This is a genomic window from Streptomyces sp. SudanB25_2051 (assembly GCF_964272635.1).
Lineage (GTDB): Bacteria > Actinomycetota > Actinomycetes > Streptomycetales > Streptomycetaceae > Streptomyces.
The window spans coordinates 971,750-1,029,066 of the sequence record NZ_OZ186787.1 but is presented as its reverse complement, the minus strand read 5'-3'; the positions used below and the strand labels follow the sequence as shown (position 1 = coordinate 1,029,066).

Here is a 57,317-nt window from a genome sequence, read left to right as displayed (position 1 = left end):
GCTATGCCGAAGAACAAGACGCACAGCGGTGCCAAGAAGCGCTTCAAGATCACCGGCTCGGGCAAGGTGCTCCGCGAGCGCGCCGGCAAGCGCCACCTGCTCGAGCACAAGTCGTCCAAGCTGACGCGCCGCCTCACTGGCAACGCCGAGATGGCCCCGGGTGACAGCGCCAAGATCAAGAAGATGCTGGGCATCTGATCCTGACCGCCTGATCCGAAGCCCCGGATTCCGGGACCCATTCGTTTCCGGGCCGTGTGAACACCCCCGCGGCCCCGCTACAAGGAGTTAACAAGTGGCACGCGTCAAGCGCGCAGTCAACGCTCACAAGAAGCGCCGTGCGATCCTCGAGCAGGCCAGCGGTTACCGCGGCCAGCGCTCGCGCCTGTACCGCAAGGCCAAGGAGCAGGTCACCCACTCGCTGGTCTACAACTACAACGACCGCAAGAAGCGCAAGGGCGACTTCCGTCAGCTGTGGATCCAGCGCATCAACGCCGCTGCCCGCGCCAACGGCATCACGTACAACCGCTTCATCCAGGGTCTGAAGGCCGCCAACGTCGAGGTGGACCGCAAGATCCTGGCCGAGCTCGCGGTCAACGACGCGAACGCGTTCGCCGCCCTCGTCGAGGTCGCCCAGAAGGCCCTCCCGAGCGACGTCAACGCCCCGAAGGCCGCCGCCTGATCCCCCAGGCCGCCGATCTTCCGACCGGACCCGCAGGCCCCGCGCCTGCGGGTCCGGCGCGTTCGCCGTCCCGCCACGCAGCCCCCGACCCCGCAGCCAGAAAGAGTCGCCGAGCACCATGGGCACCCCCGAGCTGATCTCCCCGCGTTCCCCGCGCGTCGCCGCGGCGCGGCGCCTCGCCAAGCGGAACTTCCGGAGCAAGGAGCGCCGGTTCATCGCCGAGGGTCCGCAGGCCGTCCGCGAGGCCGCCGAACACCGAGGGCCCGGCGGCGAGCCGACCCTGCTCGAACTCTTCACCACCACCGAGGCCGCCACCCGGTACGCCGACATCGTCGACGCCGCCCGCGCCGCCGGGGCCCGCGTCCACCACGCCTCCGACGCCGTCCTCGCCGAGGTCTCCCAGACCGTCACCCCGCAGGGCATCGTCGGCGTGTGCGGCTTCCTCGACTCGCCGTTCGAGGACATCCTCGCCGCCCGCCCCAGGCTGGTCGCCGTCCTCGCCCACGTACGCGACCCCGGAAACGCCGGCACCGTGCTGCGCTGCGCCGACGCGGCGGGCGCCGACGCCGTCGTCCTCACCGACGCCTCCGTCGACCTGTACAACCCCAAGTCCGTCCGCGCCTCCGTCGGCTCCCTCTTCCACCTGCCCGTCGCCGTGGGCGTCCCCGTCGAACGGGCCGTCGCCGGGCTCCAGGCCGCCGGTGTGCGCATCCTCGCGGCCGACGGCGCCGGCGACGACGACCTCGACGCCGAACTCGACGCGGGCACCATGGGCGGCCCCACCGCCTGGATCTTCGGCAACGAGGCGTGGGGCCTGCCCGAGGAGACCCGCGCCCTCGCCGACGCCGTCGTCCGCGTCCCCATCCACGGCAAGGCCGAGAGCCTGAACCTCGCGACCGCCGCGGCCGTATGCCTCTACGCGTCCGCGCGGGCCCAGCGCGCCACCGGAGGGTGCCGCTCCGTCACCCAGAGCTAGTAAGGTGACGGGCTCGGGGCCCGTCGCGCAGCACTGAGGGGTGGGGGTACGGGGATGACGCTCGGCACGAGCGGCCACACGGAGGGCCGCGCCGCCTTAACGCGCGCGCCGGCGCCCCGGCACACCCCCGCCGGCCCGACCCCGCCCGGGTACGACCCCGACGACCTGCCCGACGGGCTCGTCGTCGCCGACGCCGACGGGCGGATCGTCTGCTTCAACGCCAAGGCCGCCCGCCTCACCGCCGTACCCCGCGAGCGGGCCATCGGCAGCCGCCTCGACGACGCCCTCCCGCTGGAGGACATCAAGGGCAACCGCTGGTGGCCGCTGACCGACCCGTACGGCGGCCTCGCCACCCGCACCGGCCAGCCCGAGCGGAACCTGCTGCTGCCCGGCGGCCGCGAGCTCCTCGTCGCCGCCCGGTACGTGCGCGACCAGCCGCTCGGGCCGGTCCGCCGCGTCGTCGTCACCCTCCGCGGCACCGAGGCGCGCCGCCGCAACGAACGCAGCGACGCCGAGCTGATCGCCACCGTCGCCCACGAGCTGCGCTCCCCGCTCACCTCGGTCCGCGGCTTCACCCACACCCTCCTCACCAAGTGGGAGCGGTTCACCGACGAGCAGAAGCGGCTCATCCTGGAGACCGTCCACAACGACGCCCACCGCGTCACCCGGCTCATCTCCGAACTGCTCGACATCTCCCGCATCGACGCCGGCCGCCTGGAGGTGCGCCGCCAGCCCGTCGACATCGCCGCCGCCGTCGGCCGCCACGTCCAGGGCCTCACCGCCCGAGGCCTGGCTCCCGACCGCTTCTTCGTCCGCGTCCGCCGCCCCCTGCCCGATCTGTGGGCCGACCCCGACAAGATCGACCAGATCCTCGGGAACCTCCTGGAAAACGCGGTGCGCCACGGCGCCGGAACCGTCACCATCGAAGTGGCACCCACCGGCGCACAGGACGGCGAGAAAGGAACGGCGGTCACCGTGAGCGACGAAGGCCCCGGCATCCCCGAGGAGTCGATGGGCCGTGTCTTCACCCGCTTCTGGCGGGGCAGCACCCGCGGCGGCACCGGTCTCGGCCTCTACATCGTCAAGGGCCTCGTGGAGGCCCACGGCGGCGCCATCACCGTCGGACGCGCCCCCTCGGGCGGCGCCAGGTTCCGATTCGTCCTGCCCGTGGGCGCCCCGGCGTACCTCACCCAGGGGATCTGACCCCGCCGGCGAGGACCCGGCCCGGCCCCACGGGCTCATCCGCGACAGCCATACCCCGTTAGACTCAAGCTTTGGCACCTTTGCGTCCTCGGTCGTCGAGCGGGGGCCCCAGCCAGCCCATTCGGAAGTACGGGAAGAGATGTCGGCACCCAACAAGTCGTACGACCCAGTCGAGGTCGAGGCACTGAAACCGGAAGAGATCGAGCGCATGCGGGACGAGGCGCTCGCCGCCTTCGCCGCCGCCGGCGACCTCGACGAGCTCGCCCACGCGAAGGTCGCCCACACGGGCGGCACCTCGCCCCTCGCCCTCGCCAACCGGGAGATCGGCGCCCTGCCCCCGCAGGCCAAGGCCGAGGCGGGCAAGCGCGTCGGGCAGGCGCGCGGCGCGGTGGCCAAGGCCCTGGCCGCCCGCCAGGCCGAGCTGGAGGCCGAGCGCGACGCCCGGGTGCTGGTCGAGGAGGCGGTGGACGTCACACTGCCCTACGACCGCACCCCGGCCGGCGCCCGCCACCCGCTGACCACCCTCATGGAGCGCGTCGCGGACGTCTTCGTCTCCATGGGCTACGAGGTCGCCGAGGGCCCCGAGGCCGAGGCGGAGTGGTTCAACTTCGACGCCCTCAACTTCGTGCCCGACCACCCGGCCCGCCAGATGCAGGACACCTTCTTCGTCGAGGGCCCCGAAGGGACCCGCGGCGACGAGTCCGGCATCGTGCTGCGCACCCACACCTCCCCGGTGCAGGCGCGCACGCTCGTGGACCGCGAGCCGCCCGTGTACGTCGTCTGCCCCGGCCGCGTCTACCGCACCGACGAGCTCGACGCCACGCACACCCCGGTCTTCCACCAGATCGAGCTGCTCGCCGTCGACGAGGGCCTCACCATGGCCGACCTCAAGGGCACGCTCGACCACATGGTCCAGGCCCTGTTCGGCCCGGACATGAAGACCCGGCTCCGCCCGAACTTCTTCCCGTTCACCGAGCCGTCCGCCGAGATGGACATGCTCTGCTACGTCTGCCGCGGCGAGTCCGTCGGCAACGCGGACCGGCCCTGCCGCACCTGCGGCAGCGAGGGCTGGATCGAGCTCGGCGGCTGCGGCATGGTCAACCCGAAGGTGCTCATCGCCTGCGGCGTCGACCCGGAGAAGTACAGCGGCTTCGCCTTCGGGTTCGGCATCGAGCGGATGCTGATGTTCCGCCACAACGTCGAAGACATGCGAGACATGGTCGAGGGTGACGTCCGGTTCACCCGGCCGTTCGGGATGGAGATCTGATGCGGGTCCCGCTTTCGTGGCTGCGGGAGTACGTCGACCTGCCGGCGACGGAGACCGGCCGAGACGTACAGGCCAAGCTGGTTTCGGCCGGTCTGGAGGTCGAGACCGTCGAGCAGCTCGGCGCCGGCCTCACCGGCCCGCTCGTGGTGGGCAAGGTCCTCACCATCGAGGAGCTGACCGAGTTCAAGAAGCCGATCCGCTACTGCACCGTCGACGTCGGCCAGGCCAACGGCACCGGCGAGCCCCAGGAGATCATCTGCGGCGCCCGGAACTTCGCCGAGGGCGACAAGGTCGTCGTGGCCCTCCCCGGCGCCGTGCTGCCCGGCGACTTCCGCATCGCCGAGCGCAAGACGTACGGCCGGATGTCCCGCGGCATGATCTGCTCCTCCGACGAGCTCGGCATGGGCGACGACGGCACCAAGGGCATCATCGTCCTGCCGCCCGAGCACGAGGTCGGCACCGACGCCACCGCCCTGCTGGAGCTGTACGACGAGGTCCTCGACATCGCCGTCACCCCCGACCGGGGCTACTGCCTGTCGATGCGCGGTGTCGCCCGCGAGGCGGCCATCGCGTACGGGCTGCCGCTGCGCGACCCGGCCCTCCTCGACGTGCCCGCGCCGAACTCGTACGGCTACCCGGTCCAGGTCACCGACCCCGTCGGCTGCTCCCGCTTCACCGCGCGCACCGTCGTCGGCCTCGACCCCGAGGCCCGGTCCCCGATCTGGCTCCAGCGCCGCCTGCAGAAGGCCGGCATGCGCCCGGTCTCCCTCGCCGTCGACGTCACCAACTACGTGATGCTCGAACTGGGCCAGCCGCTCCACGCCTACGACCGCAGCCGCCTCGACGGCCCGATCGGCGTGCGCCGCGCCGAGCCCGGCGAGAAGATCACCACCCTCGACGGCACCGTCCGCGTCCTCGACCCGGCCGACCTCGTCATCACCGACAGCCGCGGCCCCATCGGCATCGCGGGTGTCATGGGCGGCGCCAACACCGAGATCGCCGACGCCGGGACCGACCCGGAGACCGGGCAGGTCCGCGGCACCACCGAGGTCGTCATCGAGGCCGCGCACTTCGACGCGATCTCCATCGCCCGCACCGCCCGCCGCCACAAGCTGTCCTCCGAGGCGTCCCGGCGGTTCGAGCGGGGCGTCGACCCGCAGGCCGCGGCCGCCGCGGCGCAGCGCACGGTCGACCTGCTGGTCCTCCTCGCGGGCGGCACCGCCGAGGCCGGCGTCACCGAGATCGTCGCCCCGAGCGCGCCCCGCACCATCGCCATGCGCGCCGACCACCCGGACCGCGTCGCCGGCGTCTCCTACGGCCGCGAGACCGTCGTCCGCCGCCTCCAGGAGGTCGGCTGCGACGTGTACGGGCAGGACGAGCTGGTCGTCACCGTCCCGTCCTGGCGCCCCGACCTCAACGAGCCCAACGACCTCGCCGAAGAGGTCATCCGCCTGGAGGGCTACGAGAACCTCCCCTCGACCCTGCCCAAGCCGCCCGCCGGCCGCGGGCTCACCGAGCGCCAGCGCACCCACCGCCGCGTGGGCCGCGCCCTGGCCGGCGCCGGCTACGTCGAGGCGCTGAACTACCCGTTCATCAGCGAGCAGGTCCTCGACCAGCTCGACATCCCGGCGGACGACCGCGCCCGGAGCGTCGTCAAGCTCGTCAACCCGCTCTCCGACGAGGAGCCCGCGCTGCGCACCACGCTGCTGCCGGGCCTCCTCGCCGCCCTGCGCCGCAACGACGGCCGCGGCAGCCACGACCTGGCCCTCTTCGAGACCGGCCTCGTCTTCCACGCCCCGGCCGAGCCGGGTGTCGCGGTCCGGCTGCCCGTCGACCGCCGCCCGACCGACGCGGAGCTCGCCGGAGTCGACGCCGTCCTGCCCGAGCAGCCCCGGCACGCCGCCGTGGTCCTCGCCGGGGCGCGCGAGCAGGCCGGCTGGTGGGGCAAGGGCCGCCCGTCCGACTGGGCCGACGCGGTCGAGGCCGCCCGGACCGTCGCCCGCGAGGCCGGCGCCGAGCTGATCGTCCGGCAGGGCCAGTACGGCCCCTGGCACCCCGGCCGCTGCGCCGAGCTGGTCGTCGTCGTGGACGGCGCCGAGCGGACCGCCGGCCACGCCGGCGAGCTGCACCCGCGCGTCGTCAAGGCGCTCGGCCTGCCCGCCCGCACCTGCGCCATGGAGCTCGACCTCGACCTGGTCGAGCGCGCCTCCACCGGCCCGGTGCGCGCCCCGCGCATCTCCACCTTCCCGGTGGCCACGCAGGACGTCGCGCTGGTCGTGGACCAGGCCGTGCCGGCCGCCGAGGTGGAGCGCCACCTCACCGAGGGCGCGGGCGAACTGCTGGAGTCGATCCGGCTGTTCGACACGTTCACCGGCGAGCAGATCGGCGAGGGCAAGAAGTCCCTGGCGTACGCGCTGCGGTTCCGCGCCGCGGACCGCACGCTGACCGTCGAGGAGGCCACCGCCGCCCGCGACGCCGCCGTGGCGCTCGCCGCCGAGCGCACCGGGGCGGTCCTGCGCGGCGCCTGACGCCCCGCACACCACCCCCGCCCACGGAAGAAGGGGCGCGTCCGGACCACCGGACGCGCCCCTTCCCCTTTCCTGGTGGCGGAAAGCCCCGGGCGCGCTGGGGGCGTGCGCGCGGTTGCTCACTCATTCGAGTGAGAAGCCTGGTGGACGTTCCCCGCGAGAAGGGACGATCGACAGAATCGTCCCGACCGCGACAAGGGGCCTGAAGAAGGGCGGTCCGCATGATCCGTTGCTGGTCCCGGAGGCCCCGCGCGCGGAGAGCCGGCCCGCTCGCCCCGCTGGCCCTGCCGACACTGTGGGGTGCCGTCGCCGTGACGTGGAAGATGACGTGCCCGCTGGCCCGCCAGGACGACCTGGCCGCGCGGATGGCCGGCAGCGCCGTCTTCCTCGCCGTCGGGACCGGCCTCGCCATGGGCGTCTGCCGGAGCCTGCGCCGCCGGCTGCGGCAGATCGAGGCGATCGCCCACGCCGCCCAGCGGGTCCTCCTGCGCCCCCTGCCGCCCCGCCTCGACGGGCTCGCCCTCGCCGGCAGGCAACTGCCCGCCGTGCCCGGCGCGGTCGTCGGCGGGGACCTGTACGAGGCGCTCGCCACCCCGTACGGCGTCCGCGTGATCATCGGCGATGTGCGGGGCCACGGGCTGACCGGCCTCGGCGCGGTCGCCGCCGTCCTCGGCAGCTTCCGGGAGGCGGCGTACGAGGAGCCGGGGCTCGGCGGACTGCTGCGCCGGCTCGACCGGGCCCTCCAGCGGTACGCGGGGGAGCGGACCCGCGACGAGGACCCCGCGCACCCCGTGGCGGGCGGCCCCGCCGAGGAGTTCGTCACCGTCCTGCTGCTCGACATCCGCCACAACGGCGACGTGCTGGTCCTCAACTGCGGCCACCCCTGGCCGTACCGGCTCGGGCACGACGACGCGGAGCCGCTCGCCACCGGCGTGCCGCTGCCGCCGCTCGGCGCGTTCCCGCTGCCCGACACCCTGCCCGTACGGCGCTGCGACCGGCTGCTGCCCGGCGAGGCGCTGTTCCTCCACACGGACGGCGCGGCGGAGGCACGGGACGCGGGCGGGCGCTTCTTCCCGCTGGAGACCGTGCTCGGCACGATCGCGCGGCGTACGGCCCTCGCCCCGGACGCCGTCATCGACGACGTGCGCGCCGCGCTGCTCGCCCACACCGACGGCCGCCTCGGCGACGACGTGTCGTTCGTCGTCGTGCGCAACGACCGCGTGCCCGCCGACCGCGTCCTCGTCCCCGTGCAGCCCGGCGATCCGGGCCCGCGCCCGACCCGGCCCGCACCGTCCTCCCGATAGCGGCTGGACCGGACGGTGCGGACCGGCACCACCCGCCCCCGCCGAAATGTGTCGGGCGGACCGGCGGGGCGGGCGGTGCGCGGCCGGGCCGCCGCCTGTACGAGGGGGGAGCCGGCGGCCCGGCCGCCTCCTGAGAGGCATCAAGTCAACCGGGCCCCGCCGCATGCCGGAAGCGCGCACGGGGCACGGATACCGGCACTTCGTTCACACCCCGTGCGAATCGGGCACCCGTGCGGGCCGCCCGGTGGCACACACGGCAGACGGCACACCGCACGGCACGCTGAGGGACCCCATGCAGCCCAACACCCTGCTCGACGCCCTGCTCGACGAGGCGGGGATGTCCCACGCGGGCCTCGCCGCCCACGTCAACCGGGCGGGCCGCGCACACGGCCTGACGCTGCGGTACGAGCACACGGCCGTCGCCCGCTGGCTGAAGGGGCAGCGCCCGCGCGGCCGGGTCCCGGACCTGATCTGCGAGGTGCTGGCCGCCCGGCTGCGCCGCCCGGTCACCCTGGACGACGTCGGGCTCGGCGTACCGGACGGCGGCGCCGCGCCCGGCCAGGGGACGCCGCTGGCCGGGTTCGTCGAGCGGGCCACGGCCCTGTGGCGGTCCGACGAGCAGCGCCGCCCGCACCTCCTGGGCGTCGCGGCGGTCACCGGCACCCCCGCCGTGATGCCGGTCTGGGAGTGGGAGAACCCGCCCGAGGACGCCGACGTGTCCCGCCGCGGCACCACCGACGTCAGCGCCGTGGACATCGAGACGCTCCGCGCGGCCCGCGCCCACTACGAGCTGATGTACCGCAGGGCCGGCGGCATCGCCACCCGCGCCCGGATCGTCGGCTTCCTCAACGCCCGTACCGCCCCGCTGCTGCGCGGCTCCTACGGCGACGCCCTGGGGCGGCGGCTGCACCGCGCGGCGGGCGGCCTGGTCGCGGTGGCGGGCATCTGCGCGTACGACTCCGACGAACTGGGCCTCGCCCAGCGCTACTTCCACCAGGCCCTGCGCCTGGCGAAGGCCAGCGGCGACCGGGGCCTGGGCGCCTATGTGATCGCGCTGCTCGTCAACCAGGCGCTGTTCACAGGGGAGTACCGCGAGGCCGTGGCGTTCGCGGAGGCGGCGCTGAGGTCGGCGGGGGCGTGCCTCACCCCGGCGCTCACCGCCGACCTGTACGCGATGCAGGCGCAGGCGTACGCGCACCTCGGCGACGGTGCGGCGGCGCTGCGCTGCGTCCGGCGGGCCGAGCGGGAGGCGGAGCGGATCCGGCCGGGCCAGGAGCCGGACGAGACCGGCTATGTGCAGCCGGGCCTGGTCAACGTGCGGGCCGCGGAGGCGCTGCTGAGCCTGGGCGATCTGTCCGGCGCGCGGGAGAACGCCGCCGCCGCCGTCCGCACGCCCGCGCACGACCGGGGGCGGGTGCACCGGCTGGCGATTCTCAGCCAGATCCAGCTGCGCCAGGGCGAGCCGGACCGGGCCGCGCGGACGGCCGCCGAGATGGCCGAGCGGGCCCGCGGAATGGAGTCGCGGCGGCTCAGGGGCCGTCTGCGGGAGGTGCGGGAGCACCTGATGGCCAGCGGCTCGGGCGACGCCGGCGAGGCGGCCGAAAAGATCGAGGCGGCCCTGCGCGTTCCCCTCTGACGGGCCGGCAGCTGCGATATTGCCTCCGACAGGAAGGTGGCAGCGCAGTGCGGTGGACGAACCTCGGCGAGACGACCGTGTACGAGAACCCCTGGTTCCGGGTCAACCTGGCGGATGTGGCGCTCCCGGACGGGCGGCGCCTGGACCACTTCCTCATCCGGCTCCGCCCGGTCGCCGTGGCCACCGCCGTCAACGACGCGGACGAGGTGCTGCTGCTGTGGCGGCACCGCTTCATCACCGACACCTGGGGCTGGGAGCTGGCCGCGGGGGTGGTGGAGGACGGCGAGGACGTCGAGGCGGCCGCGGCGCGCGAGATGGAGGAGGAGACCGGCTGGCGTCCCGGCCCGCTGCGGCACCTGATGACCGTCGAGCCGTCGAACGGGCTGACCGACGCCCGCCACCACCTGTACTGGTCGCGGGAGGCCACGTATGTGGGCGAGCCCGAGGACGCCGTCGAGTCGAGCCGCCGCGCGTGGATACCGCTGAAGCTCGTCCCCGACCTGATCGCCCGGGGCGAGGTCCCGGCCGCCAACATGGCGGCCGGCCTGCTGATGCTCCACCACCTGCGGCTGGGCTGACAGGCGGGCGTGAGCGCGGGGGCCGGAGCGGTGCGCCGACCCCCGGCGGCTCAGGAGTAGACGTAGAAGCCGGAGCCGGTCTTGCGGCCCAGGCGGCCCGCGTCGACCATGCGCTGGAGCAGCGGGGGAGCGGCGTACAGGGGCTCCTTGTACTCGGCGTACATCGAGTCGGCGACCGAGGCGACCGTGTCCAGGCCGATCAGGTCGGACAGCTTGAGCGGGCCCATCGGGTGGGCGCAGCCCATCTCCATGCCGTTGTCGATGTCCTCGCGGCTGGCGATGCCCGACTCGAACATCCGGATCGCGGAGAGCAGGTACGGGATCAGCAGCGCGTTCACCACGAAACCGGACCGGTCCTGCGCGCGGATCGCGTGCTTGCCGAGGACCTTCTCGACCACGGCCTGGGCACGGCTGATGGTGCCCTCCGACGTGGTCAGCGCGGGGATCAGCTCGACCAGCTGCTGGACCGGCGCCGGGTTGAAGAAGTGGATGCCGATGACCTGGTCGGGGCGGGAGGTCGCCACGGCCAGCTTCACCAGCGGGATGGAGGACGTGTTGGACGCCAGGATGGCGTCCTGCCGGGTGACCACCTGGTCGAGGACCTGGAAGATCTCCGTCTTGACCTGCTCGTTCTCGACGACCGCCTCGATGACCAGATCGCGGTCGGCGAACTCCCCGAGGTCGGTGGTGAAGCTCAGCCGGGCGAGCGTCGCGTCACGCTCCTCCTCGCTGATCTTGCCGCGCTGGGCGGCCTTGTCGAGGGAGTTGTACAGCCGGGTACGGCCGATCTCCAGCGCCTCGCCGGTGGTCTCGGCCACCTTGACCTCGAGGCCGCTGCGGGCACACACCTCCGCGATGCCCGCGCCCATCTGACCGCAGCCCACCACTCCGACGCGTGCAATGTCGGCCATTGAGTCCGTCACCTCGTGCCTTTCGCTGATCTTCGGGTGGCGGGGCGTCCGTATGGTTCCGGCTCTCCCGCCTCGACCCCACGACGTTACTCCGTTCGCGCGGATCGGCGGTCCTCCGGGCCGGGCATGCTCCCCCGGAGACGGTCATACGGTCCGGGGCACCCGCTTTCGTCTCCTAGAGCGCGAAGGGCGCGAAGCGCCCGAAACGATCACGGCGCACGGGCGGGGCCGGGTACGACGGGAAGGCTGGGGCACACATGGGACACAAGGGCGGCGGCGGCGTCGGGCGGCGCGCAATGGTCGCGGCGGCGACGGGACTGGTGGCGTCCCTGCTGGTCAGCGGGGACGCGGTCGGCGCGGCGGGCCACCGGGGCGGTGGCCGGGGCGGCGACGGGGGCCGGCGGGGAGAGGGCGGCGGGCGCGGGGACGCCAAGGGGCGGCGCGGGGGCCTGCGCGCGGAGGAGTTCCGCGGCATGTGGGTGGCGACGGTCACCAACCGCGACTGGCCCTCCCGCACCGGGCTGTCCGCGGCCCAGCAGCGCGCCGAGCTCACCGCCCTGCTCGACCAGGCCGTGAAGCGGCGCCTCAACGTGGTGATCCTCCAGGTCAGGCCGACCGCCGACGCGCTGTGGCCGTCGCCGTACGAGCCGTGGGCCCAGTGCCTCACCGGCGTCCAGGGCAAGGACCCCGGCTGGGACCCGCTCGGCACCGCCGTCGCCGAGGCCCACCGGCGCGGCCTGCAGCTGCACGCCTGGTTCAACCCGTACCGGGTGGCCACCCACGCCGACCCGACGCGGCTCGCCGCCGACCACCCGGCGCGCCGCAACCCGGACTGGGTCGTCCCGTACGGCGGGAAGCTCTACTACAACCCGGGCCTGCCGCAGGTGAGGCGGTTCGTCCAGGACGCCATGCTCGACGCCGTACGCCGCTACGACCTGGACGCGGTCCACTTCGACGACTACTTCTACCCGTACCCGGTGGCCGGGCAGGTCTTCGACGACGACGCGGCGTACGAGGCGCACGGCGGCGGCTTCCCGGACCGGGCGGCCTGGCGGCGGGACAACATCGACCTGCTGGTCCGGGAGATGTCCGCCCGCATCAAGGCGGTCAAGCCCGGTGTGAGGTTCGGCATCAGCCCGTTCGGGATCTGGCGCAACGCCGCGACCGACCCGCTCGGCTCCGACACGCGCGGTCTGCAGACGTACGACGACCTGCACGCCGACACCCGCAAGTGGATCAAGCAGGGCTGGATCGACTACGTCGTCCCGCAGCTGTACTGGCACATCGGCTTCGCCGCCGCCGACTACGCCGCGCTGGTGCCGTGGTGGAACGACGTGGTGCGCGGCACGGACGTCCATCTGTACGTGGGGGAGGGCCTGTACCGGGCGGGGGACCCGGCGGCGCCCGCGCCCTGGCAGGACCCCGCGGAGCTGTCCCGGCACCTCACCTTCGCCGCCGAGCACGACCAGGTCCTGGGGCACGCCTTCTTCGGGGCGCGGGACGTGGTCGCGGACCGGATCGGGGCGATGGCCAGGGTCGTGGCCGACCACTACCCGACACCGGTCCGCCCGCCGGGCTGGTGATGCGCGGGCGCGGTCAGGGGCGCGCCTTGAACTCCCCCTTGTGACGAACGGCGGCGTCCGGGCCCGGGGACACGACGGCCTCGTGCCCGTCGTCGTCGAACTTGACGCGGTACGGCGGGTGGCCGTGCTCGCCGAGGACCTCGACGATCTCGGCCGTCCGGTCGTGCTGTCCGACCACCCGGCCGTGCACCAGCAGCTTGTCGCCCACGGTTGCTTCCATCGGGAGTGACCTCCTCGCACCGGATTCTCCGTATCTGGGAGTCTACGTCCGCACCTGTGCTCCGCGTCACTCGGGAGAGTGGCCCCGCGGTGCCTCCGTGCGGTGCCTCGGTGCGGTACCTCCGTGCGGTGCCTCCGCGCCGGGCGGGGCTCAGAAGACCGGCACCGAACCCGTCCGGAACTCCGCCCCGTCCAGCAGCTCCGGCGTCAGCCGCACCCCCGTCATCCGCTCCGCCAGGGCGAACGCCGCCTCCGTCGTCGGCTCCGGCCCCTCGTCGTCCTCCCGCAGGCCGAAGCCGACCTCCCGCATCAGGGCCACGGCGCCGTCCGGGTCGGCGCCGTCCCGCGCGTACGGGAACAGCGGCTCGAAGTGCAGCCGCAGCTCGCCGTCCGCGTACCGGCTGAAGTGGTCCACCGCGTTCACATTGCGGAAGTGCGTGACCAGCTCCGTCCCCCGGGACAGGGGCACGGCCGCCTCGTCGAGCGTGCCCAGATAGCCGTTCGGCTCGATCATCAGCGTCCAGCCGTCCACCTCGCAGACGCCCAGGAAGTGCCGGTCGCCGCCGGACTCCTTCCACGCCGCCGCCGCGGCCTCGACGAGCGGGGCTATGCCCGTCACCCGGCCGTCCGCACGGCCCCGCAGCCGCTCCAGCGCCTCGTCGGGGGAGACCGCGTGCACCAGCGTCAGGCAGTACGCCTCGATGAGCTCCGGGCAGTGGTCACCGAGCCAGCGGTAGTCGGCAGCAGTCGCGTTCATACCTCCGATCGTGGCACCCGCCACTGACAACGGGCCCTTCCCCTGCGAACGTTCGACCATGACGGAAACGAACGCTTTCGGCTCGTACGAGATTTCGACCGACCCCGCCCGAGTCGACCGGGAACGGCTCCACATGTGGCTGTCGACCGACACGTACTGGGCGCGGGGGCGCAGCCGCGGGAAGCAGGACCGCGCCGTCGACGGCTCCCTCAACTTCGCCGCGTACGACACGCGCAGCGGCGACATGGCCGCCTACGCGCGCGTGGTGACCGATCTCGCGACCTTCGCCTGGCTGTGCGACGTGTACGTCGACCCGGCGGCGCGCGGCGCCGGCCTCGGCACGGCGCTGGTGGCGGCGGTCCGCGACCACCTCGCCCCGCACGGCCTGAGCCGCGTCATGCTCGCCACGGCGGACGCGCACGGCCTGTACGAGAAGCTCGGCTTCCGGCGCATCGACGACGCGGACCGCTGGATGGTCCTCGACTTCGGCTAGTCCGACGCCACCAGGCGGCGGGGACCGGCAGTGACCGGGGCGGGCGGTGACCGGGGCCGCTCTTGGCCCGGGCCCGTGGCTGGGGCGGGCGGTGACCGGGACCACCCATGGCCGGGGAGCGGGGCTGCCCGTGGCCGGGACCGCCCGTGGCCCGGGCCGGCGGTGACCGGTGGCCCCGGTGGCGGCCCGCCGGACCGGTGGCCAGGGAGCTCTCCTGCCGTACGGCGGCCCGGCCGGGTCCCCGTACGGCGTCCGCGCCGCGCGGCACCCGCTAGCCTGAACCTCACGATGAACCGTTTGTCCACGGCCTGGGGCGACCTCGCCCTCACCCGCTTCCCCGACCATCCCCGCGACCCGCTGCGCGCCTGGGACGCCGCCGACGAGTACCTGCTGCGGCACCTCGCCGAGCCGGACGCCCCGCGCTCCGGGGCACCGTGGCCGTGGTCGGCGACCGCTGGGGCGCCCTGGCCACCGCCCTCGCCGGCCACCCGGGCCCCGCCGGACTGGTCCAGATCACCGACTCGTACCTGGGCCGCGAGGCCACCCGCGCCAACCTCGCCCGGGCCGGCCGCGCCGATGACCGCGTACGGCTCCTCACCACGCGCGACGCCCCGCCCGAGCGGATCGACGTGCTGCTGGTCCGCGTCCCCAAGAGCCTGGCGCTCCTGGAGGACCAGCTGCACCGCCTCGCGCCCGCCCTGCACGCCGGGACGGCCGTCATCGGCACGGGCATGGTCAAGGAGATCCACACCTCCACGCTCACCCTGTTCGAACGGCTCGTCGGCCCCACCCGCACCTCCCTCGCGGTGAAGAAGGCCCGGCTCATCCACACCGTCCCCGACCCGGACCTCCACCGCCCCGCCAACCCCTGGCCGCACCGGTACGCGCTGCCCGGCGACGCCCCGGCGGTCGCCGGCAGGACCGTCGTCAACCACGCGGGCGTCTTCTGCGCGGACCGCCTCGACATCGGCACCCGCCTGTTCCTGAAGCACCTGCCGACCGGCCTCGGCGCCGCCCGCGTCCTCGACCTGGGCTGCGGCAACGGCGTGGTCGGGCTGGCCGTCGCGGTCGCGGAGCCGGACGCCGAGGTGATCCTCACCGACGAGTCGTACCAGGCGGTCGCCTCCGCCGAGGAGACGTTCCGCGCCTCCGCCCCGCCCGGTGCGAAGGCCCGCTTCGTCGTCGGCGACGGCACCGCCGACGTACCGGACGGCTCGGTCGACGTGGTCCTCAACAACCCGCCGTTCCACAGCCACCAGGCCGTCACCGACGCGACGGCCCGCCGGATGTTCACCGCCGCGCGCCGCGTGCTACGCAGCGGCGGCGAGCTGCGGGTCGTCGGCAACCGGCACCTCGGCTACCACGTGACGCTGCGCCGCGTGTTCGGCAACTGCGAAGTCGTCGGCAGCGACCCGAAGTTCGTGGTGCTGCGCGCCGTCAAGCGCTGACCCCGTCCGGGCCCGCCCGACCGGTCCGGCCGGCCCGGGGGGCCGCCCCCGCGGCCTTGGCGCGGCGGTGCGCGGCCACCCGTTCGCGGGTGGCGCACCGCCGCGAGCAGTAGCGGCGCGGGACCCCGCTGCCCAGCGCCAGGAACACCCGCCCGCAGCCGGGCGCCGCGCAGAGCCCGCCGGGCGCCCGCTGCCGGTCCCAGACCAGGACCGTCAGGCACAGGCACGACGACGCGAGGAACCACTCGCCCCACGGCGCGTCGTCCGACGCGTCCAGATGCGGATGCCACGGGCTGTCGCCGCCGTGCGCGGTCAGCCGCAGCGGGCCCGGCCCCCGCGCGAGGAGCCCGTTCAGCTCCGCGACCGCCGCGTCCAGGCCCTCGGCGGCGAACACCCGGCGCAGCGCCAGCGCCGCGTCCCGCAGTTCGGCGACATCCCGCTCCGACACACTGACCGGCTCGATCTCGCCGTGCTCCCGCAGCAGCCGAGCGATCCCGTCCGGTGTCGGGTCGTCACGGGTCAGCGCGTTGACGAGGGCCTCGGTGCGGCGGGCGACCGCCCTGACCGAGTGGTGGGACGAGCGGTCGTCGGCGTACACCCCGGCAATGTAACGCATCTGGTGTGGTTTTCCGTTACGTGCGTAACGTGCCGTGCGTGAGAGACCGTTACCCGCTCCTCCGGTACACGACCGGCGCCGCACTCGCCCGTACGGGCGACGAGATGGCCGGGCCCGCGCTGCTCCTGGCGGAGCTCGCCGCCACCGGGTCGTCCGCGACCGCGTCCGCCCTGCTCGCCGCGAGCACGGCGGCCGCGGCCGTGGGCGGACCGGTCCTGGGCGCGCTGCTCGACCGCTCGGCACGCCCGGGGCGGCTCCTCGCCTGGTCGGTCACCGGCTACGCGGCGAGCCTGCTGGCCGTGGCCGTGTGCCTGGGGCGCGCACCGGCCGCCGTGCCCCTGCTGATCGCGGCCGGCTCCGGGCTGCTGGCCCCGGCCCTGTCGGGCGGCTGGACGGCCCAGCTCCCCGGGGTGGTGGAGCGGGCGGCGCTGCCCCGCGCCACGGCCCTGGACGCGATGACCTTCCACGCGGCGGCCCTGGCGGGCCCGGCCCTGACCGCGGCGGTGGCCGTGGCGTACGGCTCCGGGCCGGCCGTCGTCGCGGCGGCGGCCTTTCTCGCCCTGGCGGCCCCCGCCGCGCCCGGCATCTTCCGGCCGGGGAGCTCCGGCCCCGCAGACCCCTCGGCATGCGGCGCGCCCGGCACCTCCGGGCCCGCGACCCCCGCACCCTCCGGCCCCGTGGCGGTCCCCGGCACCCCCGAGCCGGCGACCCCCGCCCCCTCAGGCCCCGCCGCGCCCGTGCCGCGCTCCCGGCGGCTGGCCGCCGACGTCGGGGCCGGGTTCCGGGCGCTGGCGGGTGCCCCGGTGCTGGGCCGGGTGACGGCGGCCTCCGTGGTGTCGTGCGCCGGGCAGGGCGTCCTCGTCGCCTGTACGCCCCTGCTGGGCGAGCGGCATCTGGGCGGGGCCGGGTACGGGGCGCTGCTGCTGGCCGTCGTCGCGGCGGCCGCCCTCGTGGGGAACGCCCTGCTCGCGCGCCTGTCCGGAGCGCCCGCGCCGGAGGCGGTGTTCCGGGCGGCGACCCTCCTGCAGGGCGCCGCCCTGCTGCTCGCCGCCGCGGCCGGTCACCCCGCCGTCCTGCTGGCGGCGGTGGTGCTCGCGGGGCTCGGGGAGGGGCCACAGCTGACGGCGCTGTTCGCGGTCCGGCACCGGGAGGCGCCCGACCGGCTGCGCGCCCAGGTCTTCACGACCGGCGCCAGCCTGAAGATCAGCGGCTTCGCGCTGGGGGCGGCCGTCGCCGGGCCGCTCGCGGACGCCTCGCTGCCGGGGGCGCTGCTCGGGGCCGCCGCCGTACAGCTCGTCGCGGTGGCCGTCAGCGCTCCGGCAGGGCCGTCCCGCAGCGGGCGCAGTACCGGACCTCGGCGCCCTCGGGAGCGAGCCGGCCGCACTCGGGGCACACCCGGTCCAGCAGGCAGGCCGGCTCACCGCCCTGCTCGCGCCCCGCAGCGGTCGGCCGGCCGATCGTCATACCGGGACGCCGGCGGTGCACCGTGAGGTAGTCCAGCCCGTGCGGCCCCGCCACGAGCCCCCGCCGCGCCCCGTGCGGCAGCCACACGACGCACCCGGCCTCCAGCGCCTCCGACCCCGCGTCGCCCGTCTCCAGCCGCCCCTGGCCGCTCACCACGAACACCAGCACGTCGAGGTCGGCCTCCACATGGACGGCCACCCCCGCGCCGGGCGCGAGCCGCACCACGTTGGCGTCGAGCTGCCGCTCCTGGACGGCGAGCCGCCACAGGGCACCGCCGCGTTCGGCGGGCATCGCGCGGACGAGGTCGGACATCCGGGCGAGCACGCTCGCCTCCGGGGGCACTGCCACGTTGTTCCTCCCGAGAACACCGGCGGGGTGAGGGCCACCGGATCGTAGCGAGTCGCCGCCCCCGACACGCGGCAGCGTCAGCGCGCCCCGGCGGCCAGCGCCCGCACCGCCCTCTCCAGCCGCTCGCGGCGCGCCCGCGGGGTGCGGGCCTGCAGCAGCGGCAGGATCACCTGGTACCGGGCCGTCCGGTCGAGCGCCTCGAACGCCTCCCGCGCCCCCGGCGCCGCGTCGAGCGCCGCCGCCAGGTCCGGCGGCACGGTCGCCGTCCGCTGGGACTCGTACGCGGCGTCCCACCGCCCGTCCTCCTGCGCCCGCCGCACCTCGGCGAGGCCCGGCTCCCGCATGCGCCCGGCGGCGGTCAGCTCGGCGACCCGCTCCACGTTGACCCGGGACCACAGGCTGCGCGGGCGGCGCGGCACGTACTTCTGGAGGTAGTACGTCTCGTCGTACGCCTTGCGCTGCCCGGAGATCCAGCCGTAGCAGAGCCCCACGTCCACGAGCTCGCCGTCCGTGACGGACGGGACGCCCGACTTCTTCCGGGCGACCTTCACCCACACGCCCTCCCGGCGCGTGTGATGCCGCTCCAGCCACTCCTCGAACGCCCCTGCGTCGCGGAAGGCGACGACCTCCACCCCGTTCAGCTCGTCCATGCGTCCACGCTATCCACCCGGTGAAAACCACGAGCCCGCCGCGCCACGCCCCCGGCAGGATGCCCCCGTGCACCCTTTCACCCGCGCCGACGCCGCCCTCCCCGGCCTCGCCGCCAACCCGGCCCGACCCACGGGCGCGGCGTGCGGTGGCCGCTCACCCTGCGCTGCCCCCGCGCGTCCTCGTCGGGCTTCTGGGCGACGGCGACGGGGAGGTGGCGGAAGCGGCGGCCGCGAACCCCGCGCTGCCGCCCGCCGCGATGCGGGAGCTCGTACGGGCTCTCGGTGCGGGCACCTGAGGCGGCTCCCGGCCGGGCGGGGCAGGAGCCGCCGTGCCGCACCCGCCGCGCCTGCCGGGACCGCCGCGCGTGCCGGGACCGCCTCGGCGGCCCCGGTACCGGCGTCGGCCCGACCGGCATCGCTTTCCGTATCCCGGATGTGATCATCCGGCCGCCGTCATGATTATCTGAGGGGAGACATCGAACGGGGGATCACATGAGCGAGGGAACAACCGCGGTCAGCGAGGGCAAAGCCACCGGGGACGACCGGCTTCCGGAGCCGGACGGGGCGAAGCTGCCGCTGTCCCCGGACGAGCTGGAACGGCACGAGGTCCTCCCCGGCTGGGAGGGCCACTACACCGCGCCGCCCGCGGACAGCACCGCCGACCCGCTGGCCCGGCCGCAACTGCGCCCGGACCCTCCCGGCCTGCTGCGGCCGCCGCCCCCCGGCGGACGGTCGGTCGACTTGAAGATCGCGCCCGGTGTGCTCAAGAAGGCCGCCGGCCGGATCGACGACATCTACGACCACTTCCACAAGCCGGCCGCGTCGCTGGAGGAGCCGGCGCTGAAGGCGGTGAGCGCGCTGGAGGGGCTGGAGTCGGCGCGCGCGGTCCGGCTCGCCCACCGGCAGTGGGAGCGGCAGGCCGGGACGGTCACGGCATGGCTCGCGCACATCGCGGCGAGCCTGCGGGCCAGCGACGGCACCTACACCCGGGCCGACATGGAGGCGGGCCAGGCCGTCGACCGGGTGCGGGTCCGCTCCGCGCTGGAGGACTACTGATGGCGGAGACCTTCTACCTCACCCTGCTGGCCGCGGACCTGTCGGCGCTGGACGGCCTGGCGGACCGCTGGGAGGGCATCCACCGGGACATCAAGGGCCTCGGCAAGCGCATGCACGACGAGGTGCTCACGCCGCTGCGCGACAAGGGCTACTGGGAGGGGGCGGCCGCCCCGTACGCCTGGAAGATGATCGACGACATCCAGCGCCAGCTGGAGAACGCCGCGAAGGTGGCGGACGCGGCCCGGCGCGTCGTCGAGGACGGCGTGGGCGATCTGAAGTCGGCCCAGAGGGACCTGAAGGACGCCACCCGGCGGGCCAGGGAGAAGGGCCTGTACATCAGACAGGACGGGACGCTGTCCCCGGACGTCATCGGCAACGTCTGCAAGGTCGAGCTGACCGCCGAGGAGAAGAAGACCATCGAGGCGGCGGACCGGGAGATCGCGCAGATCCTCAAGCGCGGGGTGACGGCCGACCGCAACCTCGCCTACAGCCTGATGGCCGACATCGGCCTGGGCCAGTGGTTCAACAAGGCGCCCGGGCTCACCGACATCGACTCGACGAAGAGCATCGGTGAGGACGTGTACAACGCGGTGGGCCTCGCCCTCCAGGGCAAGGATCCCTACCCGGGCCTCAGTTCGGACGACCCGTACTCGCTGGGATGGGACTGGGTGACCGGCGACGGCGCCCGCCACCGCGACTACTACCACGGCGACGAGATGACCGAGCTGATCAGGTCCAGCGAGAGCATGGAGCAGCTGCGGCTGGACACGCTGGAGCAGTGGCGGTCCACCGGCCAGCCGCAGGGCAGCGTGGCGTACTCGATCTCGGAGAGCGGCAAGCTCGGCGCGTTCAAGAAGCTCGTCACCACGGACCTGCCGGCCATCGTCACCGGCGACGAGGACCACCTCGGCGAGGCGTTCACCGGCTCGTACAACCTCAACTACACGGTCAAGGGCCAGGACCCCGACGGCTCCCTGGTGGTCGAGTACACCCTGAAGAACAACACCAGCAACGAGTCGTTCCTGCACTATGTCGGCTACTACGACTGGCTGGAGAAGTTCAACCGCGAGGAAGGCGTCTTCTCGTCCGTGGACCAGAAGATCGTCTGGACCGAGCGCATTCCGGCGAAGGAGAAGTGAGCCGGTGTCCCGAGGACGCATCCTGACGGCGGCCGCCGCCGTGCTCGCCCTGCTGAGCTGCCTGCCGGGCTGCTCGCCCGCGCCCACCGCCCTGGAGGGCTGCATGGGGGAGCGGGCGGTCGGCGCGACCTCCGCGCAGCTCGCCGGCACCTACCGGGGGGAGGGCGACGCGGAGGGCGTGACGCTCACCCTGAAGGCGTCGGAGAGCAAGCCGGGAAGCGGCACGGTCACCGTGCGCGGCTGGCCGACCGGCGACTGGCACCGCGGCGAACTCGGCGAGACCTTCGACGGGTCCGGCACCTGGTCCGTGGTGCAGGGCGGCACCGCGGCCACCGAGTTCGCGCGCCTGTCCCTCTCGTTCACCGCGCCGAAGCGCTTCCTGGAGGGGGACACCCTCGACTCGCTGTCGATCGCCGAGGGCGACGGGCGCACTCACCTGTACGCGGAAGGCGACCCGGACGTCTGCCCCGCCTTCCGGCTGCGGCCGCAGGGCTGAGACCGCCCCGCCCCGTCCCGCCCTGCCACGCCGACTGCGGCCCCCTCCCGCCCCGCCGGCTGCGGGCCGTCAGGCGTGGCGGGAGCGGTACAGGTCGCGGATCAGCGCGATCTCCGCGCCGTGGTGGAGCAGCTCCTGGTTGACCCACCAGACGATGTCGACGAACGGGTCCTCGGGGTCGCTGCCGTGGGGGTACGTGCTGTGGCCCACCGTGTCCAGGGCGCGGTCGTCGGCGGCCAGCAGGGCGTTCCGCCAGGCCGTCGCGGCCGCGTCGAACTCGGCGATCGCGCCGGCCGCGTCTCCGCTCGTGCGGTAGTCGTCCCTGGTCAGGGTGTGGGTGCCCGCGGTGTGGTCGGCCCGCAGGGCCAGCAGTTCGCTGAGGTGGCTCAGCCGCCAGGCGAGCGTGGTGAAGGGCGGCGGGACCGGGTGCGGGGCGGGCGCGGTGTCACGCCCCCAGTCGCCCGTGCCGCTCAGGGCGGTCGCGCGCGGCCCCGGCCCGTCCGTGCGGCGCCGGACCGACCAGCAGCCCGGCACCGGCTCCCACAGGTACTCCTCGTCCGTGAGGGGGCCGACCTCGACGGCCGTACCGTTGCCGCTGTCCACGACGGGGCCCGTCAACCGGTCGGCCAGCCGCTCGCGCGCGAAGTCGAACTGGTCGAGCAGCGGGATCAGGCGTGGCGGCGTGGACATGGCGCTCCCGGGGCTGTCGAGGGCCCTAAGTCGGCTGGGGCCTCGGGCCGTTGCGGAGTGGATCCCGCGTCAGCCTGGCACAGCGGCCGTGCGGCCTCGCCTGATTTTCCGTACCCGCCCGGCCCGGCGGCCGACGCGGCACCGGGGTCGTGCGCCTCCCTCAGTCGAGGCAGAACTCGTTGCCCTCGACGTCCTGCATCACGATGCACGACTCGTTCTCGCCGTCGGCCCGCAGCAGCCGTACGCGTACGGCCCCGAGCGCGACCAGTCGCGCGCACTCGGCCTCCAGCACGGCGAGGCGCTCCTCACCCACCAGGCCGGTGCCGACCCGCACGTCGAGATGGACCCGGTTCTTGACGGCCTTGCCCTCGGGCACGCGCTGGAAGTACAGGCGCGGACCCGCCCCCGACGGGTCGGCGCAGGCGGACCACGAGCCGCGCTCCCCGGCCGGCAGCGAGCGCTGGTAGTCGTCCCACGTGGCGAACCCCTTCGGGGCGGGCGGCAGGACGTACCCCAGCACCTCGCACCAGAACCGGGCGACACGCTCCGGTTCCGCGCAGTCGAAGGTCACCTGGAACTGCTTGATCGCGGTCATCCGGCCACCTTAACGGCGTGCCTGCCGACCGCACTTGGGTTTTTCCCACCCGCGTCCTGCGGTCCCCTGCCCCGCGTCCCGCGCCCGTGCCCCGCGTCCCCTGCCCCGCGTCCCACGCCCGTGCCCCCCGCATCCCACGCCCGTGCCCCGCGCCCGTGCCCCCCGCATCCCACGCCCGTGCCCCGCGCCGTCGCCCGCCGGGACGCCTCCGCGGACCGCGACGGGGTGCGCGCGCAAGCCGCTGGGACCCCGAACGTCCGTGAACCCGGTGAACCCCCTCAGCCCACAGGGTCCGTCGTCACCAGCACGTAGTCGAAATAGAGGGGGTCACCCTCCTCGTCCACCGGGTACTCGAAGCTGCTGTTGTTCGCGAAGATCACCTTGAGCTCCGGCAGGACGTCGAAACCGAGGTCGTTCTCCTCGACGACATGGCCCCGTTCCTCGAGCCGCGCCAGCAACTCGTCACTCGGGGTGCGGAAGACGTCGACACCGTCGAGGGTGACCCTCATGTCCGCGTCCTCGTCGCGGAACCGCCACACCTCCACGTTGGTCAGCTCGCCCTTGCGGAAGCCGAGCATGACGTTCGCCCGGTAGCCCTCGTGCTTGCAGAGGATCTGTCCCGGCTCGGCCTCGGCGTCCGCGTCCGGGACGGTCAGGCCCAGCTCGCGCGCGGCCTGACCGGCCTCGTCGGCCGACATGCCGAACCGGAACGTCGCGAAGCCGATGTGCGGCAGCAGTTCCACGTCCACGTCCACTCCTTCGTAGGTGCGTCAGGTTCCGTCATACCAGCAGGGCGTTTTCGTCGACCGTCCACCCTCGCTTGGCGAGCATCGCCTGGAAGTTCTTGTTGTCCTTCAGGCTCTCGACCATCTCCTTGATGTGGTCGTCGTACTTTCCGGGGAATCGTGTCTTGATGTCGTCGATGTCCATGCGCATGGCCTCCGTGAGCTTCCCCTGGTTGATCAACTCACGCTGCCATTGCTGCCATGCCTGCGCCTCCAGGCTGGAGCCCGAGCTGTACAGCTTCTGGTGGTCGTCGAGATCCATGCGAATCGCCGGACCGTTGTTGACCTTCTGCTTCTTGTGCGGTCGGTTCGCGATGTAGAAGCCGGGCTCGATGACGTCCTTCCAGGCCGACTTGGGCGGGATGTGGTTGACCTCCATGTCGACGGTGGAGACCCGCCTCCCGTTCACCTTCTGGTTCGCCGGGAGCAGCCCCCCGTACCAGCCGGCCCTCGACGTGCAGCCCTTGGCGATCAACCCCTCGGGGTCCATCAGCGTGTAGGGGTTGGTGACGTAGCCGGCCGGATTGGGGGAGGGAGCGAGCCCGAGGGGATCGGCGGACACGTAGCGGGCGGTCTCCGGGTCGTAGTGCCGGTGGACGTTGTAGTGCAGACCGGTCTCCGGGTCGTCGTACTGGCCCGGGAAGCGCAGGGGTGTGTAGGCGGTGGCGTCACGGTTCCACGCCGTGAGCCCCCAGACGGTGGAGCGGTTGTGCCATGCGACGTCGCCCCGCTCGTCGACGAGTTCCGTGGGCGTGCCGACCAGGTCGGTGACGATCGCGAAGAAGCGGCTGTCGACCTCCTCCGGTCCCAAACCCTCGCCGACGGTACGACGCTCCAGCTGGGACAAGGGACGGTAACCCTCGTGGTCCCAGGTCAGGGTGACCCCGGAGGCCATGTCGGTCTGCTCGGCCAGCCGGGTGTCCTCCCACGAGAAGAGGACCGTGGCGGCGACCGCGGTGCCGTCGCTGGCCATGCGGTGCTTGGCGGTGCGGCGGCCGAGGGGGTCGTAGGAGTAGCGCCAGACCGTGCCGTCCGGGGTGGTGCAGGAGGTGAGCCGGTCCTCGGCGTCCCAGGTGTAGTGCCAGGTGTCCGGCTTGCGGGACGGGCGCTTCTTCCGGCGCGTGACGACCCGGCCGGCGTCGTCGTACGCGTAGCGCAGCCCGCCCGCGGAGACCAGTCGCGTCCCCTCGTACACCCGCTCCCCGCGGCTCTCCACGTGCTGGGCCCGGGCAGGCCACTGGGCGCCCGTCTGGTTGCCGATGGCGTCGTAGCTGTACCGCTCCGACCAGTCGTCCACGGCGACGCCGAGCGGCCGCCCCAGCGGGTCGAGGTCGAACCGGGCGGTCAGCCCCCTCAGCTCGTCGGTGGCGGAGACGAGCAGTCCGTCCGCGCGGTAGCCGAACGCCCGGGAGCGGACCCTTCGGCGGCCCGTGGACACCGTCTGGGACGCCAGCCGGCCGATGGCGTCCCACGTGGAGGCGATCGTCACCGGGGCGGCGGAGGGCCCGAAGGTGCGGGCCAGCTCGCGGCCCAGCAGGTCGCGGGAGAAGTCGAGGGCGTGGCCGGCCACCGCGACGCGGGTCCGGTTGCCGCTCTCGTCGTACCCGTACGTGGTGACGGCGCCGGTCGGCGTGGTCCGCGACACCAACTCCCCGTGGGCGTCGTAACCGAACCGCATGGTGCGCCCGTCGACGGTCTCCGCCAGCAGGCGGCCCATCAGGTCGAACTCCAGGGCGAGGACGGACGTCGGTGTCTCGGCCCGGACCAGCCGGTCGGCCGCGTCGTAGGTGAACCGGGTGACCGTCCCGGCGGCGTCCTTCTCCAGCAGCCGGCCGACGGCGTCGTAGGTCAGGGCGAAGCGGTGGCCGGCCGGGGTGACACGGGCGGCGAGCCGGCCGGCCGCGTCGTGCTCGTAGCGGGTGGTGCGGCCGTCGAAGTCCGTCTCCGACGTGGTCAGTCCGGTGGGGCCGTAGGTGTACGTCCAGGTCCGGCCCTGGGGGTTGCGGACACCGGTGACCCGCAGCTCGGTGTCGTAGGTGAACTCGTACCGGGCCCCATCCACACCGGTCCGCGCGGCCAGGAGGTCGAACCAGGTGTACTCGAACCGGGCGGTGCCGCCCAGGGGGTCGGTGTACGAGAGGCAGTTGCCCTCCTCGTCCCAGGTCCACGACTCGGCCGTCCCGTCCGGGGCGATGCGCCGGGACAGCGAGCCGTCCGGTGTCCACTGCAGCCGGGTGACCGATCCGGCCGGGTCGGCCGACTCGCGGGGCCGCCCGAAGGCGTCCCGGGTCACGGTGTAGGTGGCGCCCCGGGAGTCCGTGACCGACAGGGTGAGCCCCGCCGGATCGTTCACCCGGCGCTCCGACAGGCCGCCCGGGAAGGTCACCGTGGCGGTGGCGCCCGCCGCGTCGTACGTGTAGCGGGTGGACGTCCCGTCCGGGGCCGTCAACGACAGCCGGTTCCCCCGGTCGTCGAAGGTCTGGCGCCAGACCGATCCGTCGGGGCCGGTCACCGCCACGGGCAGGTGCATCTCGTTGTAGACGACGGACGCGCGCCGCCCGTCGGGCAGCACCATCGAGACCAGGTCGCCGTGCTCGTCGTAACCGAACTCGGCCGTGTTGCCGAGTTCGTCGGTGCGGGACAGCAGGTTGTCGTACCGGTCCCAGGTGAAGTACACGGTGTGGCCGCGGGCGTCGGTCTCGGCGACCGTCTGGCCGAGACTGTTGAACCGTGTGACGGTCACCGCGCCCGTGGAGTCGGTGAACCGGGTGACGCGGGCCTCGGTGTCGTAGGAGAAGCGGGACGACAGCGCCCCGCCGGGGCCGATCGTCTCCGTCACGCGCCCGGCGGCGTCGTACACATAGGTGTACGTGTGCCCGTTCCGGTCGGTCCACGACGTCACCCGCCGGTGTCCGTCGTAGGTGAGGCGCAGGGGCACACCGGACGAACCGGCGACCGACTCCAGGTTCCGGTCGGCGTCGTATCCGAAGGAGGCGACGCGGACCGGCCCTTCGGGAGTCTCCACGTCCAGGGTGGTGACCACCCCGCGCTGCCGGTCGGTGCCGACACGCACCCGGTAGCCCGCGTCGTGGCTCACCAGCACGGGCAGGCCGTCCTCGGAGCGGTCTATCCGGTAGGCGTTGCCGTTGCGGTCCTCGACGTCGGTCAGCCAGTACAGCCCCGAGTGGTAAGGATTGCCGGCGAAGCGCCGGGTGAGCCCCGTACGCGGATCGGTGACCGCGTATGTGACGTCACCGAGGACGCCCCGCCCGGCGAGGACGAGAGGCAGCCGTTCGCCCTCCACCGGCAGCAGCTCCTGACCGGGCTCGGTCGGCACCGCTGGGTAGAACAGGACGGAACCGTCCTCCCGCGCCCACGCGACGCCCGCCCCGGTCATCTCCAGGCGCTCATCGAGCGTGGAGGCCCAACTGCTGCCGAAGCAGTGGCCGAAGAGATAACCGGATATGTGGGTGCGCCGCAGCGCCAGAGGGAGGACCCCGGGCAGGACGAGGTCCGTCTGGGGCATGACCATCTCCCCGGTGGCCACGTCCACCGGGTCGGTCTTGCACCGCCGGTTGAGCAGGGACATCGCGACCTCGCGCAGGCGGTCCAGTGCCTCGCGCATCGATGTGGGGCGACGCCGGCGTACCGGCTCGGAGCCGCCGTGGCGACGGCCCGGGCCGTCGTCCCCGTCCTTGCGGTCCCTCGCGGCGATGGCGCGCAGACGGTCGCGGACATCGCCGTCCGTCTCCCTGTGCGTCTTCGATCCGCCCTTGATCGCGTCCGGGACCTTCTTGCCGATGTGGTCCCCGAGATCGTCCAGCGCCTTGGTGAGCTTCTCCGTGATGCCCTCGATGGACGTGTCGAGCACGGCGGTCAGAGAGTCCTTGCCCTTGGCGCGCCCGTGGTGTCCCTTGGCCCTGCCGAGCTTGCTGCCGGCCCTGGACTTCATGGTGATCTGCACGGAGGCCAGATGCGTCGCGGCGTTGCCGTGGGCGTCGTGGTCGATCTTCGGGCCGCCGCCGGGGCCGGCGCCCGGGCCGGCGGAATTGAGCCGCAGTCCGTCCTCGCCCGCCTGCGCGGTCCGGCCGGTGTCGTACCCGTTCTGGACCCCGGCCGCGTTGAGCGCGGTCTGGATCGCGAGGTCGGCGACGATGTTCTCGATCGCGGCGACCGCGGGCGCGGTGAGCGTGGCGACGATCTCGGCGACGGCCGCGTCCGCCATCTCCTTCATGATCCGCTTGAACGCGATGCGCGTCGCGGTGATCTTCGCTCCGGCCAGCAACGTCGACAGGCCGGCCGTCACCGGCGCGAACGCCAGCGTGATTCCCACCGTCGCGCACAGATCGGCCAGTTCGCCCACCGCGGCGATCTTCCGGGCGACGATGATGTCGGCGACCCGGTCGAGGGCACCCGCCACCAGGCGGGCCGCCTTCGCCAGATCCTTGTGCTTGCCCTGCACCTTGGACCAGTGGTCGTCCAGGGCGGTGAGCGACTCGCTCTGCCCGCTGGACAGCAGCGTCTGTACGTGGGCGTACGCGGTGCCCGCGTCGTCGTCGGCGTCGTCCGCGAACTCCCGCAACGCGTCGGCCATGTCGCGGTACGCGTCCTCGTCCACGTTCGGCCAGCCCACACCGATGACGTCGAGCATCGTGTCGACGCCTTCAGGTATCACATACCCCACGATTCGGCAGCCCCCGTTCCACTCGCCACACGAAAGTGTGTTCGTCAGTCTGGCATGTGACGCCTCGTCGGCCATGGCCGGTTGCCGACGTCCGGACCGGATAGCGGCCCGAGGGGCCCTCAGTCGCCGGACAGCGCGGTTCGCGGACGTCGCCGTTCGGTCGCCGGTCGGCGGGTGGAGCGCGGCGGGGAAAGTGGCGACCGCCCCGACCTCCGGCGCGGCGGCGCTCCTCTCCGGGGCTGGTCGTGGCTCGGAGGTGAAACCGCCGCGGCCCGCGTCGCCGCCCCGGCGAGCCGTCCGCCGGCCCCCGCGCACCCCCCGGACCCCTCATTGCATAAAACTGCATCGGTACGTATAGTCATGCCATCCAGAAGGAGGGTCCATGACGGTACGGGTGGCAGTCGCGGGAGCGAGCGGGTACGCGGGCGGGGAGCTGCTGCGGCTGCTGCTCGCGCACCCCGGCGTCGAGATCGGCGCGCTGACCGGCAACTCCAACGCCGGGCAGCCGCTCGGCGCGCTCCAGCCGCACCTCCTCCCGCTCGCCGGGCGGGTCCTCAAGCCGACCACGGCCGAGGTGCTCGCCGGGCACGACGTCGTGTTCCTCGCCCTGCCGCACGGCCAGTCCGCCGCCGTCGCCGAGCAGCTCGGCGACGAGGTGCTGGTCATCGACATGGGCGCCGACTTCCGGCTGAGGGACCCCGCCGACTGGGAGAGGTTCTACGGCTCCCCGCACGCCGGGACCTGGCCCTACGGCCTGCCCGAGCTGCCGGGCGCGCGCGCCGCGCTGGAGGGGTCCAAGCGCGTCGCGGTGCCCGGCTGCTACCCCACCGCCGTGTCGCTCGCCCTCTTCCCGGCGTACGTGCACGGCCTCGCCGAGCCCGAGGCGGTGATCGTCGCCGCGTCCGGCACCTCCGGCGCGGGCAAGGCGCCCAAGCCGCACCTGCTCGGCTCCGAGGTCATGGGCTCCATGTCCCCGTACGGCGTCGGCGGCGGCCACCGGCACACCCCCGAGATGGCCCAGAACCTCGGCGCCGCCGCCGGGCAGCCGGTCACCGTCTCCTTCACGCCCACCCTCGCGCCCATGTCCCGCGGCATCCTCGCCACGTGCAGCGCCAAGGCGAAGCCCGGCACCACCGCGCGCGACCTGCGGGCCGCCTACGAGAAGGCGTACGCCGACGAGCCGTTCGTCCACCTCCTGCCCGAGGGCCAGTGGCCCGCCACGGCGTCCGTCCAGGGCTCCAACGCCGTCCAGGTCCAGGTCGCGTACGACGGGACCGCCGACCGCGTCATCGCCGTCAGCGCCATCGACAACCTCACCAAGGGCACCGCGGGCGGCGCGGTGCAGAGCATGAACATCGCCCTCGGCCTCCCCGAGGAGACCGGCCTTTCCACGATCGGAGTCGCACCGTGAGCGTCACGGCAGCCAAGGGATTCACGGCGGCGGGCATCGCCGCCGGGATCAAGCAGAACGGCAACCCGGACCTGGCCCTCGTGGTCAACAACGGCCCGCGCCGCGCCGCCGCGGGAGTCTTCACCTCCAACCGCGTCAAGGCCGCTCCCGTCCTGTGGTCCGAGCAGGTGCTCAAGACCGGCGAACTCGCCGCCGTCGTCCTCAACTCCGGCGGCGCCAACGCCTGCACCGGCCCGCGGGGCTTCCAGGACACCCACGCCACCGCCGAGAAGGCCGCCGAGGTCCTCGGCGTCGGCGCGGGCGAGGTCGCCGTCGCCTCCACCGGCCTCATCGGCGTCCACCTGCCCATGGACAAGCTCCTGCCCGGCATCGAGAAGGCCGCGGCCGAACTGTCCGAGCACGGCGGCGAGAAGGCCGCCATCGCCATCAAGACCACCGACACCGTCCACAAGACCGCCGTCGTCACCCGGGGGGCCGGGACGGAGTCCGGGGGAAGCTGGACCGTCGGCGGCATGGCCAAGGGCGCGGGCATGCTCGCCCCCGGCCTGGCCACCATGCTCGTCGTCCTCACCACCGACGCCGACCTCGGCGCCCCCGAGCTGGACAAGGCGCTGCGGTCCGCCACCCGCGTCACCTTCGACCGGGTCGACTCGGACGGCTGCATGTCCACCAACGACACCGTCCTGCTGCTCGCCTCCGGCGCGTCCGGCGTCACCCCCGCGTACGACGACTTCGCGGAGGCCGTACGGGAGGTCTGCGACAACCTCGGCCGCCAGCTCATCGGCGACGCCGAGGGCGCGTCCAAGGACATCCGGGTCGAGGTGGTCAACGCCGCCAGCGAGGCCGACGCCGTCGAGGTCGGCCGGTCCATCGCCCGCAACAACCTCCTCAAGTGCGCCATCCACGGCGAGGACCCCAACTGGGGCCGCGTCCTGTCCGCCATCGGCACCACGAGCGCCGCCTTCGAACCGGACCGGCTGAGCGTCGCCATCAACGGCGTCTGGGTCTGCCGGAACGGCTCCGTCGGCGAGGACCGAGACCTGGTCGACATGCGCTACCGGGAGGTCACCATCACCGCCGACCTCGCCGCCGGCAGCGAGTCCGCCGTCATCTGGACCAACGACCTCACCGCCGACTACGTCCACGAGAACAGCGCCTACAGCTCATGAGCACCCGCAAGCACACCGCGCTCCCCAAGGCCCAGATCCTCATCGAGGCGCTGCCCTGGCTCACCCGCCACCGCGGCAGGACCGTCGTCATCAAGTTCGGCGGCAACGCCATGGTCGACGAGGACCTGAAGGCCGCCTTCGCCCAGGACGTCGTCTTCCTCCACCACGCCGGGCTGCGGCCCGTCGTCGTGCACGGCGGCGGCCCGCAGATCAGCGCGGCCCTCGACCGGTACGGGCTGGTCAGCGAGTTCAAGGCGGGCCTGCGCGTCACGACCCCCGAGGCGATGGACGTCGTACGGATGGTCCTCGCCGGCCAGGTCCAGCGCGAGCTCGTCGGGCTGCTCAACCAGCACGGCCCGCTCGCCGTCGGCCTCACCGGCGAGGACGCCCACACCCTCACCGCCACCCGGCACCAGCCGCTCATCGACGGCGAGCCCGTCGACATCGGCCGCGTCGGGGAGATCACCGCCCTCGACACGGGCGCCATCGAGGCGCTCCTCGCCGACGGGCGCATCCCCGTCGTGTCCTCGATCGCCCGCTCGGAGGACGACGGACATGTCTACAACGTCAATGCTGATACGGCGGCTGCGGCACTCGCTGCGGCGCTGGGCGCCGAAACGCTGATGGTCCTCACCGACGTCGAGGGCCTCTACGAGGACTGGCCGAACAGCGACGAGGTCATCAGCCGCCTCACCGCCACCGAACTGGAGAAGCTCCTGCCGGAGCTGTCCAGCGGCATGGTCCCCAAGATGGAGGGCTGCCTCCACGCCGTGCGCAACGGCGTGCGCACCGCCCGCGTCATCGACGGACGCGTCCAGCACGCGATCCTGCTGGAGATCTTCACCGACGAGGGCATCGGCACCATGGTCGTGCCCGACGAACCGGAGGCAACCGCATGAGCAACGAACGGCTCACGCAGCGCTGGCGGTCCGCGCTGACGGACAACTACGGCACGCCCCGCCTCGCGCTCGTCAGCGGTGAGGGCGCGCGCGTCCGGGACGCCGACGGCAACGAGTACCTCGACTTCGTCGGCGGCATCGCCGTGAACGCCCTCGGCCACGCCCACCCGGCGATCGTCCGGGCCGTCACCGAGCAGATCTCGGCCCTCTCCCACGTCTCCAACCTGTTCGCCGCCGAGCCGCCCGTCGCCCTCGCCGAACGGCTCATCCAGCTGTCCGGGCGCCCCGGCCGGGTCTATTTCTGCAACTCCGGCGCCGAGGCGAACGAAGCCGCCTTCAAGATCGGCCGCCTGACGGGCCGCCGCCACATGGTCGCCACCACCGGCGGCTTCCACGGCCGCACCATGGGCGCCCTCGCCCTCACCGGCCAGCAGGGCAAGCGCGAGCCGTTCCACCCCCTGCCCGGCGACGTGACCCACGTGCCGTACGGGGACGTGGACGCGCTGCGCGCCGCCGTCACCACCGACACCGCGCTCGTCGTCATCGAACCCGTCCAGGGCGAGATCGGCGTCGTCGTCCCGCCCAAGGGCTACCTGCGGGCCGCCCGCGAGATCACCCGCGCCACCGGCACCCTCCTGGTGCTCGACGAGGTGCAGACCGGCATCGGCCGCTGCGGCCACTGGTTCCAGTACCAGGCGGAAGGCGTCGAGCCCGACGTCGTGACCCTCGCCAAGGGCCTGGGCGGCGGGCTGCCCATCGGCGCGGCCCTCGCCTTCGGGGACGCCGCCGACCTGCTGAAGCCCGGCCACCACGGCTCCACCTTCGGCGGCAACCCCGTCGCGTGCGCCGCCGGCCTCGCCGTACTGGACACCCTCGCCGCCGAGGGAGTCCTCGACCAGGTCAAGCGCCTCGGCGAGCGGCTGCGCGACGGAATCGAGGGCCTCGGGCACCCGTTGGTCTCCCACGTCCGCGGCGCGGGCCTCCTGCTGGGTATCGTGCTCACCGAGCCCCTCGCACCGCAGGTGCAGCAGGCGGCTCAGGACGCCGGCTTCCTGGTGAACGCCCCCGCGCCCGACGTCATCCGGCTCATGCCGCCGCTGATCGTCGGGGACGACGAGGTGGACGCGCTCATCCGGGCCCTGCCCGGCGTCCTGGACGCCGCCCGCGGGGCCGACCTGGCCACCGGGGCCGACCGGGCCCACAAGGCCGCGGCGGCCGACGGGGCCGAAGCGGCCAACGGGGCCGACGGGGAGAGACGAGCCGGAGAATGACACAGCGATGACCGAGGCGCAGGACAACGGCCACGGCGGCCCATCCGTACCGCAGACCCGCACGGCACGGCACCGCCGGATCGTGGACATCCTCAACCGGCAGCCGGTGCGCTCGCAGAGCCAGCTCGCCAAGCTCCTCGCGGACGACGGGCTGAGCGTCACCCAGGCGACGCTCAGCCGCGACCTCGACGAGCTCGGCGCGGTGAAGATCCGCAACACCGGCGGCGAGCTGATCTACGCCGTGCCGAGCGAGGGCGGGTTCCGCACCCCGCAGGCGCCGCTGGGTGAATCCGCCAAGGAGGAGCGGATGCGGCGGCTCTCCGGCGAACTCCTCATCTCCGCCGAGGCGTCCGCCAACCTGGTGGTGCTGCGCACCCCGCCCGGAGCCGCCCAGTTCCTCGCCTCGGCCATCGACCAGGCCGAACTGCACGACATCCTCGGCACCATCGCGGGCGACGACACGCTGCTGCTCATCTCCCGCGACCCGGCGGGCGGCCAGGCCCTCGCCGACCACCTGCTGCGCCTCGCGCAGAAGGAGCGCTGACCCCGGCCCGCACCCCGACGCTCAGGCGCCCGCCCATCCGATCGCGATGCGCGGGCGCGCGTCCGGGCGCACCCACCGCAGGATGCGCTCCATCGCCGCCTCGGGCACCGACACGCACCCGGCCGTCGCGCCCTTCCCGTTCGCGTGCAGGAAGATCCCGGCGCCCCGGCCCCGCACCGGCCGGTCGTAGTTGTAGCCGATCACCAGGGCGTGGGCGTACTGCGCCCGGTACGTGATCAGGTGCTCCGCCTCCGCCGCCCGGCAGTCCGCCGGCAGCGGCTCCACCCAGCGGTTGTACGAGCGGGACGCGTTGTCCTGGCACCACCACGAGGCGCGCGTCACCCGCCGGTAGGGGTACGCCGTGCCGGGCGGCGCGGCCTCGATGCCGAACGCGAACGGCAGCCGGTACACCCCGGTCGGCGTCGTTGACGTGCCCTGCCGGCGCCGGTCGCCGCGCACCAGCCCGCCCGCCCCGAACCGCGCCGGGGCCGAGCCGACGCGGGTCCAGCCCCGGCCGCCGCGCCGCTCCCACCAGGTCACCGTGCCGGTCGTGGCGCGCGGACCCGGGGCCTCGGCGGTGATCAGCTGCGTGCCGGTCCCGCCGACGGCCGGCGGGGACGGCTCCCCGGCGCGGGCGCCGGCGGCCAGCGCCGGAGCGGGGGAGTGGGCGGCGCAGGCGAGCAGGGCGGCGGCGAGCACGAGAGCGGGACGGCGCATGGCCCGACCGTAAGCCGCGCCCGCGCCCTCCCGCGCCCCCGGCGAACCCGTACGGGGCCGCAGCGGACCCGTACGGGTCAGACCCGGCGGCCGTACGGGTGCGCCCATACCCCTCCCCCCGCGAACCCGTACGAGGCCGCGGCTGACCCGCGCCTTCGGCGGGCCGCTGAACGGCTCGCCGTCGAGGCCGGCGGCTTACGTGCGGGGCCAGGACCAGCCGCGTTGACAAAACATACGGAGGTCTGCATAGTTATACCCATCGTTGAATGCACCGCTAAGGAGAAACCCGTGACCGAGCGCGTCGTACTCGCCTACTCGGGCGGCCTTGACACCTCCGTCGCCATCGGCTGGATCGCCGAGGAGACGGGCGCCGAGGTCATCGCCGTCGCCGTGGACGTCGGCCAGGGCGGCGAGGACCTGGACGTGATCCGCAAGCGCGCGCTCGCCTGCGGTGCCGTCGAGGCCGAGGTCGCGGACGCCAAGGACGAGTTCGCCGACGAGTACTGCCTCCCGGCGATCAAGGCGAACGCCCTCTACATGGACCGGTACCCGCTGGTCTCGGCGCTCTCCCGGCCCACGATCGTCAAGCACCTCGTCGCCGCCGCCAAGAAGCACGGCGCCTCCGTCGTCGCCCACGGCTGCACCGGCAAGGGCAACGACCAGGTCCGCTTCGAGGCCGGCATCGCCGCGCTCGGCCCCGACCTCAAGTGCATCGCCCCGGTCCGGGACTACGCGATGACCCGCGACAAGGCCATCGCCTTCGCCGAGAAGGCCGACCTGCCGATCGCCACCAGCAAGAAGTCCCCGTACTCCATCGACCAGAACGTCTTCGGCCGGGCCATCGAGACCGGCTTCCTGGAGGACATCTGGAACGCGCCGATCGAGGACATCTACGACTACACCTCCAACCCGGCCGTGCCGCGCGAGCCGGACGAGGTCGTCATCAGCTTCAAGGAGGGCGTGCCGGTCGCCATCGACGGCAAGCCGGTCACGGTCCTCCAGGCGATCCAGCAGCTCAACGAGCGGGCGGGCGCCCAGGGCGTCGGCCGGATCGACATGGTCGAGGACCGGCTCGTCGGCATCAAGTCCCGCGAGGTGTACGAGGCGCCCGGCGCGATCGCGCTGATCACCGCCCACCAGGAGCTGGAGAACGTCACCGTCGAGCGCGAACTCGCCCGCTACAAGCGGCAGGTCGAGCAGCGCTGGAGCGAACTGGTCTACGACGGCCTGTGGTTCTCCCCGCTCAAGCGCGCCCTGGACGGCTTCATCGACGAGGCCAACCAGCACGTCACGGGCGACATCCGGATGACCCTGCACGGCGGCCGCGCGGTCGTCACGGGCCGGCGTTCCGAGCAGTCGCTGTACGACTTCAACCTCGCCACGTACGACACGGGCGACACGTTCGACCAGTCCAAGGCGCAGGGCTTCATCGACATCTTCAGCCTGTCGGCGAAGATCGCCGCCAAGCGTGACCTCGCCTGACCGAGGCTCGTTCGACAGCGCACCGGCACCCTCCGCGCCCACCGGCATCCCCGGTCCCGGCCGGACCCCGGCCCGGCGCGCCACCGGCACCACCCGCGTCCGCCTCCCCGCCGTCCCGTGCGCGGGGAGGCGGACGCGCATCCGCAACCACCACACCCGAACCCGAGGACCCGAGGAGCTTGACGACAGTGAGCAGCAACAACGGTGACGTCCGGCTCTGGGGCGGCCGGTTCGCCGACGGCCCGGCCGAGGCGCTGGCGAAACTCTCCGCGTCCGTCCACTTCGACTGGCGGCTCGCCCCCTACGACATCGCGGGCTCCCGTGCCCACGCGCGCGTCCTGCACCGGGCCGGGCTGCTCACCGAGGACGAGCTGACCCGGATGCTCGCCGGCCTGGACGAGCTGGAGCGGGACGTCGCCTCCGGCGCCTTCACCGGCACCATCGCCGACGAGGACGTCCACACCGCCCTGGAGCGCGGCCTGCTGGAGCGGCTCGGCCCCGAGCTGGGCGGCAAGCTCCGCGCGGGCCGGTCCCGCAACGACCAGGTCGCCACGCTGTTCCGGATGTACCTGCGCGACCACGCCCGGATCATCGGCGGCCTCCTCGCCGACCTGCAGGACGCCCTCGTGGGCCTCGCCGAGGCGCACCCGGACGTCGCGATGCCGGGCCGTACGCACCTCCAGCACGCCCAGCCGGTGCTGTTCGCCCACCATGTCCTCGCCCATGTCCAGGCCCTGTCGCGGGACGCCGAGCGGCTGCGCCAGTGGGACAAGCGCACGGCGGTCTCCCCGTACGGCTCCGGGGCGCTCGCGGGCTCGTCCCTCGGGCTCGACCCGGAGGCGGTGGCGCGTGACCTGGGCTTCGAGAACGGCAGCGCGGGCAACTCCATCGACGGCACGGCGTCGCGGGACTTCGTCGCGGAGTTCGCCTTCATCACGGCGATGATCGGGGTGAACCTGTCCCGCATCGCGGAGGAGGTCATCATCTGGAACACGAAGGAGTTCTCCTTCGTGACCCTCCACGACGCCTTCTCCACCGGCTCCTCGATCATGCCGCAGAAGAAGAACCCGGACATCGCGGAGCTGGCGCGCGGCAAGTCCGGCCGCCTCATCGGCAATCTGACGGGCCTGCTGGCGACGCTGAAGGCGCTGCCCCTCGCCTACAACCGGGACCTCCAGGAGGACAAGGAGCCGGTCTTCGACTCCTGCGACCAGCTGGAGGTGCTGCTGCCCGCCTTCACCGGCATGATGGCCACCCTCACGGTCCACCGGGAGCGGATGGAGGAGCTCGCCCCGGCCGGGTTCTCGCTGGCGACGGACATCGCCGAGTGGCTGGTCAGGCGCGGCGTGCCGTTCCGGGTCGCGCACGAGGTCGCGGGGGAGTGCGTCAAGGCGGCCGAGGCGGAGGGCAAGGAGCTGGACGACCTCACGGACGAGCAGTTCGCGAAGATCTCCGAGCATCTGACGCCCGAGGTCCGCACGGTCCTCAACGTGCCCGGCGCCCTCGCGTCCCGCGACGGGCGGGGCGGTACGGCCCCCTCGGCGGTGGCCACCCAGCTGGCCGAGCTGAAGGCGGACCTGGTCATCCAGCACGCCTGGGCGGACGCGAAGAAGAACTGAACCCTCCCGGTCTGAAGCGGAAGGCCCCCTTATGGGGGCCTTTCGTCATGTCGGGAGGGTCATGCGCGAGCCGCAGACATTCCGTATGAGACATCCTTGTCTCATGCAGGTTATGGTTGTCTCATGAGTGTGGATCGAGACCAAGTACTGCGTGCCGCCGCCGCGCTCCTGTCGCGGAAGGCGACCGCCACCATGGACGAGGTCGCCCGCGCCGCCGGGATCGGCCGCGCGACCCTGCACCGGCACTTCGCCGGGCGGGACGCCCTGGTCAGAGCGCTGGAGGACCTCGGCATCCGGACGTTCGAGGCCGCCTTGGACGCCGCCCGCCTGGACGAGGGCACCGCCGAGGAGGCGCTACGCAGACTGGTCGCCGAGTCGGAGGGCGTCGCCGGCCTCCTGTCCTTCCTGGTCAGTGAGAACCAGCTGTTCGAAGGCGAGGTCAACGAGGGCTGGGCCCGGCTCGACGCCCGCGTCTCCGCCCTGTTCCGGCGCGGCCAGGAACGCGGCGAGTTCCGGTTCGACCTGACCCCCGCCTGGCTGACCGAGGCGTTCTACAGCCTCGTCGGCGCCTGCGCCTGGGCCGTCCAGGACGGCCGGGTCGCGGGCAAGGACTTCCAGTACATGGTCGTCGAGCTGCTGCTCGGCGGAGCCCGCAGGAGCGTGGAACGATGACCCCCTCCGTACCGTCGGCGCACGACACCGAGACCGTCCGCAGGCCCGGCCGCTGGCTGGCGCTCGCCGTCCTGGCCCTGGCCGTGCTGCTGGTGGCCGTCGACGCCACCGTGCTCGGCCTGGCCACCCCCTATCTGAGCGAGGACCTCAAGCCGTCCGGCACCCAGCTGCTGTGGATCGGCGACGTCTACTCGTTCGTCATCGCGGGCCTCCTGGTCTCGATGGGCGGCCTCGGCGACCGCATCGGCCGCAAGAAGCTGCTGCTCACCGGCGCGACCGCGTTCGGCGCGGTGTCCGTCCTCAACGCGTACGCCACCACGCCCGAGATGATGATCGCCGCGCGCGCCCTGCTCGGTGTGGCGGGCGCGACGCTCATGCCGTCCACCCTCGCCCTGATCCGCAACCTCTTCCACGACCCGCGCGAGCGCAGCCTCGCCATCGGCGTCTGGGGCGCCATGGCCTCGGCCGGCGCCGCCGTCGGCCCGGTCGTCGGCGGTGTGCTGCTGGAGCACTTCTGGTGGGGCTCGGTCTTCCTGATCAACCTGCCCGTGATGGCCGTGCTCGTCGTCGTCGGCATCCGGCTCATCCCCGAGTCGAAGAACCCGGCACCCGGCCCGTGGGACCTGCCGAGCGTCGCCCTCTCCCTGGTCGGCATGATCGGCGTCGTCTACGCGGTGAAGGAGGCCGCCGCGCACGGCGCCCGCCCCGACGTGTTCGCCGCCGCCGCCGTCGGCGTGGCCGCGCTCTTCGCGTTCGTACGCCGCCAGCTCAGGCTCCCGGAACCGCTGCTCGACATGCGGCTGTTCCGCCACCGGGGCTTCTCCGGCGCCGTCCTCGCGGACCTGCTGACCATCCTGGGGCTGGCCGGGCTGATCTTCTTCCTGTCCCAGTTCCTCCAACTGGTGCAGGGCCGCAGCCCGTTGCAGGCCGGCCTCGCCGAACTGCCCGCCGCACTGGGCGCCGTGGGCGCGGGCCTGGTCGCGGGCGCCGCCGCCCGGCGGTTCTCCGTACGGTCGGTGGTCTCCGGCGGGCTCGCCGCGGTGGGCCTCGCCCTGGCGGCGCTGACCGTACTGGACCCGCACACCGGCTACCCCGTGCTGGGCGCATCGCTGCTCGTCGTCGGCCTCGGCGCGGGCCTGGCGTTCACCGTCACCGCCGACGTCATCCTGTCGAGCGTGCCCAAGGAGCAGGCGGGCGCCGCCTCCGCCGTCTCCGAGACCGCGTACGAACTCGGCGCGGCGCTCGGCATCGCCCTGCTCGGCTCCATCGTGACCGGCGTCTACCGGGACTTCCCCACCCCGGGCGGCGTCCCCGCCGAGGCGGCCGCCGCCGCGCACGAGTCGCTGGGCGGCGCCGTCGAGGCGGCGTCCGCGCTGCCGGAACGATCCGCCGACGCGCTCGTCACCGCCGCGCAGTACGCCTTCGTGGACGGCCTGCGCATCGCCGCGTCCGTCGGCGCGACCGTCCTCCTGGTGACGGCCGCCGCGGCCTGGCTCCTGCTGCGCGGCCAGCGGCTGGAAGGCGGCCGGAAGCCCGAGCACGACGCCGGACACCCGTGAGCGACGCGGCGCGCAGCGCAGGACCGGGCATCGAGCCGTAGGACGGGCGTCGAGCCGTAGGACGGGCGTCGAGCCGTAGGACGGGCGTCGAGCCGTAGGACCGGCCGTCGAGCCGTACGGCAGCCGTCGGACCGCACGGCCGGAGTCGAGCCGCGCGCCGGGCCGTCGCCGCTGGCGCAATGCGAAGGGCCGCGCCCCCCCGGGGGGGGCGCGGCCCTTCGCGTACGGTCCGAAGCCGGCCGGCTCAGGCCGCCTTGGCCTTCGTGGCGTACATGTCCACGTACTCCTGCCCCGACAGCCGCATGACCTCCGCCATCACGGAGTCCGTCACCGCCCGCAGCACATACCGGTCGCGGTCCATGCCCTCGTAGCGGGAGAACTCCATCGGCTCGCCGAAGCGCACCGTCACCCGGCCCGGCCGGGGCAGCCCCGCCCCGCCCGGCTGCAGCTTGTCCGTGCCGATCAGCGCGAACGGCACCACCGGCGCTCCCGTCATCAGCGTCAGCCGCGCGATGCCCGTACGGCCCCGGTACAGCCGCCCGTCGGGGGAGCGGGTGCCCTCCGGGTAGATGCCGAAGACCTTGCCCTCCTCCAGCACGCGGCGGCCGGTGTGCAGCGCGGCCACGGCGGCGCCCGCCCCGTCCCGCTGCACCGGGATCATGCCGACGCCGGTGAAGAACCACGCCATGAGCCGGCCCTTCAGGCCCTTGCCCGTGACGTACTCGTCCTTGCCGATGAAGAAGACCTGGCGGTCCACCACCAGCGGCAGGATCATGGAGTCGATGAACGTGAGGTGGTTGCCCGCCAGGATGACCGGCCCCGTTCCGGGGATCTTCTCGGCGCCCTCCACCCGCATGCGGAACATCAGCCGCATGACCGGGCCGATCACTGACTTGATGAGCGCGAAGCGGGACAACGAGTCCTCCGGGGCGTTGAGCGGTCGCGATCCTGACACGGCCGACGAAGTCTGGGCAGGTGAGGACCATACTCGCGGGTCACCCCCGGCCGCACATCGGGTTGACCGAGTCGATACGCGACGTTGACCCGCGTTTTCCGCCCGTTCGCCCGAGGTCTGCCGGAGCGAGGGCGAACACCCCTACGATCGGCCGCGCCCGACAGGCCGAAAACCGAAGACACGTTCAGTGGAGGAGCCTTCATGACTCAGGGTGCGCGCAGGAGTCCCGCCCGCCGGACCGTACTGGGAGCGGCGGCCCTCACCACCGCGGCCGCCGCGGTCTCCGCCGCCGGTGCGGCCACCGCCACCGCGGCCCCCGCCGGCCGGAGCCCCGAGGCGGGGACGGCCGCGGCCCGCGGCGGCGCCCACCGGGGCCTGCCCGTCCCGACGGTCATCGCCCACCGGGGCGCCAGCGGCTACCGCCCCGAGCACACCATCGGCTCCTACCAGCTCGCCCTCGACATGGGCGCCCACGTCATCGAGCAGGACCTCGTGCCCACCCGCGACGGCCATCTGGTGTGCCGTCACGAGAACGACATCTCCGGCACCACGGACGTCGCCGACCACCCCGAGTTCGCCTCCCGCCGCACCACCAAGACGGTCGACGGCACGGCCATCACCGGCTGGTTCACCGAGGACTTCACCCTCGCCGAGCTGAAGACCCTCCGCGCCAAGGAGCGCATCCCGGGCACGCGAGGGAACAACACCCTGTACGACGGCCGCTGGACGGTCCCCAGCTTCGAGGAGGTGCTGCGCTGGGCCGAGAAGGAGGGCCGCCGCCGCGGGCAGCCGGTGTGGCTGCACGTCGAGACCAAGCACCCCACGTACTTCCGCAAGCTCGGCCTCGGCCTGGAGGAGCGCCTCGCCAAGCTGCTGCGCCGCTACGGCCGCCACCGCGCCGACTCGCCCACGTTCCTGCAGTCCTTCGAGCCGACCAGCATGCGGCGGATGGCGCGGCTGGTGGACACCCCGCGCGTGGTGCTGCTGTGGACGCCCGACGACCGCCCGTACGACTTCGTGGAGGCCGGGGACCCGCGCACCGTCGCCGACCTGGTCACCCCGCGCGGCCTGGACTGGATCGCCTCGTACGCCCAGGGCATCGGCCCGCTCCTGGACCTGGTCATCCCCAAGCGCCCCGACGGCAGGCTGGGCGAGCCGACCACCCTCGTGCGCGACGCGCACGCCCGGGGCCTGGTCCTCCACCCGTACACCCTGCGCAACGAGAACAGCTTCCTGCCCGCCGACTTCCGTCGCGGCACGGACCCGAACGCGTACGGCGACGTCTTCGGCGCGTACCGGGCGTACTTCGCCACCGGCATCGACGGCATCTTCACCGACCACCCGGACACGGCCCTGCTCGCGGCCGCCGACCACCGCGCCCGCTGAGCCGCAGCACCCGCGCCGGCTGACGGGCCGGGCCGGCCGATCCGAGGGGCCGGGCCGGCCGGCCGGCCGGGACCGACCGCACCGGCTGCCCCGGAGCGGTCCGCAGGGGTCCGCGGCGGTCCGGCCCTCGGCCCGAAACCGTCCAGGGCACACGGCCCGTCCGCCGTGTGCCCCACCCGGTCCTCACCGCCCCGCCGCTCCCCGAGTCACCCCCGGGCCGGTGCCGGTCCTCGCCGCCTCACGGGCCTGGTCCGCACCGGATCCGGCTGCGATCGCCTCGCTGAAGGAGCGCACACACCAGCAAATCGCAGGGAAGTTGGCTATCTCACAGAGCCATTTGGGGTTTATGCGTTCTTGTTGCCTGGGATGCCCGCGCAGAATGCTCACGGCGGAGGTTGCCGTTCCCACCCATCGGGGAAGGGTGCGGTAGACCGACAGGGCGTATCAGGTGAGCCGGAGGCATGCACACATGGGCATGAGCGTGACCATCTCAGCGGCAAGCGCGGACGATGCCGAACACATCCTCAAGCTGCAGTACCTCTGCTACCAGAGCGAAGCCGAGCTGTACGGCGACTACTCGATCGAACCGCTCACCCAGTCGCTGGACGACCTGAAGGCCGAGATCGCACGCGGCCACGCCCTCGTGGCCCGCCTCGGCGACGAGGTCGTCGCCTCCGTGCGCGGCGAGGTCGACGAGACCGGCACGGCCCGCATCGGCAAGCTCATCGTCCACCCGCGGCTGCAGGGCCACGGCCTCGGCGGACGCCTCCTCGACGCGATCGAGCAGCACTTCGCCCGCGACACCGGCCCGGCCGCCAAGCGCTTCCGGCTGTTCACCGGCCACCGCAGCGACGGCAATCTGCGCCTGTACCGCCGCAAGGGCTACGAGACGGTGGGCACCGAACGGATCAACCCCCGCCTCACGGTCGTCACCCTGGAGAAGGCCGCCTAGGGCCTGTCTTTCGGATCTTCCCGGGGCCGCGGGGCCTGGCACGCACGTCTGCGGCGTTGTCGTCGGTCGCCAGTGCTCCGCAATGGCTCCCTCCTCCGCCTTGCATCCGCGCGCACCATGCCCCGCTCACCCACAGGCAAAGACACCGCGCCACGGAGTCGGGCTGACCCGAAAGACAGGCCCTAAGCGGGCCGGCTACGACGAGACCGGCGCGGCCCGGCGGGCACGGCGCAGCCACATCATCCCGGTCACCGGCAACAGGACCGGGATGAACACATAGCCGTAGCCGAACTGCGACCACACCGTGGAGTCGGGGAACGCCGCCGGGTCGAGGACCGTCCACGTGCCGACGGTGAGCACGCCCACCAGCTCGGCGGCGCAGCACGCGAACGCCGCCCTGCGGGCCGTCTCGCCGCCGCGCACCAGCGTGTAGGTGATGAACACGTAGACGACCGCCGCCACCGCGGACAGCGCGTACGGCAGCGGCGCCTCATCGAACCTGGTCGCGATCTCGTACACGGAGCGCGACACCGCGCCGACCGACATCACCCCGTACAGCCACACCAGCAGCATGCCGGGTCCCTTGACCAGCTGATCGGCGGTCATCTCAGCCCTTCCACCAGATGTCGTGGAGGCGTACCTCCAGCACGGCCAGGAGCAGCGCGCCCGCGGCGACCGTCGCCGAGCCCCACCGGCTCCGCTCCACCAGCGACATGAAGCCGGCGGCCGGAACGGAGAGCAGCGCCCCCAGCAGATACGCAACGAAGATCACGGTGCCCTCGTCGGGCTCGCCGCCCTGCGCCAGCCGCACCACGCCGACCACCAGCTGGGCCAGGGCCAGCACGGACACCACGGCCATGCCGATGAAGTGCCAGTCCTTGGTCGGCTGGTCCCGGTACGCGGCGAACCCGCACCACCCGGCGAGGGCCAGCGCGGCGAGGGACACCGTGAGGGTGAGGGCGTTGAGCATGGGCCGAGACTATTACGGACGAAAACCCCCGCCGCGCCCGCCCCCGCGCCTCACCGGGCCCCGGCCCCTGCGCCGCACCGCGCGCCGGGCCCCGCGCCCCGCGCGGCGTACGAGTGGTCTTGACCACAGTCGGCGCCGACCGGCGCCCAGGGGTGCGCCCCGTCCCCTCGGGTCGCCAGAGGCGTCCGCGCAGGCCAGAGTGGGTGAGCCGGTCCGGACCGCTCCTCGCGCCGAGACCTGGACGTCCATATTCCGCCCCCTCGGCGTCCGCTATTCGGACAGCTTGAGGGGTTCGCGGGACCGGTCTGCTTTACTGGCGCCATGACCACGACGAGCACCCGCATCCTTGCGACCGAGGCGATGACGACGCCCGGTGCTCGTTGTATGTGTCGAATGTGCGCCTTCTAGAGGGCCCCTGACGAGCCTCGCGCCCCGAAGCGAGACCCGACGGCAGAGCAGTCGGCCGCGTCCGCGTGGAAGTGACCGCGGACCGTGCCCGCCCGCGCGCACGCCTCCCCCTGGCAGCCGTGCCGCGCGTCGGAATGACGAATGCCCCGTGCCCGGCGGACACCGCGCCGTGCACTCGACAGTGACGGAAATCCCTGTGATCACCACCAAGGGCCTGACCAAGGTCTACGAGTCGCGCGGCCGCCAGGTCACCGCTCTGGACGGCGTCGACCTGCACGTCCGCGAAGGCGAGGTGTTCGGCGTCATCGGCCAGAGCGGCGCCGGCAAGTCCTCCCTTATCCGCTGCGTCAACCTCCTGGAACGCCCCACGTCCGGCACCGTGACGGTCGACGGCACCGACCTCACCGCCCTCGCCGGCCGCGGCCGGCGCGCAGGCAAGGACCTGCGCCGCGCCCGCAGCCGCATCGGCATGGTCTTCCAGCACTTCAACCTGCTGTCCTCGCGCACCGTCCAGGACAACGTCGAACTGCCCCTGGAGATCCTCGGCGTCTCCGGGGCCGAGCGCGCCCGCCGCGCCCTGGAGCTCCTCGACCTCGTCGGGCTCGCCGACAAGGCCAAGGCGTACCCCGGCCAGCTCTCCGGTGGCCAGAAGCAGCGCGTCGGCATCGCCCGCGCCCTCGCCGGCAACCCCAAGGTGCTCCTGTCCGACGAGGCGACCAGCGCCCTCGACCCGGAGACCACCCGCTCCATCCTCCAGCTGCTGCGCGACCTCAACCGGCAGCTCGGCCTGACCGTCCTCCTCATCACCCACGAGATGGACGTCGTCAAGACGGTCTGCGACTCCGCCGCGCTGATGCGCAAGGGCCGCGTCGTGGAGTCCGGTACGGTCGCCGAGCTCCTCGCCACCCCCGGCTCCGAACTCGCCGGTGAGCTCTTCCCGGTCGGCGGCCACCCCACCGGCCCGGACAGCACCGTCGTCGACGTCACCTTCCACGGCGAGGCGGCGACCCGGCCGGTCATCTCCCAGCTGGCCCGCACCTACAACGTCGACATATCGATCCTGGGCGCGGCCATGGACACCGTCGGCGGCAAGCAGATCGGCCGGATGCGCATCGAACTGCCTGGGCGCTACGACGACAACGTCGTCCCCGTCGGCTTCCTGCGCGAACAGGGCCTCCAGGTCACCGTCGTGGACCCCGAGACCGCGGCCGCGCCGGCGCCCGCCTCCGCCGCGGACGGCGTGGCGACCGGTCCCGGCGCCGCCGATGGGACCGCCGAAACCACCGGTACGTCCGGGACCACCGGTACGCCGCTCGCCAAGGAGACCGCCAAGTGACCTGGTCGGAGATGCAGCCCCTGCTCACCCAGGGCACCCTCGACACCCTCTACATGGTCCTGTGGGCCACGGTCGTCTCCGTACTCGGCGGACTGCCGCTCGGCCTGCTGCTCGTCCTCACCGACAAGGGCGGCCTGCTCCAGAACACGGCCGTCAACAAGGTCGTCGGGGTCATCGTGAACATCGGGCGCTCGCTGCCGTTCATCATCCTGCTGATCGCGCTGATCCCGTTCACCAAGCTCGTCGTCGGCACCTTCATCGGCCCCACCGCGATGATCGTCCCCCTCGCCGTCGGCGCGATCCCCTTCTTCGCGCGCCTGGTGGAGACCGCCGTGCGCGAGGTCGACCACGGCCTCGTCGAAGCCGTCCAGTCCATGGGCGGCTCCATCCCCACGATCATCCGCAAGGTGCTCCTCCCGCAGGCCCTGCCGTCGCTGGTCTCCGCCGTCACCACCACCGTGATCGTCCTCATCGGCTACTCGGCCATGGCCGGCGCGGTCGGCGGCGAGGGCCTCGGCTCCAAGGCCATCACCTACGGCTACCAGCGGTTCGACACCACGTTCATGCTGGTCACCGTGGCGATCCTGATCGTCGTCGTCTCCGTCGTGCAGCTCATCGGCGACGGCGCCGTACGACTCCTCGCCCGCCGGGGCCGCACCACGTCCTGACCCGCCCCCGGCGACCGGCACCGACCGATCCCCGCCGACCGACACCGACCGGCACCGACCGGCACCACCGCCGGCCCGACCGCGCCGAACGGCCCCCGAGCCGGCCGGCGCACCCCCGAAGACTTCGCGCGACCCTTGCGCTCGCCACCGAAGAAAGAGCCCGCACTCCTTGTCCGGGCGTCATCCGCACCACCAGAAAGAGGCACTCTTCGTGCGTAACAACCTCAAGACCATCGCCACGTTCGCCGGCATCACCGCCCTCGCCGTCGGCCTCACCGCCTGCGGCACGGCCTCCGACCCGGCCGCCTCCGGCTCGGGCTCGGGCGACCAGGCGTCCAAGCCGCTCGTCGTCGCCGCGTCCCCCACGCCGCACGCCGACATCCTCACCTTCGTCAAGGACAACCTCGCCGAGAAGGCCGGCCTCAAGCTGGAGGTCAGGGAGTTCACCGACTACGTCCTGCCCAACACCGCCACGCAGGACGGCCAGGCCGACGCCAACTACTTCCAGCACAAGCCGTACCTGGACGACTTCAACAAGAAGAACAAGACCACCATCGTCCCCGTGGTCAACGTCCACCTGGAGCCGCTCGGCCTCTACTCCCAGAAGCTGAAGTCCCTCAAGGACATCAAGCCCGGCCACACCGTCGCCGTCCCCAACGACACCACCAACGAGGGCCGCGCCCTCAAGCTCCTCGCCGACAACGGCCTGATCACCCTCAAGTCCGGTGTCGGCGCCGACGCCAAGCTCTCCGACATCACCGACAAGAAGGGCCTGGAGTTCAAGGAGCTGGAGGCGGCCACCGTGCCGCGCGCCCTGACCGACGTCGACGCGGCCGTCATCAACGGCAACTACGCCATCGAGGCCAAGCTCACGCCCGCGAAGGACGCCATCGCCCTGGAGAAGTCCGAGGGCAACCCGTACGCCAACTTCCTCGCCGTCAAGGCCGGCAACGAGGACGACCCGCGGGTGAAGAAGCTCGCCGGCCTCCTCAACTCGCCCGAGGTCAAGAAGTACATCGAGGACACCTACAAGGGCTCCGTCGTCGCCGCCTTCGGCGCCGCGAAGTAGCACCGGCGGCCCCCCGCGCCACCCCGGACCCGCCAAGGGCCCCGCACACCATCCGGTGCGCGGGGCCCTTCCCGTCCCACCCTGCACGCCGGGCCGCTCATGCTGCATGCTGGTCGTTCACGGCCCCTCACCACCAGTCCCCGCCCAACGGCATGGAGTTGCGCATGACCACCACCTTTCCGGACATCTCCATCAGCACGGAACGGTTGGTGCTGCGCCCCTACGACGACACGGACATCCCCGCCCACATCGAGATGATGAACGACGAGCTCGTCGTCGCCTGGACCTCCGCCCCCCACCCGTACACCGCCGCCCACGCCGACGCCTGGGTCCACCGCACCGCCCCGGCCGAACGCACCAGCGGCCGCGGACTCGCCCTGGCCGTCACCGAGTTCCTCACCCAGCGCCTCGTCGGCACCGTCCGCCTCCGGCACACCGACTGGCGGGCCCGCTCCACCGAGATCGCCTACATCACCGCGCCCTGGGCGCGCGGGGAGGGCTACGCCACCGAGTCCGTGCTCGCCGTCGCCCGCTGGCTCTTCCGCGAGCAGCGCTTCGAACGCCTCGAACTGCGCACCGCCGCCGGGAACACCGCCTCCCAGCAAGTCGCCCAGAAGATCGGCTGCGTCAGCGAGGGCGTCCTGCGCAACGCCTGGATAGCCCGCGTCCAGACGGAGGACGGCACCTGGACCGACACCAGGACCGACCTCATCGTCTGGAGCCTGCTCCCCGAGGACCTCGAAGGCGCCGACGACCCGTACGCCGGGGCGCAGCACCCCTCGTACGCCGACTACGGCACGTACAGCGGCTACCGCCCCGCCCGCGACTGACCGCCCCGCCGCACGCGCCGCGCAGCGCCCCGCCGCCTCCCCCCGACGCGGGCCGACCGCCCCACCACCCGCACCGACCCGACCAGGGCCACCCGCCCCGCCCGCGACCGACCGCCCGCAGCCACCCGCCCCCGCCACCCGCACCGCCCCGGCCTGTGTCCGACCGCCCCGCCACCCGCCGGGACGCCCCGCTAGCCGGTACGCTCGCAGCAGCCCCGACCTGCACCGACACCCCCAGGGAGACAGACGAAGATGGCCGACCGGGTCACGGTGATCGGATGGGACGGCTCACCCCTCACCGCTGCCGCGCGGTCCGCCCTCTCGGCCGCCACCCTCGTCGCCGGCGCCGCGCACCACCTCGCCCTCCCCGAAGTCCCCGAGCGCGCCGAACGCATCCGCCTCGGCAGCGTCGACCTCGCCGCCCGCCGCATCGCCGGACACCGCGGCACGGCCGTCGTCCTCGCCGACGGCGACCCCGGCTTCTTCGGCGTCGTCCGCACCCTGCGCGACCCGGCCCACGGCCTGGAGGTCGAGGTCGTCCCCGCCGTGTCCTCCGTCGCCGCGGCCTTCGCCCGCGCCGGCATGCCCTGGGACGACGCCCGCGTCGTCGTCGCCCACACCCGTACGCTGCGCCGCGCCGTGAACGTCTGCCGCGCCCACCCGAAGGTCGCCGTCCTCACCTCCCCGGGCGCGGGCCCCGCCGAACTCGCCCTCATGCTCGACGGCGTCCACCGCACCTTCGTCATCTGCGAGGCGCTCGGCACCGAACGCGAGCAGGTCACCGTCCTCACCTCCGACAAGGCCGCCGACCTCACCTGGCGCGACCCGAACGTCGTCATCGCCATCGGCGGATCCGCCCCCGCACCGGCGGGCGGCGGCTGGCTCCTGGGCCCCGACCCCGGCCCCGTACGCGGCTGGGGCCTCACCCCCGACGCGTACGAGGACGACGCCGGCCGGCCGCCCGGCACCGGCGGATCGCCTGCCCTGCGCGCCGCCCAACTGGCGCGTCTCGGCCCGCGCGTCGGCGACCTCGTCTGGGACATCGGCACCGGCTCGGGGGCCTTCGCCGCCGAGGCCGCCCGCTTCGGCGCCGCCGTCATCGCCGTCGACGCCGACCCGGCCGCCTGCGCCCGCGCCGAGGCCGCCGCCCGCCGCTTCGGCGTCCAGCTCCAGGCCGTCGCGGGCCGCGCCCCGTACGTACTGGAACGCCTCCCGGAGCCGGACGTGGTCCGCGTCGGCGGCGGGGGAGCGGACGTCGTCGCCGCCTGCGCGGACCGCCGCCCCGAACGGATCGTCACCCACGCCGGCACCCGCGACGAGGCGGAGGCGGTCGGCGCCGCCCTCGCCGCGGGCGGCTACACGGTCGAATGCGTCCTCCTCCAGTCCGTGGACCTCGACCCGGCCGCCTGGTCCGAACGCGACCGCTCGGTGGCCTTCCTCATCGCCGGCCGCAGGCCCGCCCCGTGATCTCCCCGCTACGGAAGGCCAGGTAGGCTGGCCGACCGTTCGACCACAGCCGGGTGTTCGGCGTTTCGTTCGCCGCCACCCGCCGCGGGCGCCCTCCAGGGGGCACCACGTGGGAGAACACGACTGGGGGGGACGCGCGACGTGGCGCAGTCCACAGCCGACCGTGGCGGAATGCCACTGCCACGGGGCCCGAACGCGGCGAGAATGCTCGTTGTCCGCACGCGTTCGTGCCGCGCGGCGCGCACGCTCGTTGTTGATGGCGGGCGGAAGTCTGAAGGAGCACAACCGATGGGCGAGGGGTACGCATGACTGACACCGGCCAGGTCCCGGGCGAGGGGCAGCCGGAGAACGCAGGCATGGTGGAGCAGCCGGGCACGCCCGCCCCGGACGCCTACACCTTCCTCGACCCCTCCGGCCCCGCAGCCGACGACGACGATCTGCTCCTGATGCCGGGCGCCCAGGGCGCGTGGACGGAGCCCCAGCCCGGTGTCGCCCCGGCCCCGCCCGTGACCGTACCGATGCCGCAGACGCCCACCGGTGAGCAGATGCCATACGAGCACACCCCGCAGGAGGCGGCCGCGCCAGGCGCGGGCACGGACGGCCACGGCACCGTGCACACCCCCACGCCGCCCCCCACCCCCCAGCCCCCGCACCAGGCCCCGCGGCGTCCGCTCCACATGGGCCCGCCGATGCCGGACACGGGCGGCGTCGTACGCTCCCTGGCCGACCGCGGCCCCGCGCCCGTGACCCCCGCACCGTCCCAGGCCCCGGCCCCGGCCCCGGCGCCCATGCCGGTGCAGGGCCCGCCGACGCTCGGCCCCGAGTACCTGGACGTGCCGGGCTCGGCGGCGCAGGGCGGCCAGCCCTGGGCGCAGCAGCAGGCCCCGGCGGAAACGGTCCCGCAGGACGCCACGGGCCAGTTCGCCACGGATGAGGGCGCCGCCCCGGCCGCCCAGCAGCCGGCCGCGCCCACGGTCCCGTCGCCCCGCCACGGCACGCCCCAGCCCGCGCCCGGGCAGACCCCGGCGCAGGGCGTCCCGGCGCAGCCCGCCCCGGCGCAGGACGCCCCGGTGCAGGGCGCCCCGACGCAGGACGCTCCGGCCGAGGCGCAGCAGCCCGTGGCCCCGGAGCCCCCGCAGGCGCCGCAGGCCGAGGCGGCCCCGGAGGCCGCACCCCAGGCCACCCCGGCCCACGGCACCCCGGCCCCGGCGGCCCCCGCCGAGCCGGTCGCCGAGGCACCGGCAGCCGAGGCACCGGCAGCCGAGGCCCCCGAGGTGCAGGCGGCCGAGGCACAGGTTCCCGTGGCCGCCCAGCCCGCGCCCGCCGAGGCCCCGGCACCCGCTCCCGTGACGGAGACGCCCGCGACCGCGCCCGCGCACGCCGCCCCGGCCCAGCCGGTGGAGGCCCAGGCCGCAGAGCCGGTGGAGGCCCAGCCGGTCCCGGCACAGCCCGCCGAGCCGCAGCAGGCGCAGGCACAGCCCGCCGAGCCGACGGCCCCGGAGCAGACGGCCCTCGAGCAGGCCGTCGCCCAGGCGCCCGCCGAGCCGGTCGCACAGCCGACCCCCCAGCCCGTGGCCGAGCAGGCCCAGCCCGAGGCGCAGGCAGTCGAGGCCCCGGCGGTCGAGGCGCAGGCGGCCGAGGCGGCGCCTGCGGAGCCGGTCGCGGTGGCCCAGCCCGCCGGACTGCCGCTTGCCGAGGCCGAGCCCGCCCTCGCGGCGCCCGCCGTTCCGGCTCCCGCGGCCCCGGCAGCGGCCGAGACGCCGGCCGAGGCCCCCGCCCCCGTGGCCGCCCCCGAGGAGGCCGCGCCCGCGCAGGCCGAGGACGTCCAGGAGGCGGCGGATCCGGCGGAGGCCACGGCCCCGGCCGAAGCCGCCCAGGAGGCCGCCGCGCCCGCCCCCGCCGCCGGGGAACCGCCGGTCGCCGTCCAGCCCGTGGCAGAGGCCCCGGAGGCGGCGCCCGCCGAGGCACCGGCACCGGTTCCGGCCCCGCAGCCCACCTCCGCGGAGGCCCCGGAGGCCGCCCCGGCCCCGGTGGAGGCCGCCGAGGAAGCCCTGGTGGAGACCGCCGAGGAAGCCCCGTTGGAGGCCGCCCCGGTCGAGGCCACCGACGGGACGCCTGCCGCCGCGCCCGCCCCGGAAGCCGTACCGGCAGCTCCGGAGACCGCCGCGCAGCCCGCCCCGGAAGCGGCGGCCCCGGCCCCGACCGCGTCCCCCATCGACGCCGAAGCCCAGGCCCCCGACGCCATCCCGGGCGACACCCCCGCGGAAGCGGCCGAGGCGCCCGAGGCCCCCGAGGCTCCCGAGCAGGCCCAGGTCCCCGCGGCGGCGGCCGACCAGGAAGCTGTGGAGGCCCCCGCAGCAGCGGCCGACCCGGAGCAGCCCGCAGCAGCGGCGGCGCCCGCGGACTCCCCGCAGCCCGCAGAGCCGGAGGACGGCGTGGAGCCCGCTCCGGCGGGCCCGCCCGCGCCCGGCTACGCGGACGAGGAGCGCGAGGCGATCCTGCGGGTCATGCGGGAGCGGCGGGACATCCGCAACGGCTTCCGCAGCGACCCGATCCCGCACGAGGTGCTGCTCCGCGTCCTGGAGGCCGCCCACACGGCGCCGTCCGTGGGGCACTCCCAGCCGTGGGACTTCGTCGTCATCCGCTCCGCCGAGACGCGCCGCGCGATGCACGAGCTCGCGCAGCGGCAGCGTGAGGCGTACGCCAAGTCGCTGCCCAAGGGCCGGGCGAAGCAGTTCAAGGAACTGAAGATCGAGGCCATCCTCGACACCCCGGTGAACATCGTCGTCACCGCCGACCCGACGCGGGGCGGCCGCCACACCCTCGGCCGCCACACGCAGCCGCAGATGGCCCCGTACTCCTCCGCGCTCGCCGTGGAGAACCTGTGGCTCGCCGCCCGCGCCGAGGGCCTCGGCGTCGGCTGGGTCAGCTTCTTCGACGAGCGCGAGATGGTCCGCGCCCTCGGGCTGCCCGAGCACCTCGAAGTCGTCGCGTACCTGTGCGTCGGCTACGTCGACGAGTTCCCCGAGGAGCCGGAGCTGATGCAGGCGGGCTGGTCCAAGAGGCGTCCCCTGTCGTGGGTCGTCCACGAGGAGACGTACGGCCGCAGGGCCCTGCCGGGCGAGGAGCCGCACGACCTCCTCCAGGAGACCGTCGCCAACATCCGCCCGCTGGACGCCAAGGCGCTCGGCGAGGCGTGGGAGCGGCAGAAGCGCATGACCAAGCCGGCCGGCGCGCTCGGCATGCTGGAGATCATCTCCGCGCAGCTGTGCGGCCTGTCCCGGACCTGCCCGCCGCCCATCCCGGAGCCCGCCGCCGTGGCGATCTTCGCGGGCGACCACGGGGTGCACGCCCAGGGCGTCACGGCGTGGCCGCAGGAGGTGACGGCGCAGATGGTCGCCAACTTCCTGGGCGGCGGCGCGGTGTGCAACGCCTTCGCCAACCAGGTGGGCGCCGAGGTGTGCGTCGTGGACGTCGGCGTCGCCGCCGACCTGCCGGCCACGCCCGGCCTGCTGCCGCGCAAGGTGCGCGCGGGCACGGCGGACTTCACGACCGGCCCGGCCCTCACCCGCGATGAGGTCCTCGCCGCGATCGAGGTGGGCATCGAGACGGCCCGCGACCTCGTGGCCGCCGGCAACAAGGCGATCCTCACCGGCGAGATGGGCATCGCCAACACCACGGCGTCCGCCGCGCTGATCTCCGTCTACACCGGCGTGGACCCGTCCGAGGTGACGGGCCGCGGCACGGGCATCAACGACGAGATGCACGCCCGGAAGGTCGACGTGGTGCGCCGCGCCCTCGACCTGCACAAGCCGGACCCGGCCGACCCGATCGGCGTGCTCGGCGCGGTGGGCGGTCTGGAGCACGCCGCGATGGTCGGCTTCATCCTCGGCGGCGCATCGCTCCGTACGCCGGTGGTGCTCGACGGCGTCAGCGCGGGCGCGGCCGCACTGGTCGCGCGCGCCGTGGCGCCCGAGTCGCTCGCCGCCTGCATCGCCGGACACCGCAGCGCCGAGCCCGGCCACATGGCGGCGCTCAACAAGCTGGGCCTGCGCCCGCTGGTGGACCTGGACCTCCGCCTCGGCGAGGGCACGGGCGCGCTGCTGGCCCTGCCGCTGGTGCAGAGCGCGGCGCGGGCCATGCACGAGGTGGCGACGTTCGACTCGGCGGGCGTCACGGAGAAGTAGCATCAGGCCCCCGGAAGGCCCCCGGCCGCGAGGCCGGGCCCTCCGGGGAAGGCCCCGGCGCTCCAGGCCACCGCCCCGGAGGGCTCCCGCCCCCGAAGGCCGGCCCACCGCAAGGCCCGGCCCCAGGCCAGCCCCGGAAGGCCCCGGCCGCGAGGCCGGCCCGCCGCAAGGCCCGGCCGCAGCCCAGCCCCGGAAGGCCCCGGCCATGGAGGCCAAGCCATCCGGGGAGGCCCGGCCTCGCAAGCCACCGGCCCGGCGGCGGCCCAGCCCCGAGGGGCCCGCCCGCCGGGCGCGGGTCCCGAAGGCCACAGGGCCCCGGCCCGTAAGGCCCCGGCAGGTAGGGCTCCGCGCGGAACACCCGTTCCACGCGGACCCCACCGGCCACAGCCACCCGACCCGCCACGCCCACGCACCCCACGCCGACCCCGCCCCACCCCCCCCGGCCGGAAGCCGCCACAGGCCCCCTGCCGCCGACCCCGCAACCCGCCCCCGGCGTGACGAGGGCAACGTGCCCGGCCATGAGCGCGCGTGCCCCCGCCCCGTATCGTGGTCGCCAGCGCTTCGCCCCGTCTCACCAGCCACTTCACCGTCGCAGTGGCCCCGCACCGCACCACCCGCCGAGGAGACCACACCGCCATGGTCGAGCACGCCGAGCAGCCCGCCTACCCCGTCGGACTCCGCCTCTCCGGGCGCCGTGTCGTCGTCATCGGCGGCGGCCAGGTGGCGCAGCGCCGCCTCCCGGCGCTGATCGCCGCGGGCGCCGACATCACCCTCGTCTCGCCGTCCGCCACCGCCTCCGTGGAGGCCATGGCGGAGGCCGGCGAGATCCGCTGGGAGCGCCGCCGCTACGAGGACGGGGACATCGCCGACGCCTGGTACGCGCTGATCGCCACCACCGACGCGGAGGCCAACGCCCGGGCGTCCGCCGAGGCCGAGCGGACCAAGACCTGGTGCGTGCGGGCCGACGACGCCGAGGCCGCCACCGCCTGGACCCCGGCGACCGGCCGCATCGAAGGCGTCACCGTCGCCGTCCTGTCCGGCAACGACCCGCGCCGCTCGGCCGCCGTGCGCGACGCCATCGTGGAGGGCCTGCGCGACGGTACGCTCACCGCGCCCCAGCACCGCGACCGCGCCCCGTTCGTCGCCCTCGTCGGCGGCGGCCCCGGCGACCCGGACCTGATCACCGTGCGCGGCCGCCGCCTCCTCGCGGAGGCCGACGTGGTCATCGCCGACCGGCTGGGCCCGCGCGACCTGCTGGACGAACTCCCGCCGCACGTCGAGGTGATCGACGCGGCGAAGATCCCGTACGGCCGGTTCATGGCCCAGGAGGCCATCAACAACGCGCTGATCGAACACGCCAAGCAGGGCAAGTCCGTGGTCCGCCTCAAGGGCGGCGACCCGTTCGTCTTCGGCCGCGGCATGGAGGAGGCGCAGGCGCTCGCCGAGGCGGGCATCCCCTGCACGGTCGTGCCCGGCATCTCCAGCTCGATCTCCGTGCCCGGCGCCGCCGGCATCCCGGTCACCCACCGGGGCGTGGCGCACGAGTTCACCGTCGTCAGCGGCCATGTCGCCCCGGACGACCCGCGCTCCCTGGTGGACTGGGCGTCGCTGGCGAAGCTGCGCGGCACGCTGGTGATCCTCATGGGTGTCGACAAGATCGGCAAGATCGCGGAGGCGCTCGTCGCCCACGGCAAGGACCCGGCCACGCCGCTCGCGCTCGTCCAGGAGGGCACGACCGCCGCGCAGCGCCGGGTGGACGCCACGCTGGCCACCGTCGCGGAGACCGTACGGGCGCAGGACGTCCGCCCGCCGGCCGTCATCGTGATCGGCGACGTGGTCCACGAGGCCCCGGACAAGCACGCCCGCTGACCCGCTCCCCTCACCCCACCTCTCCGGACAAGGCAGCACCCCGTGGCAGAACTCCTCACCATCGACGACCCCGACGACCCGCGCCTCCACGACTACACGGGCCTCACCGACGTGGAGCTCCGGCGCCGCCGGGAACCGGAGGAGGGCCTGTTCATCGCCGAGGGCGAGAAGGTCATCCGCCGGGCCGTGCAGGCCGGTTACGGAATGCGGTCGATGCTGCTCTCCGCGAAGTGGGTCGACGTCATGCGGGACGTCATCGAGGCGAGCCCGGCACCGGTGTACGTGGTGCAGCCGGCGCTCGCCGAGCGGGTCACCGGCTACCACGTGCACCGCGGCGCGCTGGCGTCCATGCGCCGGGAGCCGCTGCCCGCGGCGCGGGAGCTCCTGGCGACGGCCCGCCGCGTGGCGGTCATGGAGTCCGTGAACGACCACACCAACATCGGTGCGATCTTCCGCAGCGCCGCCGCCCTGGGCATGGACGCCGTGCTGCTGTCGCCGGACTGCGCGGACCCGCTGTACCGGCGTTCGGTGAAGGTGTCGATGGGCGCGGTGTTCTCCGTCCCGTACGCCCGGCTCGACAGCTGGCCGCACGACCTGGAGGCCGTACGGGAGGCGGGCTTCCGGCTGCTGGCGCTGACGCCCGCCCAGGAGGCTGTCGTCCTGGACGAGGTGGCGCCGCACCGCCTGGAGCGGGTGGCGCTGATGCTGGGCGCGGAGGGGGAGGGCCTGTCGGCGCGTGCCCTGCGCGCGGCGGACACGTGGGTGCGCATCCCGATGGCCCACGGCGTCGACTCGCTGAACGTGGGCGCCGCGGCGGCCGTCGCCTTCTACGCGGTGACAGCGGGCCGCCCGCAGTCCTGAACGCCGGGACGTCCGCCGCGGTCTGAACGCCACGACGCCCCGCCCGCAGTCCCGGAGGCCGGGGCGCCCGCCCGCGGTACCGCACACAGAGGCGCCCAGCCGCAGTGGTTCACACAGAGGCGCCTACCCGCGGTACCGCACACCGAGGCGCCCGCCCGCAGTCCTGCACACAGAGGCGCCCCGTACGCAGTCCTGACCGACGTCCGGTCATCCTCCCCGCGCCGGGAGAGCCGCCGCCCACGGCGGCCGGGGCGGGCCCGCGCCCCGCGTCGGCCCTCAGCCCTGGAGGGCCTGCGCCGCGGCGATCCCCAGCAGCACGATCAGCGTCACGACCACGAACACGAACAGCCGCTGGCGCAGCAGCCGGGGGTTGGCGGGCCGCCGAAGCCGCGGCGAGGTACCCGTGCCCCCGCCGGCGCCCGTGCGGCGCGGGCCGGTCCGGGGGCCCGTACGGGGACCGGTCCGGGCGCCGGCCTGCGAGGGGTGCCGGGGCCCGCGCGACCCGCCGGTCCGGGACGGCGACACCGACTGCGGCCCCCGGCCGCCGGACACGGGGACGCCCTGCGCCCGGCCGTGCGTGGTCCGCTCGGTGTACCGCTCCGTGGGCCGGGGCGCCGGACGCCCGGACCGCCGCCCGCCCGTGGCCCGCTCGGCACGCTCCAGGCGCTCCGCGCGGTCGGGGCGGGGGACGGTGGGACGCGCGTCGGGCGCGGGCGGCGCCATGCCGAGCCCCTGTGCCTCGCGCGCGGCGATCTCCTTCAGCCGCAGCGACAGCTGCAGGGTGCTGGGCCGGTCCTCGGGCTCCTTGGCCAGGCAGGCCCGTACGAGGGGGGCCAGCGCGTCGGGCACGCCGTGCAGCTGCGGCTCCTCGTGGACGACGCGGTACAGCATCACCTCGGAGCTGCCGTGCC

General features: G+C 74.0%; 49 protein-coding genes and 1 pseudogene (1 of these 50 cut by a window edge). 36 read left to right on the top strand and 14 right to left on the bottom strand.

The features are described from left to right. Window positions 1-3 precede the first annotated feature (3 nt). The 9 genes from rpmI to ACSUPT_RS04490 all read left to right on the top strand — a co-directional run bounded on the left by rpmI (window position 4) and on the right by ACSUPT_RS04490 (window position 10,171). Complete coding sequence (gene rpmI / locus ACSUPT_RS04530; protein ID WP_010476245.1) at window positions 4-198, top strand: 50S ribosomal protein L35; 195 nt, start codon at window positions 4-6, stop codon at window positions 196-198. Window positions 199-292: 94 nt separating this feature from the next. Further along, window positions 293-679, top strand: a complete 387-nt coding sequence (rplT, locus tag ACSUPT_RS04525; protein ID WP_017945472.1) for a 50S ribosomal protein L20 — start codon at window positions 293-295, stop codon at window positions 677-679. 118 nt (window positions 680-797) lie between these two features. Continuing rightward, window positions 798-1,655: a TrmH family RNA methyltransferase gene (locus ACSUPT_RS04520; RefSeq protein ID WP_351963062.1), complete on the top strand. Its 858-nt coding sequence runs from the start codon at window positions 798-800 to the stop codon at window positions 1,653-1,655. A 54-nt stretch (window positions 1,656-1,709) separates the two neighbouring features. Continuing rightward, the gene (locus ACSUPT_RS04515) at window positions 1,710-2,858 is read left to right on the top strand and encodes a sensor histidine kinase (RefSeq protein ID WP_351963061.1); all 1,149 of its coding nucleotides are present in this window, start codon (window positions 1,710-1,712) and stop codon (window positions 2,856-2,858) included. Between the two features lie 139 nt (window positions 2,859-2,997). Continuing rightward, window positions 2,998-4,125 (top strand): phenylalanine--tRNA ligase subunit alpha, encoded by a 1,128-nt coding sequence (pheS, locus tag ACSUPT_RS04510; protein WP_351963060.1) that lies wholly within the window; start codon window positions 2,998-3,000, stop codon window positions 4,123-4,125. Next, entirely contained in the window at window positions 4,125-6,653 is a 2,529-nt protein-coding gene (gene pheT / locus ACSUPT_RS04505) for a phenylalanine--tRNA ligase subunit beta (protein ID WP_361660868.1), read from the top strand. Before pheS ends, pheT begins: the two co-directional genes overlap by 1 nt. Window positions 6,654-6,874: 221 nt before the next feature. Then, the gene (locus tag ACSUPT_RS04500) at window positions 6,875-7,957 is read left to right on the top strand and encodes a PP2C family protein-serine/threonine phosphatase (RefSeq protein WP_436943507.1); all 1,083 of its coding nucleotides are present in this window, start codon (window positions 6,875-6,877) and stop codon (window positions 7,955-7,957) included. A gap of 292 nt (window positions 7,958-8,249) precedes the next feature. Continuing rightward, window positions 8,250-9,593 carry a tetratricopeptide repeat protein gene (locus ACSUPT_RS04495; RefSeq protein WP_436943506.1) on the top strand — a complete coding sequence of 448 codons (1,344 nt, stop codon included), beginning with the start codon at window positions 8,250-8,252 and terminating at the stop codon, window positions 9,591-9,593. A 47-nt stretch (window positions 9,594-9,640) separates the two neighbouring features. Further along, window positions 9,641-10,171 carry an NUDIX domain-containing protein gene (locus ACSUPT_RS04490; protein ID WP_351963056.1) on the top strand — a complete coding sequence of 177 codons (531 nt, stop codon included), beginning with the start codon at window positions 9,641-9,643 and terminating at the stop codon, window positions 10,169-10,171. 50 nt (window positions 10,172-10,221) lie between these two features. Here ACSUPT_RS04490 and ACSUPT_RS04485 read toward each other — a convergent pair whose 3' ends face one another. Continuing rightward, window positions 10,222-11,082: a 3-hydroxybutyryl-CoA dehydrogenase gene (locus ACSUPT_RS04485; protein WP_023589560.1), complete on the bottom strand. Its 861-nt coding sequence runs from the start codon at window positions 11,080-11,082 to the stop codon at window positions 10,222-10,224. Window positions 11,083-11,339: 257 nt separating this feature from the next. On the opposite strand from ACSUPT_RS04485, the gene ACSUPT_RS04480 reads away from it, so the two are divergent. Next, window positions 11,340-12,665 (top strand): glycoside hydrolase family 10 protein, encoded by a 1,326-nt coding sequence (locus tag ACSUPT_RS04480; RefSeq protein ID WP_365726339.1) that lies wholly within the window; start codon window positions 11,340-11,342, stop codon window positions 12,663-12,665. Between the two features lie 13 nt (window positions 12,666-12,678). On the opposite strand, the gene ACSUPT_RS04475 is transcribed toward ACSUPT_RS04480, so the two are convergent. Further along, window positions 12,679-12,885 (bottom strand): DUF1918 domain-containing protein, encoded by a 207-nt coding sequence (locus ACSUPT_RS04475; protein WP_365726341.1) that lies wholly within the window; start codon window positions 12,883-12,885, stop codon window positions 12,679-12,681. A 150-nt stretch (window positions 12,886-13,035) separates the two neighbouring features. Then, on the bottom strand, window positions 13,036-13,641 hold the full coding sequence (locus ACSUPT_RS04470; RefSeq protein WP_351963053.1) for a DUF6461 domain-containing protein: 606 nt from the start codon (window positions 13,639-13,641) through the stop codon (window positions 13,036-13,038). Between the two features lie 58 nt (window positions 13,642-13,699). On the opposite strand from ACSUPT_RS04470, the gene ACSUPT_RS04465 reads away from it, so the two are divergent. Beyond that, window positions 13,700-14,134, top strand: coding sequence for a GNAT family N-acetyltransferase (locus ACSUPT_RS04465; protein WP_436943505.1), 435 nt, complete (start codon window positions 13,700-13,702; stop codon window positions 14,132-14,134). A gap of 288 nt (window positions 14,135-14,422) precedes the next feature. After that, window positions 14,423-15,582 (top strand): annotated as a pseudogene (locus tag ACSUPT_RS04460) (methyltransferase). Here ACSUPT_RS04460 and ACSUPT_RS04455 read toward each other — a convergent pair. After that, the gene (locus ACSUPT_RS04455; protein ID WP_436943504.1) at window positions 15,572-16,198 is read right to left on the bottom strand and encodes a CGNR zinc finger domain-containing protein; all 627 of its coding nucleotides are present in this window, start codon (window positions 16,196-16,198) and stop codon (window positions 15,572-15,574) included. The pseudogene ACSUPT_RS04460 and the gene ACSUPT_RS04455 overlap by 11 nt on opposite strands. Before the next feature lie 38 nt (window positions 16,199-16,236). On the opposite strand from ACSUPT_RS04455, the gene ACSUPT_RS04450 reads away from it, so the two are divergent. Beyond that, window positions 16,237-17,688 carry an MFS transporter gene (locus ACSUPT_RS04450; protein ID WP_436943503.1) on the top strand — a complete coding sequence of 484 codons (1,452 nt, stop codon included), beginning with the start codon at window positions 16,237-16,239 and terminating at the stop codon, window positions 17,686-17,688. Between the two features lie 399 nt (window positions 17,689-18,087). Here the strand turns inward: ACSUPT_RS04450 and ACSUPT_RS04445 are convergent, their stop codons facing one another. Then, window positions 18,088-18,660, bottom strand: coding sequence for a YdeI/OmpD-associated family protein (locus ACSUPT_RS04445; RefSeq protein WP_361660844.1), 573 nt, complete (start codon window positions 18,658-18,660; stop codon window positions 18,088-18,090). 146 nt (window positions 18,661-18,806) lie between these two features. Between ACSUPT_RS04445 and ACSUPT_RS04440 the strand changes: the two genes are divergently transcribed. The 4 genes from ACSUPT_RS04440 (at window position 18,807) to ACSUPT_RS04425 (ending at window position 21,351) form a co-directional block, all read left to right on the top strand. Beyond that, window positions 18,807-18,956, top strand: coding sequence for a hypothetical protein (locus tag ACSUPT_RS04440; protein WP_436943502.1), 150 nt, complete (start codon window positions 18,807-18,809; stop codon window positions 18,954-18,956). Between the two features lie 196 nt (window positions 18,957-19,152). After that, a complete protein-coding gene (locus ACSUPT_RS04435) occupies window positions 19,153-19,716 on the top strand; it encodes a hypothetical protein (protein ID WP_365726470.1) in 564 nt (187 codons plus the stop codon). Continuing rightward, window positions 19,716-20,855 (top strand): hypothetical protein, encoded by a 1,140-nt coding sequence (locus ACSUPT_RS04430; protein WP_351963046.1) that lies wholly within the window; start codon window positions 19,716-19,718, stop codon window positions 20,853-20,855. Before ACSUPT_RS04435 ends, ACSUPT_RS04430 begins: the two co-directional genes overlap by 1 nt. A gap of 4 nt (window positions 20,856-20,859) precedes the next feature. Then, a complete protein-coding gene (locus ACSUPT_RS04425; RefSeq protein WP_404148074.1) occupies window positions 20,860-21,351 on the top strand; it encodes a hypothetical protein in 492 nt (163 codons plus the stop codon). Between the two features lie 69 nt (window positions 21,352-21,420). Here ACSUPT_RS04425 and ACSUPT_RS04420 read toward each other — a convergent pair whose 3' ends face one another. The 4 genes from ACSUPT_RS04420 to ACSUPT_RS04405 all read right to left on the bottom strand — a co-directional run bounded on the left by ACSUPT_RS04420 (window position 21,421) and on the right by ACSUPT_RS04405 (window position 28,096). After that, on the bottom strand, window positions 21,421-22,041 hold the full coding sequence (locus tag ACSUPT_RS04420) for a DinB family protein (protein ID WP_404148078.1): 621 nt from the start codon (window positions 22,039-22,041) through the stop codon (window positions 21,421-21,423). Between the two features lie 160 nt (window positions 22,042-22,201). After that, entirely contained in the window at window positions 22,202-22,636 is a 435-nt protein-coding gene (locus ACSUPT_RS04415; protein ID WP_351963043.1) for a VOC family protein, read from the bottom strand. Window positions 22,637-22,914: 278 nt separating this feature from the next. Continuing rightward, a complete protein-coding gene (locus ACSUPT_RS04410) occupies window positions 22,915-23,385 on the bottom strand; it encodes a hypothetical protein (RefSeq protein WP_361660835.1) in 471 nt (156 codons plus the stop codon). A gap of 31 nt (window positions 23,386-23,416) precedes the next feature. After that, window positions 23,417-28,096: a DUF6531 domain-containing protein gene (locus ACSUPT_RS04405; RefSeq protein WP_436943501.1), complete on the bottom strand. Its 4,680-nt coding sequence runs from the start codon at window positions 28,094-28,096 to the stop codon at window positions 23,417-23,419. Between the two features lie 391 nt (window positions 28,097-28,487). Here ACSUPT_RS04405 and argC point away from each other — a divergent pair, with 391 nt between their 5' ends. The 5 genes from argC to ACSUPT_RS04380 are packed head-to-tail and all read left to right on the top strand — an operon-like array spanning window position 28,488 to window position 33,399. Then, complete coding sequence (argC, locus tag ACSUPT_RS04400) at window positions 28,488-29,516, top strand: N-acetyl-gamma-glutamyl-phosphate reductase (protein WP_351963040.1); 1,029 nt, start codon at window positions 28,488-28,490, stop codon at window positions 29,514-29,516. Beyond that, window positions 29,513-30,685 carry a bifunctional glutamate N-acetyltransferase/amino-acid acetyltransferase ArgJ gene (gene argJ / locus ACSUPT_RS04395; protein WP_436943500.1) on the top strand — a complete coding sequence of 391 codons (1,173 nt, stop codon included), beginning with the start codon at window positions 29,513-29,515 and terminating at the stop codon, window positions 30,683-30,685. The genes argC and argJ overlap by 4 nt, the downstream gene beginning before the upstream one ends. Then, entirely contained in the window at window positions 30,682-31,584 is a 903-nt protein-coding gene (gene argB, locus ACSUPT_RS04390; RefSeq protein ID WP_351963038.1) for an acetylglutamate kinase, read from the top strand. The genes argJ and argB overlap by 4 nt, the downstream gene beginning before the upstream one ends. Beyond that, window positions 31,581-32,855, top strand: coding sequence for an acetylornithine transaminase (locus ACSUPT_RS04385; RefSeq protein WP_436943499.1), 1,275 nt, complete (start codon window positions 31,581-31,583; stop codon window positions 32,853-32,855). The genes argB and ACSUPT_RS04385 overlap by 4 nt, the downstream gene beginning before the upstream one ends. 7 nt (window positions 32,856-32,862) lie before the next feature. Continuing rightward, a complete protein-coding gene (locus ACSUPT_RS04380; protein WP_023589577.1) occupies window positions 32,863-33,399 on the top strand; it encodes an arginine repressor in 537 nt (178 codons plus the stop codon). A gap of 21 nt (window positions 33,400-33,420) precedes the next feature. On the opposite strand, the gene ACSUPT_RS04375 is transcribed toward ACSUPT_RS04380, so the two are convergent. After that, the gene (locus ACSUPT_RS04375; protein WP_436943498.1) at window positions 33,421-34,116 is read right to left on the bottom strand and encodes a L,D-transpeptidase family protein; all 696 of its coding nucleotides are present in this window, start codon (window positions 34,114-34,116) and stop codon (window positions 33,421-33,423) included. A gap of 288 nt (window positions 34,117-34,404) precedes the next feature. Between ACSUPT_RS04375 and ACSUPT_RS04370 the strand changes: the two genes are divergently transcribed. From ACSUPT_RS04370 to ACSUPT_RS04355, 4 genes are all read left to right on the top strand, one after another. Continuing rightward, entirely contained in the window at window positions 34,405-35,598 is a 1,194-nt protein-coding gene (locus ACSUPT_RS04370; RefSeq protein ID WP_351963035.1) for an argininosuccinate synthase, read from the top strand. 188 nt (window positions 35,599-35,786) lie between these two features. Next, on the top strand, window positions 35,787-37,217 hold the full coding sequence (gene argH, locus ACSUPT_RS04365; RefSeq protein ID WP_351963034.1) for an argininosuccinate lyase: 1,431 nt from the start codon (window positions 35,787-35,789) through the stop codon (window positions 37,215-37,217). 123 nt (window positions 37,218-37,340) lie between these two features. After that, window positions 37,341-37,889, top strand: a complete 549-nt coding sequence (locus ACSUPT_RS04360) for a TetR/AcrR family transcriptional regulator (RefSeq protein ID WP_351963033.1) — start codon at window positions 37,341-37,343, stop codon at window positions 37,887-37,889. Continuing rightward, on the top strand, window positions 37,886-39,448 hold the full coding sequence (locus tag ACSUPT_RS04355; protein WP_351963032.1) for an MFS transporter: 1,563 nt from the start codon (window positions 37,886-37,888) through the stop codon (window positions 39,446-39,448). The genes ACSUPT_RS04360 and ACSUPT_RS04355 overlap by 4 nt, the downstream gene beginning before the upstream one ends. A 244-nt stretch (window positions 39,449-39,692) precedes the next feature. Here ACSUPT_RS04355 and ACSUPT_RS04350 read toward each other — a convergent pair whose 3' ends face one another. Then, a complete protein-coding gene (locus ACSUPT_RS04350; protein ID WP_351963226.1) occupies window positions 39,693-40,322 on the bottom strand; it encodes a lysophospholipid acyltransferase family protein in 630 nt (209 codons plus the stop codon). Window positions 40,323-40,604: 282 nt separating this feature from the next. On the opposite strand from ACSUPT_RS04350, the gene ACSUPT_RS04345 reads away from it, so the two are divergent. Continuing rightward, window positions 40,605-41,789, top strand: coding sequence for a glycerophosphodiester phosphodiesterase (locus ACSUPT_RS04345; protein WP_436943497.1), 1,185 nt, complete (start codon window positions 40,605-40,607; stop codon window positions 41,787-41,789). 469 nt (window positions 41,790-42,258) lie between these two features. Next, window positions 42,259-42,741, top strand: coding sequence for a GNAT family N-acetyltransferase (locus ACSUPT_RS04340; protein ID WP_351963030.1), 483 nt, complete (start codon window positions 42,259-42,261; stop codon window positions 42,739-42,741). 195 nt (window positions 42,742-42,936) lie between these two features. Here ACSUPT_RS04340 and ACSUPT_RS04335 read toward each other — a convergent pair whose 3' ends face one another. Continuing rightward, complete coding sequence (locus tag ACSUPT_RS04335) at window positions 42,937-43,347, bottom strand: hypothetical protein (RefSeq protein ID WP_361660812.1); 411 nt, start codon at window positions 43,345-43,347, stop codon at window positions 42,937-42,939. Between the two features lies 1 nt (window position 43,348). Further along, window positions 43,349-43,711: a hypothetical protein gene (locus ACSUPT_RS04330; RefSeq protein WP_351963024.1), complete on the bottom strand. Its 363-nt coding sequence runs from the start codon at window positions 43,709-43,711 to the stop codon at window positions 43,349-43,351. A gap of 604 nt (window positions 43,712-44,315) precedes the next feature. Between ACSUPT_RS04330 and ACSUPT_RS04325 the strand changes: the two genes are divergently transcribed. The 8 genes from ACSUPT_RS04325 to ACSUPT_RS04290 all read left to right on the top strand — a co-directional run bounded on the left by ACSUPT_RS04325 (window position 44,316) and on the right by ACSUPT_RS04290 (window position 56,406). After that, window positions 44,316-45,455: a methionine ABC transporter ATP-binding protein gene (locus tag ACSUPT_RS04325; RefSeq protein WP_365726954.1), complete on the top strand. Its 1,140-nt coding sequence runs from the start codon at window positions 44,316-44,318 to the stop codon at window positions 45,453-45,455. After that, on the top strand, window positions 45,452-46,123 hold the full coding sequence (locus ACSUPT_RS04320; protein WP_351963022.1) for a methionine ABC transporter permease: 672 nt from the start codon (window positions 45,452-45,454) through the stop codon (window positions 46,121-46,123). The genes ACSUPT_RS04325 and ACSUPT_RS04320 overlap by 4 nt, the downstream gene beginning before the upstream one ends. A gap of 211 nt (window positions 46,124-46,334) precedes the next feature. Continuing rightward, the gene (locus ACSUPT_RS04315; RefSeq protein WP_351963021.1) at window positions 46,335-47,192 is read left to right on the top strand and encodes a MetQ/NlpA family ABC transporter substrate-binding protein; all 858 of its coding nucleotides are present in this window, start codon (window positions 46,335-46,337) and stop codon (window positions 47,190-47,192) included. A 164-nt stretch (window positions 47,193-47,356) separates the two neighbouring features. Then, window positions 47,357-48,022, top strand: coding sequence for a GNAT family N-acetyltransferase (locus ACSUPT_RS04310; RefSeq protein ID WP_351963020.1), 666 nt, complete (start codon window positions 47,357-47,359; stop codon window positions 48,020-48,022). 252 nt (window positions 48,023-48,274) lie between these two features. Beyond that, complete coding sequence (gene cbiE, locus ACSUPT_RS04305) at window positions 48,275-49,489, top strand: precorrin-6y C5,15-methyltransferase (decarboxylating) subunit CbiE (protein WP_351963019.1); 1,215 nt, start codon at window positions 48,275-48,277, stop codon at window positions 49,487-49,489. Window positions 49,490-49,794: 305 nt separating this feature from the next. Further along, complete coding sequence (gene cobT / locus ACSUPT_RS04300; RefSeq protein ID WP_436943496.1) at window positions 49,795-53,676, top strand: nicotinate-nucleotide--dimethylbenzimidazole phosphoribosyltransferase; 3,882 nt, start codon at window positions 49,795-49,797, stop codon at window positions 53,674-53,676. A 636-nt stretch (window positions 53,677-54,312) separates the two neighbouring features. Then, window positions 54,313-55,545 carry a uroporphyrinogen-III C-methyltransferase gene (cobA, locus tag ACSUPT_RS04295; RefSeq protein WP_403504784.1) on the top strand — a complete coding sequence of 411 codons (1,233 nt, stop codon included), beginning with the start codon at window positions 54,313-54,315 and terminating at the stop codon, window positions 55,543-55,545. 42 nt (window positions 55,546-55,587) lie between these two features. Then, window positions 55,588-56,406: a TrmH family RNA methyltransferase gene (locus ACSUPT_RS04290; RefSeq protein WP_436943495.1), complete on the top strand. Its 819-nt coding sequence runs from the start codon at window positions 55,588-55,590 to the stop codon at window positions 56,404-56,406. Window positions 56,407-56,682: 276 nt separating this feature from the next. Here ACSUPT_RS04290 and ACSUPT_RS04285 read toward each other — a convergent pair whose 3' ends face one another. Then, window positions 56,683-57,317: the 3' end of a serine/threonine-protein kinase gene (locus ACSUPT_RS04285; protein ID WP_436943494.1), read on the bottom strand. The gene runs 643 nt beyond the window's last position; 635 of the gene's 1,278 nt are visible here — the last part of the coding sequence; its start codon lies off the right edge, out of view; it ends in the stop codon at window positions 56,683-56,685.

Coding starts and splice junctions, on each gene's coding strand:
- ACSUPT_RS04330 (WP_351963024.1), bottom strand. CDS start 43,711: ATGCTCAACGCCCTCACCCTCACGGTGTCCCTCGCCGCGCTGGCCCTC.
- pheS (WP_351963060.1), top strand. CDS start 2,998: ATGTCGGCACCCAACAAGTCGTACGACCCAGTCGAGGTCGAGGCACTG.
- ACSUPT_RS04385 (WP_436943499.1), top strand. CDS start 31,581: ATGAGCAACGAACGGCTCACGCAGCGCTGGCGGTCCGCGCTGACGGAC.
- ACSUPT_RS04445 (WP_361660844.1), bottom strand. CDS start 18,660: ATGGACGAGCTGAACGGGGTGGAGGTCGTCGCCTTCCGCGACGCAGGG.
- argB (WP_351963038.1), top strand. CDS start 30,682: ATGAGCACCCGCAAGCACACCGCGCTCCCCAAGGCCCAGATCCTCATC.
- ACSUPT_RS04350 (WP_351963226.1), bottom strand. CDS start 40,322: ATGCGGCTGATGTTCCGCATGCGGGTGGAGGGCGCCGAGAAGATCCCC.
- ACSUPT_RS04380 (WP_023589577.1), top strand. CDS start 32,863: ATGACCGAGGCGCAGGACAACGGCCACGGCGGCCCATCCGTACCGCAG.
- ACSUPT_RS04355 (WP_351963032.1), top strand. CDS start 37,886: ATGACCCCCTCCGTACCGTCGGCGCACGACACCGAGACCGTCCGCAGG.
- ACSUPT_RS04470 (WP_351963053.1), bottom strand. CDS start 13,641: ATGAACGCGACTGCTGCCGACTACCGCTGGCTCGGTGACCACTGCCCG.
- ACSUPT_RS04455 (WP_436943504.1), bottom strand. CDS start 16,198: ATGCGTTACATTGCCGGGGTGTACGCCGACGACCGCTCGTCCCACCAC.
- cobT (WP_436943496.1), top strand. CDS start 49,795: ATGACTGACACCGGCCAGGTCCCGGGCGAGGGGCAGCCGGAGAACGCA.
- ACSUPT_RS04310 (WP_351963020.1), top strand. CDS start 47,357: ATGACCACCACCTTTCCGGACATCTCCATCAGCACGGAACGGTTGGTG.
- argC (WP_351963040.1), top strand. CDS start 28,488: ATGACGGTACGGGTGGCAGTCGCGGGAGCGAGCGGGTACGCGGGCGGG.
- pheT (WP_361660868.1), top strand. CDS start 4,125: ATGCGGGTCCCGCTTTCGTGGCTGCGGGAGTACGTCGACCTGCCGGCG.
- ACSUPT_RS04485 (WP_023589560.1), bottom strand. CDS start 11,082: ATGGCCGACATTGCACGCGTCGGAGTGGTGGGCTGCGGTCAGATGGGC.
- ACSUPT_RS04420 (WP_404148078.1), bottom strand. CDS start 22,041: ATGTCCACGCCGCCACGCCTGATCCCGCTGCTCGACCAGTTCGACTTC.
- ACSUPT_RS04335 (WP_361660812.1), bottom strand. CDS start 43,347: ATGACCGCCGATCAGCTGGTCAAGGGACCCGGCATGCTGCTGGTGTGG.
- ACSUPT_RS04495 (WP_436943506.1), top strand. CDS start 8,250: ATGCAGCCCAACACCCTGCTCGACGCCCTGCTCGACGAGGCGGGGATG.
- ACSUPT_RS04515 (WP_351963061.1), top strand. CDS start 1,710: ATGACGCTCGGCACGAGCGGCCACACGGAGGGCCGCGCCGCCTTAACG.
- ACSUPT_RS04475 (WP_365726341.1), bottom strand. CDS start 12,885: ATGGAAGCAACCGTGGGCGACAAGCTGCTGGTGCACGGCCGGGTGGTC.
- cbiE (WP_351963019.1), top strand. CDS start 48,275: ATGGCCGACCGGGTCACGGTGATCGGATGGGACGGCTCACCCCTCACC.
- cobA (WP_403504784.1), top strand. CDS start 54,313: ATGGTCGAGCACGCCGAGCAGCCCGCCTACCCCGTCGGACTCCGCCTC.
- ACSUPT_RS04340 (WP_351963030.1), top strand. CDS start 42,259: ATGGGCATGAGCGTGACCATCTCAGCGGCAAGCGCGGACGATGCCGAA.
- ACSUPT_RS04520 (WP_351963062.1), top strand. CDS start 798: ATGGGCACCCCCGAGCTGATCTCCCCGCGTTCCCCGCGCGTCGCCGCG.
- ACSUPT_RS04480 (WP_365726339.1), top strand. CDS start 11,340: ATGGGACACAAGGGCGGCGGCGGCGTCGGGCGGCGCGCAATGGTCGCG.
- ACSUPT_RS04375 (WP_436943498.1), bottom strand. CDS start 34,116: ATGCGCCGTCCCGCTCTCGTGCTCGCCGCCGCCCTGCTCGCCTGCGCC.
- rpmI (WP_010476245.1), top strand. CDS start 4: ATGCCGAAGAACAAGACGCACAGCGGTGCCAAGAAGCGCTTCAAGATC.
- ACSUPT_RS04345 (WP_436943497.1), top strand. CDS start 40,605: ATGACTCAGGGTGCGCGCAGGAGTCCCGCCCGCCGGACCGTACTGGGA.
- ACSUPT_RS04415 (WP_351963043.1), bottom strand. CDS start 22,636: ATGACCGCGATCAAGCAGTTCCAGGTGACCTTCGACTGCGCGGAACCG.
- ACSUPT_RS04500 (WP_436943507.1), top strand. CDS start 6,875: ATGATCCGTTGCTGGTCCCGGAGGCCCCGCGCGCGGAGAGCCGGCCCG.
- ACSUPT_RS04360 (WP_351963033.1), top strand. CDS start 37,341: ATGAGTGTGGATCGAGACCAAGTACTGCGTGCCGCCGCCGCGCTCCTG.
- ACSUPT_RS04465 (WP_436943505.1), top strand. CDS start 13,700: ATGACGGAAACGAACGCTTTCGGCTCGTACGAGATTTCGACCGACCCC.
- ACSUPT_RS04430 (WP_351963046.1), top strand. CDS start 19,716: ATGGCGGAGACCTTCTACCTCACCCTGCTGGCCGCGGACCTGTCGGCG.
- ACSUPT_RS04435 (WP_365726470.1), top strand. CDS start 19,153: ATGAGCGAGGGAACAACCGCGGTCAGCGAGGGCAAAGCCACCGGGGAC.